Origin of the sequence: Gluconobacter sp. NFX36 (assembly GCF_049887835.1) — a bacterium.
GTDB lineage: Bacteria > Pseudomonadota > Alphaproteobacteria > Acetobacterales > Acetobacteraceae > Gluconobacter > Gluconobacter japonicus_A.
In genome coordinates this window covers 173015-219695 of sequence record NZ_JAGEKJ010000007.1, presented here as the reverse complement: position 1 = coordinate 219695, position 46681 = coordinate 173015, and the positions used below count along the sequence as shown (strand labels likewise).

The window sequence follows — 46681 nt, the reverse complement described above, 5'->3', positions numbered from 1 at the left end:
ATCCCTTCCAATTCCATATTCAATTTTCAAAGATCACAGTCTCTAACCGTCCCGGCCAGACCCTCGAAGAAGGCCCCGCCGCGTCGGTGAACGGGCTTATACGGGGACCAACCAACACTGTCAAACAATCATCATAAACGAGTTATCCACACCACAAAGCCACAGTTTCCCTACACATTCAAACCTTACACACACTTTCCATTCACAATCCAAAACTAAAAAAACTAAAAAAACGCCAGAAAAATCTGGCGTTTCTTCTGAAAGTCCCGGTTTTCCGCAGAATTCAGTCTTGCGAGACGGAATGACCGTTAATCGTCAGCCCCTTCTCACCGGCAGAGACGTGGATAGTGTCCCCGTCGCGGATGGTTCCATCCAGCAGCAGGCCTGCCAACGGGTTCTGAAGACTACGCTGGATTACGCGCTTCAAAGGCCGCGCACCGTAGACCGGATCGTATCCAGCTTCAGCAAGCCACTCCCGCCCCTTCTCATCCAGTTCCAGAGTGATCTTACGATCTTCCAGAAGCTGCCGCAGGCGGCTGAGCTGAATATCGACAATCCGTCCCATATCTGCACGCTGCAGACGGGAGAACAGGATGATCTCATCCAGACGGTTCAGGAATTCCGGCCGGAAGTGATTACGCACGACCTGCATGACCTGAGCCTGAACCAGATCCGGCGATTCACCATCTTCCTGATTGGCCAGAACATCCGAGCCGAGGTTACTGGTCAGCACAATGATCGTATTGCGGAAATCTACCACACGACCCTGGCCATCCGTCAGGCGACCATCGTCAAGAACCTGAAGCAGGATGTTGAAGATGTCCTCATGGGCCTTCTCCACCTCATCAAACAGGATGACCTGATACGGACGACGACGAACAGCTTCCGTTAGCACGCCACCTTCGTCGTAACCGACGTAACCCGGAGGCGCACCGATCAGACGGGACACCGCGTGCTTCTCCATGAATTCGCTCATGTCGATCCGCAGCAGGGCCTTTTCGTCATCAAACAGGAACTGGGCCAGCGCCTTCGTCAGCTCGGTCTTGCCAACACCCGTTGGGCCAAGGAACAGGAACGAACCAATCGGGCGGTTTGGGTCCTGAAGACCTGCACGGGCGCGACGAACCGCATTGGAGACCGCAACAAGCGCCTGCTCCTGCCCGACGACACGATCACGCAGGGTGTCTTCCATCCGCATAAGCTTGGCACGCTCACCTTCCAGCATGCGATCTACCGGAATACCCGTCCAGCGGGACACGACCGAAGCAATGCCCTGCTCCGTCACGCTGTCAGCGAACAGACCTGACTTGGACGCTGCGTCTTCCTCTTCCTGAGCCTTGGCAATCTGGGCTTCAAGGTTAGGGATCAGGCCGTACATCAGCTCGGATGCCTTGGCGAGATTGCCCTGACGCTGCGCCACATCGACATCGGAACGCGCTGTATCCAGTTGTTCCTTCAGCTTCTGGATGGCGTTGACGCGATCCTTCTCAGCGTGCCACTCGGCACCCATCGCATCGGACTGCTCTTCCAGATCAGCCAGTTCGGCTTCCAGAGCCTGTAGCCGATCCTTCGACGCCGTATCGTCTTCCTTGCGGATGGCCTCACGCTCGATCTTCAGCTGAATGATGCGCCGATCAAGCTCATCCAAAGCTTCCGGCTTGCTGTCGATCTGCATCCGCAGACGGCTGGCAGCCTCGTCGATCAGATCAATGGCTTTATCCGGCAGGAAGCGATCCGTGATGTAACGGTTGGAAAGCGTTGCGGCGGAAACGATGGCGTTATCCGTGATGCGAACACCATGGTGAAGCTCGTACTTTTCCTTGATGCCACGCAGGATCGAAATCGTATCTGCAACGGACGGTTCACCGACAAAAACCGGCTGGAAGCGGCGGGCAAGCGCTGCGTCTTTCTCGATATACTTCCGGTATTCGTCGAGTGTGGTTGCACCAATACAGTGAAGCGTACCGCGGGCCAGTTCCGGCTTGATGAGGTTGGACGCATCCATTGCACCATCGGAGCGGCCAGCGCCGACAAGCGTGTGCATCTCATCAATGAAGAGAATGATCTCGCCTTCTGCGGTCTCAACTTCCTTGAGAACAGCCTTCAGACGTTCCTCGAACTCACCACGGAATTTCGCACCAGCAATCAAAGCGCCCATGTCGAGCGACATCAGCTTCTTGTTGCGGAGAGCCTCAGGCACATCGCCGTTGACGATACGCAGAGCGAGACCTTCAACGATCGCAGTTTTACCCACACCCGGCTCACCGATCAGAACCGGATTGTTCTTGCTCCGGCGCGCCAGAACCTGAATGGCCCGGCGAATTTCTTCATCACGACCAATAACCGGATCAAGCTTGCCAGCCTGCGCCACCGCCGTCACATCGCGAGCATATTTTTTCAAGGCGTCAAACGTGTTTTCAGCAGAAGCGCTGGTCACAGTGCGACCTTTGCGGATCTGGGCAACAGCACGCTCCAGCGCACTAGCATCAGCCTTACCGTCAACGAGCGCCTTACCTGCCGGAGAATTGCTGGCGGCAATCGCCACTAGCAGTCGATCCTGCGCAACATGGCTGTCGCCTGCATTCTTTGCTGCGGCTTCGGCGGAGTCCAGCAGACGCACGAAATCAGGTGTGGCCTGTGGCTGGCCAGCGCCACCGCCCTGAACTTTCGGCAGTTTGGCAAGCGCCGCATCATTGGCGGCCTGAACAACTTTCGGATCGCCACCTGCTGCCCGGATCAGGCCAGAAGCGGCGCCCTGTTCGTCATCCAGCAGGGCCTTGAGCAAATGCTCCGGCGTCAACTGCTGGTGATAATCCCGAAGGGCAATGGTTTGTGCAGCCTGAAGGAAACCCTGGCTGCGTTCCGTAAACTTCTGAATGTCCATTCTGATATGTCCTCTCATGCCCCGTATCGGCGGCATATGATGTCTCGGCCGCCCCCGAAGGCGACGACCGGTGATGAATATTTAGGCACTCATTTTTTTGTTTCAAGAGCCTCCCGATGACGTTTCGCGGGCCCGTGCAGGACCATGTCAGCCTCAGAAAGCCGGTCAAAGGCATTCCGTTGCTGATGCCAGTAAGGGTAAACCAGATCCGGCGCACTGACTTCATCCAGACGCGCAACCTGCGCCTTGGTCAGACGGAGCGAAGCCGCTGCCAGATTATCCAGAAGCTGGCTTTCTTTGCGCGCGCCGATGACCAGAGACGTCACCCCCGGTTTATGCAGCAGCCAGGCCAGCGCCACCCGAGCCACTGAAACATCATGCTCCTCCGCAATCTCAACCAGAACCTCGACGGTATCGTAGAGCTTTTCGATATTCCGGACTTCCGGCTCCGGCCATCCCGAGATGCGGCGACTATCGGCTGGAGCGGTCTTTCCGCGACGATACTTGCCCGTTAGCAATCCACAGGCCAGCGGGCTCCAGATCTGAACACCCAAGCCCTGATCCACGGCTAACGGCAGCAGTTCATACTCGGCGTCTCGCGCTTCCAGAGAATAATAGATCTGCTCGGACACAGGTGTAATCAACCGATCCCGCTCTGCCGCAGACAGAAGCTTCATGGCCTGCCAGCCTGCAAAGTTGGAAATGCCCGCATAACGGATCTTGCCCTGATCCCGGAGGGTCTGAAGCGCTTCCAGCGTTTCCTCAACCGGCGTCAGGCCGTCCCACTCATGCAGATAATAGAGGTCAATATGATCGCGACCCAGCCGACGCAGGCTGTCTTCGCAGGCATTGAGAATGTGATGTCGGGATAACCCTTGTTCATTAGGCCCCTTCCCCGTTGGGAACCGAACCTTGCTGGTCACAAGCAGCTCCCTGCTGCGCCCTTTCAGAACACGCCCCAGAATTTCTTCAGCTTCACCGCCAGAATAAGCATCAGCGGTATCGAACATGTTCACCCCATGCTCGACGCAGAGATCCACCATGCGAGTGGCCTCCGAGACATCAATATTACCTGTCGCGGCGAAATCACCCTGCCCACCAAATGTGACAGAGCCAAAATTGAGGGCGGAAATCTTGAGGCCAGAACGGCCTAACTGACGATACTGCATATCCATCAGGTTCCTCTTCTGAGACACACCATGACAGACAACACCTTAACGGCGCATCGGTCCCGGTAAATTCCGTCCTGCTCCCGTAATCGTGAGCAACCCGGCATCTCGTTGGAAGACACTCTGTTCAGGATCGGCAGGCCGGTCCATGATTGATGTCAAAATCCTTCGATCCGGAGCCGCCATGCCGTCATTCCGTCTCCGCAGAGCCCTGCTGTCCTGCGTGTTTCTTCCGTCCCTGCTGGCTGCCCTGCCGGCCCAAGCCGCCGAACCGGCCGCCTGCATGGTCGATCTTGCCAAAACACGAAACGGCACGCTTGGACTGCCGAACCACGCCGAAGTCACCCCGGATGGACATTCCGTTCTGTTCCTGCGCTCCGGCCCGTTCGATACACGCCTGCACCTGTTCCGCTATGATCTCCCGGATCACACTCTCCACGAACTCGCCGCTCCCGAAGCCGGTCCGGAACACCTGTCCGTAGAAGAAAAAGCCCGACGGGAGCGTGCCCGACAGTCCATGTCCGGCATTACGGACTATCAGATGAGCGAAGACGGCGGTACAATCCTGGCGTCTCAGGGCGGTCGCCTCATCCGGATCGCCACCGATGACGGACGCGTCTCGTCCATTGATGGAAACTGGATCGCTCCGCGTCTGTCTCCGAATGGCCAGACCATCACTGTCGTTCGCGATAATGATCTCTACGCCGTCGACCTCGTCAGCGGTGCCCAGACGCGCCTGACCACAACAGGCACACCAACCCTGACAAATGGCCTTGCCGAATTTGCAGCGGCGGAAGAACTGGAACGACCGGACGGTGCCTGGTGGTCCCCGGACAGCCAGACGATCCTGTTCGAGGAAGCAGATTCCAGCACGGTTGAAAAGCACTACATCACCAATCCGGAAACGCCGCAGGCTGCTCCTGTCGAATTTCGCTATCCCCGTGCCGGGACGCCCAATGCCCGCACACGGTTCGGCCTCATCAGTGCCAAGGGCGGCAAGACACGCTGGATCAGTTGGGACCATGATGCATGGCCTTACATGGCCCGTACTGTCTGGCGGAAGAACGGTGGCCTGTTTCTTGTTGTCTTGAACCGACAGCAAACGCAGGAACAGGTTCTTTCCGTCGATCTTGCAACCGGAAAAACCTCAGTCCTGCTTGCAGAGGCAGACAAGACATGGCTGAACCTGAACCCACGGGAAGCAGCTGGTGCGCGGGCTCTCCCGGTTGTTCTGAATGGCGGACAGGGCTTCCTGTGGGCTTCCGAGCGCGGAAAAACCTGGCAGCTTGAACATCATGCTGCCGATGGCTCCCTGAAGCGGGTTCTTACTCCAGACACGACACCTTACGTCGCGTTCAATGATTATGACGCTGACAGCAACAGTATCGTCGTTACGGTACGACCGAACCGGATCGACACTCAGGTTGTCCGTATCTCGCTGACCGACGGCAAAACAACGCCCATTGCGACAGAACCAGGCACCCACACCATCCATTTCACGTCGGGCGCTCACCGCCTGATGATCGACAGCTTCGCGTCTGCTGATGGCACCCGCCGCACAATGCTCCGCGATGCAAAAGGCAAGATCCTCGCCACCCTGCCCGGCGTTGCACAGCCCCCTCACCTTCCCGTCCATGTTCAGTTCACAACGACAGGTGAACGTCAGCTTGACGCGGCCGTCATCCGGCCAGAGCATTTCCAGAAAGGACATCGCTATCCCGTCGTGCTGTCCGTCTATGGCGGCCCGGGCGTCAAACTTGTGCACGACACGCCATCAAGCTTCATGGAAGAGCAGTGCCTCGCCAATCAGGGCTACGTCGTCGTCACGCTGGACGGGCGTGGCACACCCGGACGGGACCATGATTTCGAGCGCGCCATCAAAGGCAACCTAATTGATGCGCCTCTTCAGGACCAGATCGACGGTCTTCAGGCGCTCGGTAAAACCTACCCCGAACTCGATCTGACACGCGTTGGTGTCTACGGATGGTCTTTCGGTGGCTATTTCACCGCCATGGCGACAATCCGCCGCCCGGATATCTTCAAAGTCGGCGTTGCCGGTGCTCCGCCGGTTGATTTCGCGGATTATGACACCGCTTATACCGAGCGCTACCTCGACACACCGCAGAACGACGCTGAAGGATATCGCAAAAGCAATGTCCTGACATATGCCGACAACCTGAAACGTCCGCTCCTGCTCATGCACGGCCTAACGGACGATAATGTCTATTTCGAAAACACGATGAAGCTGACGCAGGCCCTCCTGAAAGCGGGAAAGCCCTACAATCTTCTGCTTCTGCCCGGCACACATATGCTGCCAGACCCGATCCTCCGGGCTCGCGTCACGCAGAGGCGGGCAGAGTTTCTGGGTGACGTTCTGAAACCCTGAGCCTTCTGAAAAAACAGCGTCTTTGACATTTTCGAAGACGCTGTTCTCTTGTCAGTGAGACAGGTCCGGAATCAACACCAAAAGATCTTCCATCGCCGGAGCAATGGCCGATACAGGCGTACGTTCATTCAGGCCATGCATGAACGAGTCAGAGTTTTTGATGAAAATCGGGCTGATCCCGTAGCTCGGCACGCCATGAGAGCGGAACCACATACTGTCACTCGCCCCTGAAGACATGGCCGCAAAAACCGGAACCCCTGGATAAGCAACGTGCATGCCATGTTCAATGGCTTGCACGACATCCGGTCGCATCGGAGAGGCTGCGGTTTCCACAGACCCTTCCGTTGCATCTTCAATCGTCATACCCGGATCATGAGCGGCCTGACGTAGCTCCTCCATGATGGCTGCCCGAGGGTGACCGGGAAAAATACGGCAGTTGATATTCGCCGTGGCCCGCTGGGGAAGCGCATTCAAAGCGTGCCCGCCATCAATCATGGTCACGACGCAGGTCGTTCCAATCCGTCCGATAAAGGACGGGTCCGCAGAAAGCGTGCGGATGGCTTTTCCATCAGACGGATTGGCCGCAAACACTTTCATGGCCGATGCAATTTCCGGCTTCTGCCACCGGGCTGCATTCACGAAATAGCTCCGGCTCAGATCGTTCAGTTCCGGCTTGAAGCGGTGCTGCTGAATGTGAAGCAGATCAGCCGCAAGCTCATCAATCGCGTTAACAACACGCGGCTCCGAAGAATGGCCACCCGGATTGGTCACAGTCAGTCGGAAATCAGCGTAGGTCTTCTCCGCACCTTCCCATGTAAAGTAATCGGGCTTGCCGGTTTTTTCATCCAGCGTGCCATTCGCGCCATCCATATTCAGGACAAGTTCCGCATTGGCCAGCTTGCTCGCGATGATAGCGCCGGTCGCCATCGTCGTTTCCTCATCGCCCGAGAACTCGAGAATGATGTCACGACGCGGTTTGTAGCCTCCCTTTTTCAGCTCCAGAAGCGCGGCAATCGCCAGTGTATCATCGAGCTTCATGTCGGTTGAACCGCGCCCGAGCAGATATCCGTTTTCGATCTGAGGCTTGAACGGGTCATGCGTCCAGTCAGATGCCTTGGCTTCCACCACATCCATATGACCGGAAATGACCAGAGGCTTCAGAGCGGGATCACTGCCTGGCCAACGCGCAATGAGATACGCCGTGTCTTTATAAGGGGTGATAACGACATCTGCGGGAGCAAAACCTCCCTTGATCAGGGCGTCCCGGAAAAGAGCCGCAACCTGAGGCGTCTGGTTACCATCTCCCGCGACAGAACGAAGAGCGATGGACTTTTCCGCAAGATCAAGAGCCTGATGCGCTGCATCCTGATGGTCTGGTGTTGCCGCCATCGCACTCCCCGCCATCAGGGCCAGTGACAGCACCGCTCCGATATTTTTCCGCATCCGTCGTATCTCCTGAATCAGATACGGAAGCGTAACTGTGCTTGCCCTTCATGCCTAGTCAGGCCGCAGTTTCCACTCTTCACGGAGAACCGTTCAAGGCCCATGCGTCAAGCAGACTCGCACTTAACGAGCCTAAACAGAAAACAGATCCAGAAGATCAACACCCGACTTTTCAGACATGACCTGACGGTAGGCTTCCACTTCCAGCGGGTAACACAGCCCCTTGATCAAAGACATGCTGTGCAACTGGGCAAACAGATGAATATCATCTGTGGAAAGAGTGCCGTTCACGGCCTCCGGCGACTGGATCAACGATGCCAGTTTTTCTAGCAGGGCATTCAGTTCAGCAATTTCCTTGGACCCATCTGCAAGAATTTCCCAGAACGCCCCAGTTGACTCTTCTTTGCGTCGAATGAAACCGGCGCGGGCGGAGGTCGTCGCAAATTCAGGCAGCGGCGCGCAGACAGCACGCGGCAGGAAAAGACGATATGTCGCGCGGCTTCCCGCCTTCAGCCAGTCCGCGATCTCTGGTCGCACCGGGCCTGTCAGAAGCGGTGCGCCAATCCCGTCGATATGGGACACAATATCCATGCTCTCGGGCATATAACGCCCGTTTTCTTCCAGAATTGGTACGACTTTCCGGCCAACCATGCTGATCGGACCGGCTTCATCATCATTCAGGAAGACACGCCGCTCGAAAGGAATATTTTTCAGCCCGAAAATCATGAGAGCCTTCACGCAGAACGGGCAGTGCTCGTAGATATGCAGGATGCGTGCTGTCTGGTTCACGGCTTTCAGTGTCCTTCTCAAAAATCAGGCTTCCCCGACCGCTCCAGAGAGCAGCAGAGGGTCAATATCGATGGCGGCCAGAGCCTTGCGCCATTTCTTCGCATGATCCAGTCCGAAAACAATCTCGTCACTGGCAGGAGCGACAAACCAGGAACTGTCGCGCAGGATCTCTTCCTCCAACTGCCCCGGCCCCCAGGCGGCATGCCCCAAAGCCATGAGAGCCTGCTTCGGACCACGCCCTGCCGCCAGATCCCGCAACACATCCAGACTGGCTGTCAGCGTTGCACGATCATTGACGCCCAGACTGCCCTCCCCGGTCCAGTCCGTCGAGTGCAAAACGAAACCATGAGAGTGATCGACTGGCCCCCCCATACATACGGCAATACGACGTTCCGGCGGACTGGGTTCAATTCCCAACTGCGCGAAAAGATCATCAAGCCCCGGTTGAGCCAAACGACGGTTGATAATGAGGCCCATTGCCCCGTCTTCAGGGGAGTGTGCACACAGATAGATCACGCTCTGGGCAAAAACCGTTTCCGCCAGTTGCGGAGCAGCGACCAGAAGCATGCCTGTCAGGTTGTCATTCTGTCCGGCGAGTGTTTTCTTCATTTCTTAAAGATGGGTGCATCTCTTGTCTCTTTGCAAGCGTTCCCCTCTTGAGAGTTTTATGGAGGTCCCCATGTCCCTGACTGTTCTCGTCACCGGCGCCACCGCAGGCTTCGGACACGCCATCGCCACCCGTCTGGTACGGGACGGCCACCGTGTCATTGCCACAGGAAGACGCGCCGAGCGGCTTGAAACGCTTCACAAGGAACTGGGAGACGCTCTGCTGCCTGTTCCGCTCGACATGACTGACAAGGAAGCGCTGCGCGCATTACCAGAAAGCCTACCTGAAGGTTGGCAGATCGTAGATGTTCTCGTGAACAATGCTGGCCTCGCCCTCGGCATGGAGCCAGCTCAGGAAGCCAAGGTGGAAAACTGGGAAACCATGATCGCCACCAATATTTCCGGACTTATCGAAATTACCCACGCGCTTCTTCCCGGCATGGTGGAACGCAATTCAGGCTATGTCCTGACACTGGGCAGCACTGCGGGAACCTATCCTTACACGGGCGGTAACGTCTATGGCGCCACGAAAGCCTTCGTCCGCCAGTTCAGCCAGAATCTCCGCACGGATCTTCTCGGCAAGCGTATTCGTGTCACGGATATTGAACCCGGCCTGTGCGGTGGCAGCGAATTCAGTAATGTCCGCCTGAAGGACGACGGAAAAGCCGCAGACGTCTATAAAGACACGACCCCCCTGACGCCGGAAGATATAGCCGAAACCGTCTCTTGGCTCATCGGTCTGCCCTGGCATATGAACGTCAACACAATGGAAATTATGCCTGTCTGTCAGGCTTCGGGTGGACTGGCGGTGAACCGGCATGTCGGCTGAAACTGGTGTTCCATCCCGTCTGAAAGTCACGGACGGTAGCAAATTCCGCCTCTCCGACTTCAAAACCGATGACCGGGTCGGGCATGACAAGAAAAGCGCGCATACCCGCATCCGGGACTGTGTGGATCGGATGGCCATTCTGCAGGGGCGGCTTGCCGCCCATGGCTCTCACGGCATTCTGGTTGTGCTGCAGGGCATGGATACGGCTGGTAAGGACGGCGCAATTCGCCATGCCTTTTCGGGCCTGAACCCTCAGGGCTTTCATGTCACGTCCTTCAAGACGCCAGCCGGTCCTGCGGAAAAACGGGATGATCTGTGGCGGGTCCATCTGATGGCCCCCGCGCGCGGTGAAATTGCCGTCTTCAATCGCAGCCACTACGAAGACGTTCTGATTGCCCGCGTTCATCCCGATTTCGTCAGAGCCCGTGGGCTTGACCCGGATACTCCCGGCTTCTGGGATAAAAGGCTGTCCGATATCCGACATTTCGAGAGTTACCTGACGCACCAGAATATCGTTGTTCTGAAGCTGTTTCTCCACATCTCGGCAAACGAACAGAAGAAACGTATTCTCAAACGCCTGACACACCCCGAAAAGCGTTGGAAATTCTCGCCTTCCGATCTTGCTGAACGTGAGAAATGGCCGGACTACACACAAGCCTACGAAGCCGCCATTCAAGCCACGGCAACACCCGAAGCCCCATGGCATATCATTCCTGCAGATCATAAATGGGCTGCCAGACTCATGGTCGCGGAGGCTTTGCTAGAGGTCCTTGAAGGGCTGCATCTCAAAGTCCCGGAAGAAAAACTCTCCGATGCGTTACGAACTGCACGCGACACGCTCCTTGCAGAAGATTCCAAGAAGCCTTGAAAAGAAAAAGCCCCACCGAAATTATCCGGTGGGGCTTTTTCAGTTCAATCTGGTCGTCAGATCAGGAACGGCGCTTGCGGCTCGTTCCTTCACCGGTCGGACCACTGGACTTGGAACGGCTGAAACCAGAGCCGCCACGGCCCTTGTATCCACCACCGCCGCCGGAACGCGGACCACCCTTGAAACCGCCGCCGCCGCCGGGACGACCAAAGCGCTTGCCTTCACCCGGATTACGGCCACGGGCACCATAGCCGCCGCCAGCAGGCTCAGCAGATGGCTCGATCGTCACTTCATCAGGCTCGGCACCAGCAACACAGGACTTGAAGCGCTCGACGCTCTCATCCGTAATCTGGAAGTAGGTCTGATCCTGCTCGATGCGGATGCTGCCAATGTCGCGCTTCTGGACATTGCCAAGACGGCAGATCAGCGGAATCAGCCACTTCGGATCGGCACGCTCGGTACGGCCAACGCCCATCTTGAACCACTGACCGGACACAACGCGCTCTTCACGCGGAGCACGTTCCCCACGCTCGCCGCGTTCACCACGGCTGCTCGGAGCTTCAACAGACATCGGACGGATCTGCTCGACCTGCGGCAGGCGGGCACGATACATTTCCACCAGAGCTGCTGCGAGCTTCTTGGCGTCATAGGTTTCGGCCAGCTTCAGAACCAGTTCATCCGTCGTCTCTTCCGAGGCGTTGGCAAGAATCGGATCTTCGAGCAGACGCTGTGTATCTTGAGCAGCAATCGCCGCAGCCGTCGGAACGGCTTCCCACTCAGCATTCACACGCGCCATGGCCAGCAGACGCTCAGCGCGACGACGCTGATTCATCGGCACCATAAGAACGCTGGTGCCCTTACGGCCCGCACGCCCCGTACGGCCGGAACGGTGCAGCAGCGTTTCAGAAGCCGTCGGAATGCTGGCATGAATGACGAGGTTCAGCGCCGGAACGTCAATGCCACGGGCTGCAACGTCAGTCGCAACACAAACACGGGCCTGACCGGAACGCAGGCTTTCGATCGCGCGGCTACGCTCGTTCTGACCCATCTCACCGGAAATGGCGACAGAGGCGAACCCACGCTCGAGAAGAGCGGCCTGCACCTGACCGACCATCATACGGGTGTTGCAGAACACCATGGCCGTCGGGCTCTCATAGAAACGCAGAACGTTCACAAGGGAACGCTCGATTTCCTGCGGGGCCGTTACGACACAACGATAGGTGATATCAGAATGCTGCTTGGCGCCGGAAACCGTATCGATGCGCTTGGCATCTTTCTGGAAGCGCTTGGCCAGAGAAGCAATTTCGCGAGCAATCGTCGCAGAGAACAGCAGCGTGCGGCGCTCGGCCGGGGACGCATCCAGAAGCTGTTCCAGCTCGTCACGGAAGCCCATGTCCAGCATTTCGTCAGCTTCATCGAGCACGACGCAACGCAGACCGGACAGGTCAAGAGAACCACGGGACTGATGATCACACAGGCGGCCCGGCGTCCCAACGACGATATGGGCGCCACGGTTGAGATCGCGGGCTTCACGGCGGGCATCCGTGCCACCAATGCAACTCGCAATGCGGGCACCGGTCTCGGCATAGAGCCATTCAAGTTCGGACTGGACCTGAAGGGCCAGTTCACGCGTCGGGGCAATAACCAGAGCCATTGGCTGCGGCGACGGCGGGAGGCGATCGGCCTCACCCAGCAGCGTCGGCGCGATGGCCAGACCAAAGGCTACGGTCTTGCCTGAGCCCGTTTGGGCGGAAACCAGAAGATCACGATCCTCCAGCCCTGGCTGCAGAACGGCTTCCTGAACGGGAGTTGGCTGTTCGTAGCCGCGCGCCGCCAGGGCGCGCCCAAGGGCAGGATGAGTATCGGGGAAAGGCATATTTGATGAACACTCGGCAAACGTCACGCCGACGGCAAAAAGCGGCGGCTGGGATGCCGCTGCATAAAGACTTCTGTCCACAAATGCCAGAAGTAACGCATGTCAACCTGCGAATCAGTCAGATTCAGGCTCTTGGCTTGCGTCCAACAACGGCCCGGACCGTGTCCTGCCACGCAGTCAGATCCTCTGGCGGAACAACTTCTCCCGTATCCAGCTCGGCAAAACCGGCGCGGGAAAGCAGGATACTGACAAGCCGGGCACGGTCTTCCGGCTCCAGCGCCTGCCACATGGCCACAGCTTTCTGCTGATGGAACTGGTCCGAGAACGTGACGATCAGCGGAGCCCCCTCTTTCAGAACACGCAGCGCTTCCGTCAGAACAGTCAAAGGCCGGGTTAGGTAGGCGATACCATCACATAGGGTAATGACGTCCAGACTGTCATCCTCAAACGGCAAAATAGGATCTGCATTCAGATCCTGCACGATGCGTGTTTTCAGAGCAGGATTCGTATCCAGAGCCGCTTTTGAGGCGCCAAGCCCGATCACCTCCTGAAAATGGGCCTCCTCAGGGTAATGGCTGAGAGACCCCGCCATCAGATCCAGTACTGTGCCACCAACGGGAAGAGACGTCTGATAAAGGGCCGTCACGGCCGTACGTGCCCCCATATCCATGAGCGAATCCGGGAGACGCTGCGCATAGAAGATTGTATCGGGCTCATTATTGACGCGCGTGAACGCCGCTTCATGAAACCCATCAACTTTTTCTGTGCTGCTCATGATCCATCTCCTCCTGACTGGCCTGTGGAGATGAGGGTATGTTCCTCGTGCGTCAACCCGCAGGATGCTCTATGAGAGGCCCCACCATGACCCTTTCCTTCACCAAGATGCACGGCCTGGGCAATGATTTCATCATCATTGACGGCCGCGAAACTGCCCCGGCCCTCAATACTGAGACCATCCAGAAGCTCTGCGATCGGCGGTTCGGCGTTGGCTGCGACCAGCTTGTCGTCCTCTCCCCCCCGACGGCAGAGGGCGCAGACGTTCTGGTGCGCTTCTTCAACGCTGACGGCTCGGAATCTGGTGCGTGCGGCAATGCATCACGATGCGTGTCTGTCTTCGTAGGCGGAAATCCAACGCTTCAGACAAGTGCCGGTCTTCTGCCAACGTCCCAGAACGGCGATCTGATTACGGTGAACATGGGCCAGCCGCGCTTTAACTGGCAGGATATTCCTCTCGCCCGCGAGTGCGACACCCTGCATCTCCCGCTTCACGATGCCGCCGCCTGCTCCATGGGGAACCCGCATGCGACCGTCTTTGGAGACGTCTCCCGTGCGGAAGACCTCGGACCTTCGCTTGAAAACTCCCCCCTCTTCCCACAGCGCGCCAATATCGGCTTTGCAGACATCATCACACCAACCCATATGCGTCTGCGCGTCTGGGAGCGCGGCGCGGGCCTGACGCTGGCCTGCGGCTCGGGAGCCTGCGCGGCGGTCGTCAATGCCGTGCGTCGTGGTCTGGCGGAGCGCACCTGTGTCGTCACCATGGATGGCGGTGACCTGCGCATCACATGGCAGGACAACGGCGACGTTCTCATGACCGGCCCCGCCACAACAGTCTTTCACGGCGAACTGCCGTGAGCACGCCGTCTGTCCTGACGTTTGGCTGCCGTCTCAACGCGCATGAAAGCGACGGCATGGCCCACCATGCCCGTGGACAGGAAGACACGATCATCGTGAATACCTGCGCCGTGACGACGACTGCCGAGCGTCAGGCCAGACAGGCCATCCGCCGGGCACACCGCGAACGCCCCGAGGCAAAAATCGTGGTCACGGGGTGTGCCTCTGAAATTGATGCAAAACGATGGATGGACTTACCCGGCGTCATCCGCGTTGTGCCCAATGCCGACAAACTCAAACCCGCGACATGGGGGGATAAGCGGTCTGATCTACCGCCCTCCCGTCATGCCCGGGCACTTCTTCAGGTGCAGCAGGGCTGCGATCATCGGTGTACGTTCTGCATCATCCCCTATGGTCGCGGGGATTCCCGCTCCACGCCAACCGCGGAAGCCATCACCCGTGCCCGCGCCCTGACAGAGAATGGACACCGTGAAATTGTCCTGACAGGCGTGGACATCGCTTCATGGCAAGGCGATAGAGGCGAAGGTCTGGGGCAAATGTGCCAGACACTCCTGAAAGCCGTACCCGAAATCGAGCGCCTGCGCTTGTCCTCGATCGATCCGGTCATTCTTGACCCTGAGACGGGTGACCAAGATCTCTGGTGGCTGCTGGAAAACGAACCGCGTCTCATGCCACACCTGCATCTGTCCTTGCAGGCTGGTTCCGACCTGATCCTCAAGCGGATGAAGCGTCGCCATGATACGACGCGCGTCGCCGCCATGCTTCGCCATGCACGCGCCCTCCGTCCGGATATTGGCATCGGAGCAGATCTGATCGCCGGCTTCCCGACAGAGACAGATATTCTCTTTGAGGAAACGCTCTCTTTCATCGAAGAGCAGGCCATCCCTTTCCTGCATGTCTTCCCCTACAGCGAGCGCCCGGGCACACCTGCCGCACGCATGCCCGCCGTCCCAAATGGAGAACGCCAGGCCCGTGCGGCCCGTCTTCGGGAAGCAGGAGATACCAATCGGGATGCCTTCCTCGCCCGGTTTATCAGTCGGACCCTGAATGTTCTGATCGAAACCCCAAACCGTGGACATTCGGCTGAATTTGCGCCTGTCCGTTTGGCAGATGATCTCCCGACTTCCCTTCGTGGAAGCATCCTTCCAATCGAAATCCATACCCTGTCCGACGGGCAACTTCTTGGACATTGGAAGATTTCTGAAGATCGGTGATGAGCGACGGCCTTGCCGGGATAGGCAACACGCAAATCCTTCAGACACCCTTGGCAGCATATCGCTAAAAAGCCGAACACCCTTCAATAACCGCACGAAAACGCGGTTCAACACTTGACGTCCGGCCTGAGCTGTCCGAACTCCCGTTCATGGCTGGATTTTTCTCACGACTCAAACAGGGTCTTTCGCGCTCGAGCTCACGTCTCGGCGCCGTGTTCACGCATCGCAAGCTGGATGATGCTGCTCTTGAAGAACTCGAAGACGAACTGATCGCGGCGGATCTCGGCCCGGTTGTGGCAGAACGCGTCATCGAGAGCTTCCGAAGCTCACGCTTTGGCAAAGACGTCACGAGCGATGAAATCCGCGATGCGCTGGCGGAAGAGATCGCCCGCGTTCTGGAGCCTGTAGCTGTTCCGTTTGAGCCCGATCCGAAGAAAAAGCCACATGTCGTCCTCGTCGTTGGCGTCAACGGTGTGGGGAAAACCACAACCATCGGGAAAATGGCGCGCCATTACAGCGACGAAGGCAAATCCGTTATGCTGGTGGCGGGAGACACCTTCCGTGCGGCAGCCGTGGAGCAGCTTCAGGTCTGGGGGCAGCGTTCCAACGTGCCCGTCATCGCGGGCAAGCATGGCGCCGACGCCGCGGGGCTGGCCTATGACGGCATCAAACGTGCGACTGAAGAAGGCAAAGACCTTCTCCTGATCGACACGGCCGGGCGCCTCCATAACAAGGGTGCCCTGATGGAGGAACTGGCCAAGATTATCCGTGTCATGCGGAAGTTCGACGAAACGGCGCCACACTCCGTTTTGCTGGTTCTGGATGCCACGACAGGCCAGAATGCCATCGAACAGGTTCGCGTGTTCCGGGAGTTGGTGAATGTCACCGGACTGATCGTAACGAAGCTGGACGGGTCAGCGCGCGGCGGCATTGTCGTGGCTCTCGCAGAACAGTTCAAACTGCCCGTCCACATGGTCGGGGTCGGTGAGCAGGTTGAAGATCTACGCCCCTTCTCGGCTCAGGATTATGCCCGTGGCCTGGTTGGTGGGGCCGCAGGCGATCTGGCGTCGCGACTTGTCGAGAGTCAGCCAGAGAGTGGCGACCCCACCTGAGGCCCCGAAAGGCGTTTCAGGTTTTGTCCTGAACCCCTGTATCAAGCCATTCGTCACGCAGGGCGGCGATCCTTTTTTCGATCGCCCTGCGCTCCCTGCGTGCGAAATCAGCATACCACAGCCTTGCCCCGATCGCTGAAGCTTCAGCAACCAGCCATGCAACCCCGACGGCCATCCAGTCCAGAATCAAGGTGATCGGCTGGGTAATCTGCTGAACACAGGTTTGCCAGTCGCCATGGGCCAACCACGCCGTCCTTAGCGGATGAACCATTACAGCCCCCAGATAGAACAGAACGATCATCATGCGCTGACGGTCAGCGTCGGGATCAACGAAATGCAGCACCACCAGCGGAAGCAGCAAAACACCACCGACCAGAAGACTACCGGGCACATAGGCCAGCAACAGGCCAAGAATCAGACCGTGCCACCACTTGAAGGCCATCCTTCCTTCCCGGCCGCGCACTGCCGCCTCTTTCATTGACAGAACTCCAGCCAGATACTGACCATGGACACGACGATCCCGACCAGCAGAGAAAAGAATTCCCCTGCGTTTCTCGCCTGCTTTTCGTGAACGGCCTTACGGTTAGGCTCATCTTCAAGAATTTGCTCCAGATGAGCGATTTCGACCTCAGCCTGCCGTGCCAGCTTGCGATCTTTTTGCAGCCCGGCTGGATCGTTGACGTTATCAAGAAATCTCGTAAGGTTTCCCGCCTCAGCCAACTGGGACAGTTTGGCCCTTCGCTTTGCACGGGCCGTTCTACTCCGCCATTGTTTGAGCTCTGTTTCGAGCAGCGGAAGCGCCCGTTTGGCAATAAAGCTCAGCGCCTCCTTGTCAAAACGGCGCTGCGCTGCGGCCAGAAGTGTCAGATCTGCCAGCCATGATGGCAACCCAGCTTTCTGGGACTGAGCCAGAGGGACAATCCCCTGTCTGGCACAATGGCTCTCCAGAAAAGTCCGCATCTGATCGTCCATGAAACCGGAGCGGCCAATATCTTCGGCAGAAACTTCTTCTTCCGAGAGATGACCGTTAAGCCATTGGAGCAGACCCGCTGAAAGAGAAATACGTTCTTTCAGACACCGCGAAGAAAGACACGGCTGATAAACGTTCATATCGTAGGGCAGACGCCGGAGTTGCTCCATGCCTTTCGCACCTGTTCGGCGGGCGGCAACAGCAAGACCTCCAATCTGTGTAGCCTGTAATGCCGGAAGCGTCGGCGCGTCAAAAACCTCCGGACTGGTCATCAGAAAGCTGGCAATTCCACGGATATTCCGCTGCTCATCAGGCGGAAACACTCCGGCCTCCGCATGGGCCAGCATCTGGGGAATAGCTTCAGGCCAAAACCAGCGCCCCGCCCAGAACATCGGCGCAGCAGGATCCAGAATGGCGATAGCACGCGTGACGACCATCGTTGTCGGATCAACAGCCTTGTTTGCTCCTGACGGAAGAAAGGCCACCCCCGCCTGCTCAATCAGGCTGGACATGACAGAGAGCTCAAGCTCCCGGTGGAGCCACTGGCTGATGATTTTCCGCTGAAGCAGAGACAGAAACTCGTTTTGGTATTTGCCGGCATACCACGCCAGAGCACGTGGCGTTCTGACTTCCACCCCGCCAATCATCAAAGGCGTACGCGCAGGAATCTCGGCTCGGAGAGAGAAGAGTTTACTGGGCGCAATCGTGATCAGATCGCTGGGGCCAGGCCTGTTTTCCGGTGCGTCGGACAGCATTGCTTCCAGCAGAGACACCAGACCTGCAGGCACGTTATGACCCTGCATATAAGCCGTTGCAGACCCAAGCTCGAAGCGGCGCCTGAGGATTTCTACATCCGATAACCCTTTGAGCGGCAGTTCACCGATACAAAGCGACAGAACCAGAACACCCAGGGAAAACACATCACAGGCGATGGTTCCCACACCGCGCGCCGTCGGGTGGCAGGCCGCGGAGCATAAAGGCTCAAACAGGACAGGTTGAAGCGTGGCACCAGCCGCCACACCAAGAGGACCAAGAACAACCTTGTGCAGTCCCTGCCCGACAAACAGATTTTCCGGACGAATACCACGACAGGTTAATCCCGCCGTATCCAGCTTTTCGAGGGCATCCGCCATAGGGCGGATAACGCCGTCGATGATCTGACTTTCCGACCACAGACCTAATCCCTCGGCAAGAGAGGGCCCTGGCGGGTGAGCACACAGCACCCAAAGGGCCCCGTTATGATATTCATGAGCATGGAGGCCAATAACGCTCTCATGCCGGAAGAACATCAGCTCTGAAAATCTGGGGGATGGCATGGACGGTGCCAGCGCCAGCCAGGTTGAACCGGTGGCAGTAATGTCCTGTGCAACCCAGGTGAGACAGCCCCCAATCATTGATTGCTTCTGCGTCGTGTTGACCAGATAGCGATCTGCGATCAGCAGTTCCGGGCTGTCGTCTCCCTGAGTGTAATCCATGTCCGTTCCGTCAAAATCCTGTCTGACACTCTATGCCGGACAGGAATTGAGGCTTCGTTAACGGATTGGAGATTCTCGAAAGCGATCAGTCTTCGAAGGGATCGCGCATCAGGATCGTGTCGTCACGTTCCGGGCTCGTGGACAGCAGTGTCACCGGTGCTTCGATCAGTTCTTCAATCCGGCGCACATACTTGATGGCCTGCGCTGGCAGCTCGCCCCACGACCGGGCACCAGCCGTGGTTTCCTGCCAGCCCGGCATCGTCTCGTAGATCGGCTTCACGCGGGCCTGTGCACCTGGAGCGGATGGGAAGGTGTCGATCTTCTTCCCATCCAGCTCATAGCCAACGCAGATCGAAATTTCTTCCAGACCGTCGAGCACGTCCAGCTTCGTGAGCGCAATGCCAGTCACGCCGCCAACGCGTGCTGCACGACGCAGCATGACAGCATCGAACCAGCCACAACGACGGGGACGACCAGTGACCGTGCCGAACTCATGACCACGCTCACCGATTGTGCGACCAACATCATCGAACAGTTCGCTCGGGAACGGACCTTCGCCCACGCGGGTTGTGTACGCCTTGGCAATACCCAGAACGAACCCAATGGAAGACGGGCTGACACCACTGCCCGAGGCTGCAACAGCCGCAACCGTGTTGGAGCTGGTCACGAACGGATAGGTGCCATGATCGACGTCCAGCATGACGGCCTGCGCACCTTCAAACAGGATACGACGGCCAGAACGACGGGCTTCGTCCAGCCGATCCCAGACCGGGCAGGCAAAGGACATGAGACGCGGCGTGATTTCCGTCAGGAAGTCCTTGAGCTCTTCCTTCGTGAAGGTTTCAGCACCCAAACCCGCCAGCAGCGTGTTGTGGTGCAGCAGAACTTCGTCAAGCTTCCAGTCCAGCGTCTCCGGCTCGGCCAGATCGCAGACGCGAATGGCGCGACGGGCCACCTTGTCTTCATAAGCCGGGCCAATACCGCGACCCGTTGTACCGATCTTGCGATCACCACGCGCCGCTTCACGCGCACGATCCAGCGCACCATGGACTGGCAGGATCAGCGGAGCATTCTCGGCAATCCACAGCGTTTCCGGCGTGACCTTCAGGCCCTGCGCCGTCACGCGGTCGATCTCGGACATCAGGGCCTTCGGGTCGATGACGACGCCGTTGCCGATGACACCAATCTGACCACGCACGAGACCTGATGGCAGCAGCGACAGCTTGTAAACCTGATCGCCAACGACCAGCGTATGACCAGCGTTGTGACCACCCTGAAAACGGACAACGATATCAGCGCGACTGGCAAGCCAGTCTACAATCTTGCCTTTACCCTCATCCCCCCACTGGGTTCCGATCACGGTGACGTTGGACATGAGCTGGCTTCCTCGACTTGGGATACAGGAGTAAAAATTCAGGAGAACTGGAGGTCAGAGCGCGTGAGCCGCGCCATCCCGCCAGAAATGGGTGCAGCGCAGATGGCGCGCTTCGGCGGCAGGGTCTGCATCGGCCTCAAGAGCGGACACGGTCGCGAAACCCTGCGCATGCAAAGCCGCCATGTCTTCGCCGCCCAGACGAACGGGGACATAGCAGCGCGGGCGGGCCGGAGGCACCGGCGCTGCACGCAGAAGCGCCTGCGGACGGAGCGTCAGGCCACAGGCTGGTTCCTGACCGGCAACATAGCGGCCACCCCGGCCAAGCTCCTCACGAGACGTCGTGGAAAACACCGTGATGCAAAGGCCGGTATGATACTGCCAGCCCCGGAAATCAACAGGATCGACCGTCAGACGCAGAGACGGAGCCCGCTCACGGATGGCGGCCACGGACGCGACCAGACGTTCGAAATGCGGCCGCACGATCTCGGGAAAGTCCAATGACGCCAGCATATCCAGCGCACGATCAGCAGGACCAGCGGCCTGAAGCATCACGGCCAGCATCTCTGCAATCGGACCGCCCAGTTCAGCAACAGAAGCAGCGTCCTTGCGATTCAATGCCTGAATCAGCTCATCCTGATCGGTTGCTGGAATGGCACTCTCAATGAGGCCAAGAGCCAGAGCCGGCATGGACAGATCAAAGGACACACCTTTGATGCCAAGTTCTTCGAGAGCCGTCGCACCAAGCGCTACTACCTCGGCATCCGCCTGAGCGGAATCCGGGCCGATCAGTTCGATCCCGGCCTGAGACACCTGACGATCAGCCTCGCGACCCGGCGTCCCGATAACGATGCAGCTTCCGGAATAGGACAGACGCAGCGGGCGCGGCGCATCCTGAAGGCGCACACTGGCAATACGCGCAATCTGCGTCGTCATGTCCGGGCGCAGCGCCATCATGCGATGGGAACTCGGGTCCATCAGGCGGAAGGTCTGCGTGGAAAGTGCTGAGCCGGAACCGTTCAGAAGAGACGTTTCGAATTCCAGCATGGGCGGACGCACGCGCTCGTACCCATGGCGGGAGAACGCTTCCATGACGCAGGCAATGCCGCGGGCTTCCGCTTCGGCTTCACCCGGCAGAAGATCAGAAAAGCCGGACGGTAAAAGGGCAGCGCTCGGGGTCTCGGAATACAGACTCATGCAGAAAACTCCTCGCGCGTACACTCATAAGCCCAGTCCAGCCATGGCAGGAGAGCCTGAATGTCTTCCGCATTCACTGTCGCCCCTCCCCAGATCCGCAGCCCGGCCGGGGCATCTCGATAGGACGCGAGGTCATAGCCTGCCCCTTCCTGCGCGACCAGCCCGGTCAGGCGCTTCACGGCTTTGCCCTGTGCTTCTGGAGAAAGCACTTCGAACCATGGCGCAGAAATTTTCAGACAGATGGATGTGCAGGACCGTGTCTCAGGCAGTTCAGCAAGGAAGGATACCCAGTCGGTCTTTTCCACCCACTCGGCAACGACTGCCAGACTGGCCAGAGAACGAGCTTTCAGGGCTTTAAGACCCCCGACGCTTTCTGCCCAGCACAATCCGTCCAAAGCATCTTCGACGCAGAGCATGGATGGGGTGTTGATGGTATCGCCTTCAAAAACGGCTTCCATCAGCCCCTTCTTGTTCGCCAGCCGGAAAATTTTCGGCAGCGGACGCGGAGAGGGCTCAGCCAGACGGGCAGCAGCGCGCGGGCTGATGGCGAGCATACCATGAGCGGCCTCGCCTCCCAGCGCCTTCTGCCAGGACCACGTCACGACGTCGAGACGATCCCATGGCAGATCCATGGCGAAAGCCGCAGACGTGGCATCGCAGATCACAAGACCTTCATGCTCTGCCGGAATAGCGTCTGCATTCGGGATACGGACACCGGATGTCGTGCCATTCCATGTCAGAACGACATCGCGTGACCAATCTACGGCAGAAAGATCCGGAAGCTGCCCGTAAGGCGCTTCGTGAACACGAAGGTCTTCGATTTTCAGAACGTCCCGCAGATCCTGCGCCCATGTTCCGGAAAAACTCTCGAAAGACAGAACGTCCATGCCACGTTCGCCACCAGCCAGCGCCCACAGAACCATTTCCACAGCGCCGGTATCAGATGCCGGGACAACTGCGACTCGCCAGTCAGCCGGGATGCCGAGCACATTCTTGGAGCGTGTAATGACCTCTTTAAGACGGGCACGGCCTTCAGGAGCGCGATGCGAACGGCCTAGAAGCGCCTGATCGAGTGCTGAAAGGGACCATCCGGGGCGTTTTGCGCAGGGACCGGAGGAAAAGAACGGGCGGGAGGGTTTGACACTCGGCTTGGACATGCTCGTTCCGGGCTAAACGGTCCTCGGGTGCAGCCAGACTGGTGCGCCCGGTTTTGGTGCGAGAGGGGGGATTCGAACCCCCATGCCTTTCGGCGGTCGATTTTGAGCCGACTGCGTCTACCGTTCCGCCACTCTCGCGCGAACGATCCGGACCCTAGTGCATTCCTGACAAAAGGACCAGACCGTAAAGAAAAAATCAGAGACCCAGCATCAAAAGAAGGTTCTGGATGGCGGCACCTGAGGCGCCCTTGCCCAGATTATCAAGCCGCGCCGTCAACAAAACCTTCTCACCAGAGGGGCTGCTGTGGACCCGAAGCTCCATATTGTCCGTGTTTGCGAGCGTGTCGGCAAGCAGTTTGGGCTCGGATGGCAGGACACGCACATGCTCACAGCCGCGGTAAGCTTTTTCCAGCGTGGCTTCCAGATCACGCGGCGTCGGATGCCCCGGCAGATCGGCAAGATGCAGCGGGATGGACACGATCATGCCCTGTGGAAAATGCCCGACGGACGGGACAAAGACCGGCTGACGGGTCAGGCCTGAGTAATGCTGGATTTCCGGCAGATGCTTGTGTTCCAGCGTGAGGCCATACAGGAAAAACGCTGGGCCACCATCGCGCTCATGAGCTTCAATCGCAGAGCGCCCTGCCCCACTGTAACCCGAAACCGCGTTAATGGAGATGGAATGATCCGCCGGGATCAGCCCTGCCCGAACGAGTGGCCGCAGAAGCGCGATCGCCCCAGTTGGATAACATCCCGGATTCGCAACATGTGTCGCCCCACGGATGAGCGCGCCCTGCTCCTCATCCAGTTCTGGCAGCCCATAGACCCAGCCATCCGCAATCCGATGAGCCGTACTCGCATCCAGAATACGGACATTCAGCCCCTCTGCCAGCGCGACCGTTTCGCGCGCGGCATCATCGGGAAGGCAGAGAATGGCAACATCCGCCTGAGACAGCATCTCGCGGCGCGCATCCGCATCTTTTCGCAGGCCTGGCTCAATTGACAGCAATTCGATCCCATAAGTCTCGGGAAGCGCCTCAATGCGCTGACGAATTCCCAGCCCCGTGGTTCCAGCTTCGCCGTCAATAAAAATCCTGGCCATGTCCATCGTATCCGGTCTGCAAAAAATGTCCGGCACAGAGGAATTCCGCCAGCCGGGACGCCCTTCTTACTCTTTTATTCCATGGCATGTCATCCCGGCACTGGAGCAACAGACGCTCCATCCTTTCTGTGACCCCGCCACATAGGATATACTACTTGGCCGGATATTCCCCCGGATCAAGCGTCAGGAGCCGTTATGACCCAGCCCGTCCGTCAGATTGACCGCCTTCTGGACATTATGAAGCGCCTGCGGGATCCGGAAAACGGCTGCCCGTGGGATGTGGCACAGACGCCAGAGACGATCGCGCCTTTCGCTATCGAAGAGGCCTATGAGGTGATGGACGCCATCGCACGCGATGACAGTGACTCCCTGCCGGATGAACTGGGAGATCTGCTGCTTCAGGTCGTGTTTCAGGCGCAGATGGCGCAGGAAAAAGGACTGTTCGACTTTGACGCCGTAGCCGGGAAAATCGCAGACAAGATGGTGCGTCGTCATCCCAACATTTTCAGCGATGTCGAGCATGACGAAGACCTCTGGGAGCGGACCAAGGAAACCGAGCGGCATGGCAAAGCCGAATATGGCGCTTTGGCGGGGATTGCCCCGAATCTTCCTGCACTGGTCCGGGCTGCAAAGCTCTGTCGTCGTGCAGCACGAGTGGGGTTTGACTGGGATGACCCGTCAGGTGTGCTGGAGAAAGTGCAGGAAGAGATCGGTGAGTTGAAAGCCGAACTGGACGGAGACCGGGACCGGATCGAGGATGAACTTGGGGATGTCCTGTTCACGATGGCCAGTCTTGCCCGTAAGCTCGGGATAGACCCGGAAGCCGCTTTACGTCGCAGTAACCGGAAGTTCACGCGTCGCTTCGAAGCCATGGAAGCCAGCCTTGCGACAGAAGGCAAGACGATGGGTGAGCAGGATCTGGAAACGCTGGAAGCACTCTGGCAGACCGTCAAGAAACAGCCGGGCATGCGCTGAAAAATATCTTCCGCCACAGATTTGACGCCAAAAAAACAGACGTTTTGACCAAAAAGATACGCCGGACCGACTGGTCCGGCGTTTTCATGTGGGCTGAACCTGCTACAGAGCATCCCATGACGGATGAACTCGCCCCGTTCGATTTCGAACTCCCCCGCGACCATATTGCGACCGAACCCGCCAGACCGCGTGACAGCGCAACGCTGCTGCATGTCCGCCCCGGCCATGCCCCCGACCAGCGGATCATTCGCGATCTTCCCAGCCTGCTGCGGGAAGGCGATCTGCTGATTGCCAACAATACGGCCGTCATCCGCGCCCAGCTTTCCGCCACACGCGGCGAAGCAAAAATCGGTATCACGCTGGACCGGATTCTGGCGGATGGAAGCTGGCATGCGCTCGCCCGCAACTCCCGCAAGCTGAAACCGAACGATACGCTGAACTTTGGCGATGATCCGGTCACAGCCTCCGTTGTGGAAAATGAAGGCGATGGCGCCGTCAGCATCCGCTTTTCCGTCGAAGGGGAGGCGTTCGATGCCTTCCTCGAACGCGTGGGGGCGTTGGCCCTTCCGCCCTATATCGACCGTCCTTTCGGGCCGACCGTGCAGGATGACAGCGATTATCGGACAATCTTTTCCGAACATCGCGGGGCTGTGGCGGCTCCCACTGCGGGCCTGCATTTCACGCCAGACCTTCTGGCAGCCCTCGACGCAAAAGGCATCCAGCGCCGGACACTGACGTTGCATGTCGGTGCTGGCACGTTCCTGCCCGTCCGATCCTCCATTGCCGAGCATCGTATGCATGCGGAATGGGGCGAGATCGACGCAGAGACGGCACAGGCCATCAATGAAACACGCGCCCGGGGTGGCCGTGTTGTTGCTGTCGGAACCACGTCTCTCCGCCTGCTGGAAAGTGCGGCGCAGGAAGACGGTACGGTTCTGCCCTGGCGAGGCGAGACGTCCATTTTCATCAAGCCGGGCTATCGCTTCAAGGCGGTGGACCTGCTCATGACCAATTTTCATCTGCCGCGCTCGACGCTCTTCATGCTGGTCTGCGCGTTCAGCGGCACCGACACCATGCGAGAGGCCTATGCCTACGCCATCGCCAACGGGCTGAGGTTCTATTCCTACGGCGATGCCTGCCTTCTGGAGCGAGCACCATGACCGAACAGGCCACAAAAATGACGTGGGTTCCGGAAGCAACCTGCGGACAGGCCCGTGCCGGCCATCTACACACCCGTCACGGCACCGTCCCGACCCCGACCTTCATGCCGGTTGGTACGGTTGGTACCGTGAAGGGTATGACCATGGATGCCGTTCGCTCCACGGGCGCAGGCATTGTTCTGGGCAACACCTATCATCTGATGTTGCGCCCGACGGCGGACCGCGTGCAGAAACTGGGCGGCCTGCACAAAATGATGGACTGGTCCGGCCCGATCCTGACGGATTCCGGCGGGTTTCAGGTCATGTCCCTCGGTGCGCTCCGCAAGCTCGATCAGGATGGTGTGACGTTCCAGTCCCATATTGATGGCAGCAAGCATCGCCTGTCGCCGGAGATCTCGACGGACATCCAGTACAAGCTGGACGCCACGATCACCATGGCGTTCGATGAGTGCCCGGCCCTCCCCGCTACGCCGGAAACCCTTCGCAAGTCCATGGAACTCTCCATGCGCTGGGCGGCCCGCTCCCGTGAGGCTTTCACCGCGCGTGAAGGCTACGGGCAGTTCGGTATCGTACAGGGCGGCACGGAGCGCGACCTGCGCGAATATTCGGTCAAGGCGCTGACGGAGATCGGCTTCGAAGGCTATGCGATCGGCGGTCTGGCTGTGGGGGAAGGCCAGGAACTCATGTTCTCGACCCTTGATTTCACAACACCGCTGCTTCCGCAGGACAAGGCTCGCTACCTCATGGGCGTCGGCACACCGGACGATCTTCTGGGGTCAGTCATGCGTGGTGTGGACATGTTCGACTGCGTGATGCCCTCGCGTGCCGGTCGCACGGCGCGCGCCTATACGGAGCGCGGCTACATCAACCTGCGCAACGCCCGCTTTGCCGAAGACACGCGCCCGATTACGCCACATGACGACAGCCCAATGGCTGGCCGTTACACCCGCGCCTATCTGCATCACCTGTTCCGGGCTGGAGAGATGCTCGGCCCAATGCTGCTGACATGGCACAATCTGGCGTATTACCAACGCCTGATGCGACAGATCCGGGCCGCTATCGTGGATGGCACGCTGAACGAACTGGCGATCAAACTGCGTGAGGACTGGTCCAAGGGAGACTGGACCGAAGATGAATGGCCCATGCCCTCTCTCGCTTTGTAAGTTTTCATTCTGATCCTGTTCCAATAATGTGTTTCCCCAACGACGTTCAGTTTTGGGGAATACGGATTTGAAACGCTTCAATGCAGGCCTAGCTCTTGCCGGGCTTCTCTGTGCGGGCAGCGCCCTGGCTGCACCACACAAGGAAGAAATCAAGGTTCTTGTTGTTGCCAACTGGGAAGTCGGCGCGGACAAGGGCGATGAGCCTGGCGAATATCAGGACTGGGTGGAGCGTCTCCATCTTGATGAAGAACGCCCCATTCGCGGCGTGCAGGAAAAGCTCCGCCGCAATGCGGATGGCGTGTACGGCATCGCCCTGAAAAGCGGCAGCATTGACCTGCACGCGCTTGCGCTCGATCCGCATTACGATCTGACGCACACTTACTGGATTTTCACCGGCATTTCTGGCGTGAACCCGAATGTTGCGTCCGTGGGTAGTGTGGCCTGGGCGCGCTGGGTTGTGGACGGCGATGCGTTGCGTGAAATCGACGATCGCACGGTTCCGAAAGGGTGGCCGTATGGTCTGTACGCCATCGGGGCGGACAAGCCGAACACGCTGCCAGCCAACCCGAACCATTATGGTTCTGTCACGGATGTAGCAGAACTCAGCAAGGCCTATCCGCTCAATCAGGGTCTGGCGAACTGGGCCTTCAACCTGAGCAAGAACACTCCGATGGCAGACGATCCCGCCATTGCCGAGCGCCGGAAGGCCTGGAAAGGTTTCGCCAATGCCCAGAAGCCGCCCATGCTCATCATGGGCGAGACCCTTGGGGCGCTTCGTTACTGGCATGGCCCTTCCCGCAACGAGTGGGCGGAAAAATGGGTCAAGCTCTGGACGAAAGATCAGGGCCAATTCGTCATGACCAATGAGGAAAGCCAGACCTATCAGCTTGATATGCGGACACTGGCCCGTCTGGGGTATGTCGATCTGAACCGCGTCATGGTTCTGCGCTCAGGGAGCAATTTTGACATGCCGCCCCCGGGCGTACCGATCACCGAGAGCATCGGGGACGAAGCGCCCGGCCAGAAGCTCGCGTTCGACAATAACGAGCGCGCAGGTGAGCCGGTTGTCCGTGAACTTATCGCGCATTGGACAACGTACCGGACGCATATTCCCGGCCAGAACTAAGACCGTCTGGCTCTGGACGGTGCGAAAGCAGCCTCCAGAGCCAGTTTATCAGAACCGGTTTTCGATCATGATTTCGGAAACCGGCAGCGCACCGCCCGATGGCTTCGGAGCGGAGGCCGCCTTTCCGATCGCTACGAACATGACGATCTCATGGTCTTCCGGCAGGTTGATAAGCTTGCTAACGGCGTCGAAGTCAAAGCCATCCATCGGGCAGGTGCCGTAACCCAGACTCTCGGCCACCAGCATGATGGCAGCAGCAGCCATGCCACAGGACCGCATCCCCTCATCCCGCTGCACCTGCTCGCGACCCCGGTAATACTGGTCGATGGCACCAACCATATACTCCCGCACTGCAGCCGGGGCATTTTCCCAGTACCGCTCGGGCGACTTTTCCCATGCCTTGATGTCCGCACACAGAACGATCAGCGCAGACGCATCCGTCACCTGAGCCTGATCCCATGAAACGGCACGCACCTGCTTGCGCAGTTCCGGGTCTTTGAGAGCCACGAAGCGCCAGTTCTGGATATTGAACGCCGTTGGCATCCGGCGCGCCAGACCGAGAATGGTTTCGAGATCCTTCTCTGGCATGACGTGCGCAGCATCGAACTGTTTGGTCGCACGGCGCTGAAGAATAGCGGAGGAAACATCGAGTGTCATGGCAATCCAATCAAACGGGGCAAAAGCGTTCTGTTCAAGACGCACTATGTCTTGTGACAATACACGCAAAAAATGCCCGCCAGTTCAATCTGGCGAGCATTTTCAGAACACAGTCACAGGAGTGACATTACTCTGCGCCAGGAATGCTTTTTTCGTACTTATCCCAATGCGTGGCGAGTTCCCGAACAACGACACTGCCAACTGTATAAGCCGCTTCAACGGACGGAATGAACGCAGAATAACTCCCCTCATGCGCCTCTTCCGCCAGCAACTCAGCCGCTGTCTGGCCAGGATACTGCATGTCAAAATTACTGGTCGTCCGCAGAATCAGAGCACGCTGCGGATCAACACGTCCTGCCTTCGCCTGAGCCGCCAACGCCTGACAGAACGCAACGTCCTCTTCCGCTGTCGTAGCCAGCGTGCCCTGATTATCCGTCCAGTAGCGCACCCACCGCTCGGCCCAGGCATTCATCTTCTCGCCAACCCAGAAGGTCTCACCGGAAATGGTGTCACCGACCATGACAGATGGAGCCTTCAGGGCTTCAGGATATCCCTTGTAACGGGCGCGGGACGCCTGAAGACCGGGCGTGTCTGGCAGGGTCATGTTTTTCGTCAGGCCATAGGCCCACTGCACAAGTTGCGGATTGAAGGTGTAGACCATATCCCCACTGACAGAGTGCAAAGGAGGACGGGGTTTTTCGTCCGGCACACTGCCCTGAACCGGCGTAAATCCATCAGGCCAGGATTTCGGAATTTCACGCGGATCAATCAGATGCGACAGGCCGCCATTGATCACACGCGGCGCCCAGATGGCAGACCCAACCGTGCCGAACTTCGGATCAACGCCACCAATTCCGGCCAGCACGAAATAGGCGTGCTTCAGATCAAAGCGCGGATCAAGAACAAGTGCCGTGATGGCCGATGCCATATGCTCCGGCCCTTCCCCGGACGCGATACCCAGAACATGCAGTTCCGGGTTGTAATGCATGACGTCATGGTCTGTACCCGGAGCCGGAATTTCCTGTGCGAGAGGGAGCTTCTCAACCCAGTTCTGATACTCGCCCGGCGTGTCGCCCGTATCCTTGCCAAGCTCAAATGTCGTGACCACCACCACACGAACCGGAATGGGATGGGTCTTGGCAGAAGCGTTGGAGACGCTGCCTGAAATAGCGAGGACGGACAGGGCAGTTGCCCCAAGAAGGGTTTTCAGGCGGGTCATTGATAAAGGCTTTCGTGAGGAGCGGAATTTTCAAAAGCAGCAAACCGCGTTTCAAGCTGCCACTGGAGGCGGGCTTTTTCGCTGGCTTTCAGCAGATCGGCACACGGGCCGCTTTCAGGCTGTGCGGAGGAAATGATCTGACAGGCTGCGACAGGTTTACCCACCTGATGCGCGTCCCAAAGGCTCTCCCCCGGAATAAACGCATATTCCAGACCGGTCCGGGACATCTGTTTCAGGTCAGCATAGCTCAGGTTGTAAGTTTGAGCAGCGCGAAGATATTCCTGCGTCAGATCACCCCGGGAAACGCCTTCGTCATCCGTGGAGAGCGCAACGGGAACCCCGGCCCGGCGATAGAGCGGTAGCGGATGCTCAGCGCCCTTCACGTTCAGGATCTCGTCATTGCTCGTCAGATTGATTTCCACCATGACGTGCTTTCTGGCCATCTCGGCCAGCAGCCCGGCGACATCGTCTTCCGAAGCAATATCAACACCATGGCCAATGCGCTTGGCGCCAGCGATTTCGATGGCTTCCCGAATGTGATGCTTCAAACCTTCGGGCGGAACAAGCTTGCCCGTCAGTTCCCCAGCATGAAGGCTGAGATTCACACCCGGATAGACCTGCGAGAGGAACTGAAACATCCGCATATGCAGGCTGTAATCCCGCATCGCGACCGTATCATCCTCAGGCGCGACAATATTGACGCCAACGAAGCGCGGATCGGCCTTCACAACGGCGTACCCGGCATCAAGCTGCGCATAAACGGCCTGAGGCGGCAGGATACGAAGCGTCTGGAACAGATAATGGACGCTGACGCCACAGCCAGGATGCGCCTTGGCCGTCCCGCACTGAAGAATAGCCTGCGTCTTATGCTCCATCGCGTCGGTTTCGCGACGGGCCTGCGCAACAAGCACTGGAATTTCTGCCTTTAGAGCCTGATGGGCAGCCGCGAAATCCTCGTCCTTGAGAGGATGACGGAAGCCAGCACCGATCATGCTGCCAAGGGCGGGCGAAACCATGGGCTCGATATAAGTGATGTGATCGGCAGCCGCACGGTCCATCGCTTCAGCAAGCATGTCGCCCTGATGGTCTTTTTCAATCGCATCGAAATGGCGGAAGGACGTAAAGAAGTGGTCATGCCCTGAACGATCGGAGGCTACTGGAACGAAATCCCGCATCGACATCGCATCGATCATCTGGTTAGTGGCTTTTTCATTTCCCACCAGCGCCGAAGCGGGCATTTCATCGCCCTTCCCGTGCGGGCAGGCGTGATCCAGAATATCGAGCGTCTTCAAAGAAACGCACAGACCATCCTTCGCCGCCCAGTCCAGCATATTTTCCGCATAGATCGCACCCGAGAGGTGGATATGCAGATCCGCTCCTTTCGGAAAAGCCCGCAAGAACAAGCCAAGCCGCACCGGATCAGTCCGGACGGCGTTATAAGTCTGCTCAACTGGGGAGGGCGTTGCGGCTCTTGCCAAGGGAGATAGAGCCGTCAGGGACAGGGCAGCCGCTACAAGAACGGACGGAAGGGTGCATCGCATAACTACACGATGCCGCCTGCCCACGCCTCTGACAAGACATTTTCAGAGCGTTATAAACTCTGCAACAACCTGTTCTTAAACTGCGCTTTCCAAAGCGAAAGTCCCTTCCATAACTGGGACGCAGGACCCGGCCACATAAGCCCGACCCGCCTCTGTTCTGGCTTCCAGAAGGCTCGGCCGCCCCATATCCACCCCCTGCGTGAAGGTCAGGGACAGATCGGCGCCATTATCCAGTGCAGACAGGAACGCGACAGCCGCGACTGTGGCACTTCCCGTCGCGGGATCTTCGGCAATCCCATCCAGCGGTGAGAACATGCGCCCCTGAATGTCGCTGCCTTTTTCAAACGCGCTCTCCCCCGCATTGCGCGTATAGGCATAGACAGAACTGATCCCGTTGGAGGCGAGGAACCTCCGATGCGCAGCAAGCTCTCCATGAGCGCGCCGCAACGCATCACGGGACGCAAGCTCGACAATCAGGAACGGCAGCCCGACCGACACAACCTGGGGCGCATGGTGTTCTGTGCGAATATCTTCCGGTTCAAGTCCCAGGCACGCCGCCGCATTTTCAGGGATCATCCGGCTCCGGCGTGTCATGGCTTCCGGCGCCATGAGCTCCGCCCGAACGACACGTCCGTTCTCACGCTCCAGCCGCACAGGAACAAGACCGGCTTTTTCTTCAAACAAAAGCGTTTCCGGCAGATCGCGCCCCTGCGCTTCGGCCTGTCGAGCCAAGGCGAAAGCGGTGCCGATATTCGGATGACCGGCGAAGGGCAGCTCTCCACCCGGCGTGAAAATACGGACATGCGCCGTATGATCCGCCTCTACAGCAGGGAGCACGAAAGTTGTTTCGGAATAACCAAACTCAATGGCAAGTTTCTGCATCTGTTCGGTGGACAGCCCCGCCGCATCCAGCACGACAGCCAGAGGATTACCCCCGAAAAGCTGGTCCGTGAAAACATCCAGAGTGACATAGGAACGACGCATAACCGGTTCTCTCATCGGAGAATGAAGACATCCCATCATGTCTGATTGGCCCGTTGGGGGAAAGATAGCGTAAACTGCTGATTCTGCTTTTCCTCCATCTGCTGAGCGCATGACATCACGCCCGTCCCCTTCCCGCCCCGGCCGTTCCCTTGAGGAACGGATCGAGGATCATGCCCGGCATCTGGGATTCGATGCCGTGGGCTTCTGCGCGGCGGAGCTTGGCCCGGATGTGGAAGCCGGCCTGCGCGCTTTTGTTGCACAGGGCCATCACGGAACGATGGAATGGATGGAGACGCGCATCGAGCAACGGAGCCACCCGCAGGCCCTCTGGCCCGAAACCCGCAGCGTCATTTCCCTTGCTGTCTGTTACGCCCCCGCCGAAGACCCGGATGCAACGCTGCGCCAGCCGGATCGAGGCAATATCTCCGTCTATGCCCGCAATCGCGACTATCATGACGTCATCAAGGGGATGCTGAAACATCTGGCGCAGTTCGTCGTCAAACTGGGCGATGAGACGACACAGGTGAAGGTTTTCGTCGATACAGCCCCCGTTTCAGAACGCGCTCTGGCTGAAAAGGCGCATTTGGGCTGGCAGGGCAAACATACCTGTCTGGTGTCCCGCACCCATGGTTCATGGCTTCTTCTAGGGGAAATCTACACGACGCTGGATTTGCGCCCGTCCGAGCCCAAGGGCGGAAGCTGCGGCACCTGCACGAGTTGCCTGACAGCCTGCCCGACAGATGCGTTCCTTGGCCCCTATCGCATGGATGCGCGGCGGTGCATCTCCTATCTGACCATCGAGCACAAGGGACCAATCCCGCATGACCTGCGGGAGAAGATGGGCAACCACATCTATGGCTGCGACGACTGCATTGCCGCCTGTCCCTGGAACCGCTTTGCCGAAGCTTCCCGCCACATCAAGCTTCAGGCCCGACCTGAACTGATCGAGCCGAAACTGGCAGAGTTGGCAGCGCTGGATGATGCCGCTTTCCGCACGTTTTTTTCTGGCTCTCCCGTCAAGCGCATCGGCCGCAATCGCTTTGTCCGCAATGTTCTGATCGCGATCGGCAATTCAAACGACCCGGAACTCGTACCTTCCGCCCAAGCCCTGCAATCCGACCCTGACCCCGACATTGCCGAAACGGCCCGCTGGGCTCTGGAGCGTCTGACATGAGCGACCTCGTCAAACGCAGCCTGTCACTTTCCGGACACCGGACATCCGTGGCCCTTGAACCGGAGTTCTGGGCCGTACTGGATCAGATGGCTGACCAGCGGTCTCTCAGTTTCGCTGCCCTTGTGGCGTCCATCGATGCAAAACGAACGCCAGAACGCCCATTAGCGTCTGCATTGCGTGTTGCCGCCCTGATGGAAAGCAGACGCCCGGACACGCCTTGAGGAACTATTTTGCGTCGGAAGACGCCTCCATCCATTCAGGATGCTTGCGTTGAATCCAGTTCAGCGCCTTTTCCATAAGCCGCCGGAAGAACGGGATGTCCTCAGACAGCAACAGAATACCGACCGGAATCATCCAGACACCCAGAACCGGCAAAAACGCCATGCATCCCCCCAGCATGAACAGAATACCCGCCGGGATACGCACCCATTTCCGCTCTGGCTTTCGAAGCCATGTCAGAGTCTTCTGCATCCATTCCGGCAGTTTTCTGATCAGCGCCTGCATCTGCGCCTCATAGGAGTTGCTAGTTTGTGACTGACTCACAGGTAAATTCTGGGTCTGGTCGGGCATGATGGAATCGGCTTCTTTTGTCATGCCCCTACAACACCCGGCAGGCAGCGGAGATCCAGTTTTTTCTCTGATCCATATCTGTCCGATCTGTCATTTGCCGGTTTCCGGGACCATGCTAGATTATGGATATGGCTATCTGGGGCAAAATGTTCGGTGGTGTTGCTGGCTTCGCGGTCGGCGGCCCGTTTGGGGCACTGATGGGGGCAGCTCTCGGGCACGCCGCTGACAGTGGCTCCCTGCTCAACCCGTCCACCGGCGGCTGGAGCGAACGCTTTCCAGCGCGGGGACGACCTGATCCCAATAATGCGGCCTTCTTTGGAGCCGCGAAAGTTGCAGCCGCTCTCGGCAAGAAAGACCAGCTTTACGCGATTGGCCTTGTGGCGCTCTGTGCGAAGCTCGCCAAGATCGACGGGCCGGTCAATCGCGCCGAGATCAACGCTTTCAAGACCTGCTTTCAGTTTCCGCCGGATAACGTCAAGGAAGTCGGGATGCTGTTCGATCGCGCCCGCGAACGGACGGACGATTTCGAGATGTATGCCCGCGAAATGGGCAACGCCTACGGAGACGACAAGGCGCCGCTCGAAAACCTGATGACGGCCCTGTTCCGCATTGCTCGTGCCGATGCTGGCGTCTCACGCGAGTTGCACCCGAAGGAAGTGGATTTTCTTCAACGGGTTCATCGCGCGTTCGGTCTCCCTCCCGGTGCGTGGGACCGTGCAGAAAGTGGCGGCTCACGTGCAGCAAGCACCGGCGAGCCGGATGCCTATCGCGTTCTCGGCATCGCCCGCACAGCATCGGACAAGGAAGTCCGTGTCCGTTGGCGCATGCTGATCCGTGAATATCATCCAGATGTCATCGCTCAGAAGCCCATGACGGATTTGGAACGCAAACGCGCTCAGGAACGCATGGCCCGGATTAATGCAGCCTGGGACCGGATCAAGCGCGACAGGCAGCTCTGATCCGGTTCATCAACCAAAACTTAGAAATACCAGTAAACCATAGCTCGCACTTCCCAGCATCAGCAGGGAAAGCACCACCGTACACGTTACGCGCGGACCAGCGTTGACCACACTCCGCATATCTACTCCCAGCCCCAATGCGCCCATCGAAACCACTGTCAGAAATGTCGCGACCTGACTGGCTGGGACAATAAGGCTAGCCGGAAACACGCCGATAGAGCGGCAACAGACCATCCCCAGAAACCCAACAATAAACCACGGCACGAACCGGAAAACACCTGAGGGTCCATTTCCAGTTTCTGGAACAGTCGTCTCCTGCTGAGGAAGTAGAGGCGCAAGCAGAGACAATCCGAAACAGACGGGTCCCAACATCAGAACGCGCACCAGCTTCACAACAGTTCCAGTCTGCACAGCCAGCAAGCCCAGAGGGGCCGTTGCCGCCACGACCTGAGGCACGGCATAGACCGTAAGCCCTGCAAAAGCACCGAACGTGCCGCCACTCATGCCTGTGGCGACACCAAAGAATGGTAACCCCAGCACAACGAACACGCCGAGAACAGCGGTAAAGGCAATGGAAGACGCCACCTCTTCCCCATCCGCCCGTATAATGGGCGCGACAGCCGCGATAGCGGAGTTGCCACAGATTGAGTTTCCGCAAGCCACCAGAAGCGCCATGCGACAGGGAAGCCCAAGCAACCGCCCGATCCCGAAACTTGAGATGAGGCTCACCCCAACCAGAAGCAGAATTCCCGCCACCAGAGCTGGCCCAACCGACAGCAGACTTGCAGCACTCACCGTAGCGCCTAGCAAAACAACAGACATTTCCAGAAGATATCGGGCGCTAAAAACAATGCCGGGTTGAAACGCGTTGCTCGGAACACGAAAAGTCCGGATCACCATCCCGCTGAGGATAGCGAGCACGAGCGCTTCAAGCCAAATTTTCCCGAAAATCAACCATTCCGCGGCTTCCAGAAAGTAAGCCAGCGTCGTGACGAACAGACACAGCGACAGACCTTTCCAGATGCGTCGTGCACGCACAATGAGGATGTGACCGGCACCCCGGGGCATATTCGAATGTCTCATGCCCTTTGAAATACCCGCTCAAAAATAATCAATAAAACAAATTGATTATGTTATTCCGTTCGTAAATTTCGATTGATTGAAACTGGAAGACGTTGTGACCCTCGAACAACTGCGGATCTTCATCGAAGTAGCGATGCGGGAGCATGTCACCGCTGCTGCCAAAGCCCTGAACATCACACAATCCACAGCCTCCGCCGCCATTGCAGCTCTCGAAGACCGTCACGGCATCAAGCTGTTCCATCGTGTCGGACGTGGGATTTCTCTAACCGAAGCAGGGAGAGTTTTTCTCGTTGAGGCTCGTAATGTTTTAGCTAGCGCAGCCGTGGCAGAAGCCACGCTGGATGATCTGAGCGGGCTCAGCCGCGGCAGTCTGCGCGTTGTTGCGAGCCAGACGATTGCGGCTTACTGGTTGCCGTCCGCACTTGTCGCTTTTCGGCAGACTTTTCCCGATATCAGTATTGTTCTGGAAGTCGGGAACACCCGGCAGGCAGCAGAGCACGTCCGGGAAGGGCGTTCAGATCTGGGCATCGTCGAGGGTATCGTGGATGATCCCGCGCTTGCTCACTGGCCAGTCGGGGAAGACCGCCTGCAAATTGTGCGCTCCACGCCCTTCCAGAACACGACGGTCGATGCTGTATGGCTTCAGAATGCACCGTGGATCATGCGCGAAAAAGGGTCAGGCACGCGATCTTCACTGAATCAGGCTCTCCAGGCGCGAAGCATTAACCCGGACACGCTGAAAGAGGTTCTTGCGCTTCCATCGAATGAAAGCGTCCGAACGGCAGTGGAAGCTGGTGCCGGCGTGGCAGCCCTGTCTTCCCTGGTGGTCGCACCTTCTCTGGCCTCTCAAACACTATATGCAGCACCAGTCGATTTAGGTCCGCGCATATTCTTCGGATTACGGCATAAGGAACGATACCGCAGCAAGGCCGCAGACGCCTTCCTGCACATCCTTGAGACGCACAAGAAAAACCCAGCCCCGAAGACGTAACTGCGCATCATCGCCGACAAAAAAAGCCGCCTCTCTGATGAGACGGCGGCCTTTTCCATGACAGAGCAGATTTATTCAGGCTGGAAGAGCAGCCTTGACGCCCTTCTCACGAATAATTTTCCGCAGCGCCACGACCTTGCTATTCAGTTCGGACGTGTCCAGATCGCTCCAGGCATCGAAAGCGGGGAGTTTAAGCGCGCTCTCAAAATCGTCGGCCTTGGCCAGAATCTTCTGGCTCTCATCAAAAGTCGGCTCGAACGGCTCGTAAGTGTCACCCTTTTCGTCCTTGCCGCGCAGCATTTCCAGATAGGACGCCATGCCAAAAGCAATTCGGGACAGATCCCGCTTGCCTTCCAGCGCCTGACGCACCGTTTCCGTCCAGAAAACCTGAATCTTCGAGCTACCATCTCCGGAAATACGCAACGTCTGGTCTGCCATGGCCGGGTTGGAGAAACGGCTGATGACACTGTCACGGTAGCCTTCCAGTGTCATGCCCGGCGGAGCCTCTAGGGTCGGGATGACGTCCTTGTTCAGGAAGTTCTCAAGGTTACGGCGCAGATCCGTATCTGCCAAAGCCTGATCGACATTCTCGTAGCCTGCCAGAACGCCCGGGAAGCAGAGCATGATATGTCCGGCGTTGAGCATCCGGATTTTTACATGCTCATAATCCGTCACATCCTCAACGAACTGCACACCAGCCTTTTCCAGCGCAGGGCGGCCATCAGCGAAGTTGTCTTCCAGCACCCACTGATGAAAGTCTTCCGCCACGAGCGGTAGATCATCGTTCAGACCACTGGCGTCATTCAGCTTCTTTGCAATAGCAGCCGAGACGGTCGGCGTGATGCGATCAACCATGCCATTCGGGAATGTCGCGTTCTCTTCAATCCACTTGACCAGTTCCGGATCACGAGCCTTCGCATATCCCAGGAATGCCTTGCGAGCGACATTGCCGTTATGGCGCAGGTTATCGCAGGACATGATCGTGAAGGCTTTGCCCCCTGCATCACGACGGCGACGCAGCCCCTCCACAACATATCCGAAAATCGTAGAAGGCGTTTCCGGCGTCTTCAGATCCTGCTGAACGGCTTTGTTCTGAAGATCGAACTCACCAGTCGTCTCATTGATATTGTAGCCGCCTTCCGTGATGGTCATGGACACAATGCGGATCGCCGGGTCAGCAAGATGCTTCAGAACAGCTTCCGGGTCTGCTGGTGCCAGAAGATAGTCCCGCAATGCCCCCATGACGCGGACCGTACTTTTGCCAGATGGAGCGGTCTCGGTCAGAGAAAAGAGGCAATCCTGCTTCTTGAATTCCTCAGCCTTTTTCTTGGAGCGATCGCTACCGGTCAGACCAACACCGATGATACCCCAGTTCGGATCATCCTTGAGGATCTGCTCAACATAAAACGCTTCATGGGCTCGAAAAAAGTTCCCAACGCCAAAATGCACGATCCCCGGTTTGATCCCGTTGATGTCATAGGGCGGAGCCTGCACACCGACGGGAAGAGACTTGAGGATTTCGTGCGTAATCATGGATTTCTCCGTTCCTGATGGCCGACCACTGACGGGGATCGGCTTTCCGGGCATAGTGCCACGAGCCCCACGAAAAACGCGGGTAATCGTGCCAGGGTTTCGTCACAATACGGACAGGAGCCGCTTAGAGACCTTTGGCAGCACCAGCATCATCACGCATGATGACACCAACGGCGCGTTGCAGATCTTCCTTGAACAGGGACATGACAAAACGCATCTCGGGGCGCGTCTGCTCTTCCAGACGGGGAAGAAGATCAAGGATGTCTTTGTCTTCCGGCTGATGCGGATGACGGTTCTGCTGCCGAACGAGACGTTGTTCACAGCTGTGAGCCAGCGCACGAAGTGCATGGCTGAGACTTTTATAGAGCGGAACAAGACCCGTATTGCCTGCTGCGCGGCCCGTTGCGATTGCACGAGCCACCAGCATTGTATCGTTCAGGAGCCTTCGCATCAACCTTGGGAGGGCAGCCAGTACCGGGTCACGCTTTTCCAGATCGCTGAAACGCTCGCGCCGCGCCTCTTCAACCGCGCCTTCCAGTTCAATCAGCAGGGTCACGCAGGCTTCATTGCGCTTCTCAATTTCCCGCCAGCTTGTTTCCTGATCCAGCGCGCCATCCAGCAATCCATCAAGCCGCCTCAGCAGGCGACCCGACGTGTGGAAAGCCTGCTTTCTGGCGCTGCTGTGCAGGATGACAAAAGACACCACCAGCGACACCATGACACCAATCAGAATGGCCGTCAGACGCGTCACCATAGGCAGGAACGGGCTGCCCTGACTGGGAAACAGGTACACGATCATGAGCGTGATGCAGGCAAACCGAAGATTCGTCTGCACCGCAGCCAGAAAAGCGAGAGGCGTCAGTACAATCCAGAAGGACAGCCATTGCTGACCCGTCCAGAGTTCCAGCAGAACAGCGATCGTTCCTGCCACAGCGCCCAGCAACGTCCCGGTAATCTGGTCACGCGCGGTGGCCATCGTCTGGGTAATGCTCGACTGAGTGACGATCAGCGCCGTCACCAAAGCCCAGATTGTTTCCTGCAAATGCAGAACAAACCCGACCAGCCATGCCGAAGCGATGGAGACCAGAACCCGGATCGTCTGCCGTGTCGCAGGCCGCATGACTTCGCGCCAGCTTGTTCCCCGCGGCGGAACAAGAAGCCACTTCCGCATCAGGCCATTCAAAATTGTCATGGGACGTTCCAGCGCCCGTTCCCGCGATCAGTTCCCGAGAAAAGGCACAGGCACCCAGCGCAGACCATCATCATCCTGAACCAGAAGCAGCACTTCTGTTTTCTTCTGTTCCTGCGCCTGATGAATGGCTTTTGCGAAGGCATCGGGCGTGTCGATCTGATCCTGACCAACCTGCGTAATCACATTCCCAACCGCAATGCCGCGCGAAGTTGCCGGGCTGGAGGGTTCGACCCGATCCACCAGAACACCACGCTGATCGTCGGTCAGGGCGTATTGCGTGCGCATTTCGGCATCAATGGACCGGACCGTCAGGCCCAGTTCGCCGAAGGCTGCCTTGGTGTGCGTTGGCTGATGCGTATCAGACGGTGGCATATCCGGCGCATTGGGAGACTGAGCCAGCGTGATCGGCAGCGTCTTGGTGCTGCCCTTGTGCCAAACCGTCAGTTCCGTCTTCGTGCCCGGCAGAATGGACGCAATAATGCGGGGCATGGTCTGACCCGTCACGTCCTGATCTCCTACGCGGGTGATGATGTCACCAACCTGAAGTCCTGCCTGCGCCGCCGGGCTTTTCGGCCCCACTTCAGAAACCAGCGCTCCCTTGCCCACAGTCCCGTCCGGCTTATGAAAATCCAGATCCTCGGCAATCTCGTAGGATACGTTCTGGAACTTCAGCCCCATCCAGCCGCGAGAGACATGTCCGGTCTTCCGCAACTGGTCGATGATGCCGCGTGCATCGTCAGCAGGAATGGCGAAACCAATGCCGATAGAATCGCCACCAGCGCCACCATAAATCAGCGTATTGATGCCAATGACTTCGCCGGAAAGGTTAAAGAGCGGGCCACCTGAGTTCCCGCGATTAATGGCGGCATCAGTCTGGATGTAGTCATCATACAGACCGTGTTCGACATTCCGCCCACGGGAGGAAATGATACCGGCCGTCACGGTACCGTTCAGGCCAAACGGATTGCCGATGGCCACCACCCAGTCACCAATCCGTGCCGCATCGCTATGCCCGAGCGGAACCGCAGGCAACGGGTGTTTTGGCTTCACTTCCAACACAGCCAGATCGACCTGACTGTCACGCCCGACAATCCGCGCCGGAAGCTCCGTCCCATCCTGAAGCGTCACGGACACCTGATCCGCGCCTTCAATGACGTGATTGTTCGTCACGATGATACCAGCCGGGTCGAGAATGAAGCCCGATCCCAGCGCCTGCATCCGGCGCGGAGGACGGTTCGGGGCCGGCTTGTGCGTCATGTAGTCGTGGAAGAACTTTTCCAGCGGGGAACCCGGCGGAAACTGTGGCACCTGCGGCCCTGCCGGACTGCTGGAGTCTGGCCCCTTGTCCTCGTCCTTCCCCGGCTTGAGCACGGCGGACGTGGAAACATTCACAACCGACGGAAGGAGCCGGTTAGCCAGATCCGCAAAGCTCGATGGAACCGAGCGTGGTGCCGGAACGGGGGCCGGAGACGGCTGTGATGTCGTCTGCGCCTGCGCTAACGGGGCGGACAGCACCAGAGAAACGGCGCAGGAAAGGGCAAGGCGGGCGGTCAATCTGCTCATGGTGACAGGCTAACGCAGAAGACCATCCTTCGTCACCATCCCTCAGTTCAGGATGCGGTCAGGAGATGCGTGTGCTAGGCTCGTCTGCTTTCCCAGACAGGCCGTTTTCCAGAAAAGAGTCTTGGCATGACCGATCATACCCCCCCGACTGCCCCTTCCGACACGCCGTCTGTCAGTGCTGAGAAACGCATCTCCGAAATTCTTGGAAGCGAACAGGCCGGACCGGGATCGAATGTTCTGGCCTTTGCCTCTCTAGAAGGAGTTTCAGTGCGGGACGGGCACGCGCATGTGTCTCTTGCCACGTCGCGTGACAATGTCTCCCGCATGGAACCAATCCGCCATCATGTAGAAGCGGAAATCGCACGCATTCCCGGACTGACAGGAGCGACCATCTCCCTGACGGCCCATCGCGCCACGACGCCACCGCCAGCCAATGCTCCGGCAGGTGGTGGGCACCGTCCTTTCAATCTGGGCGGACAGAGCCGCAACGCATCAAGCCGTCATGCCCCGGAGACGCTTCTGCCCGGTGTAAAAGCCGTTGTTGCCGTGGCCTCCGGCAAGGGTGGGGTCGGAAAATCCACTACAGCCGTCAATCTCGCAGCCGGTCTGGCAAAGCAGGGCATCCGCACTGGCCTTCTGGATGCCGACATTTATGGCCCTTCCCTTCCCCGGATGCTGGGCAAGAATGCACGTCCGGAAGTTGTGGACGGGCGTATCCTCCCTATCGAGGCCTGGGGCCTGAAAAGCATGTCCATCGGGTATCTGGTGGATGAGCATCAGGCCATGATCTGGCGTGGGCCAATGGTCATGGGGGCCCTGACACAGTTTCTGGGAGAAGTGGACTGGGGCGAACTGGATGTCCTCGTGATCGATATGCCGCCGGGAACCGGAGACGCTCAACTGACGCTGGCCCAGAAGCTCGGAGCCAAGATGGCCAAGGGTGGAGCCGTTATTGTCTCCACACCGCAGGATATCGCTCTGCTGGATGCCCGACGCGGCGTCTCCATGTTCGAACGGATGGAAACACCCATTCTCGGTGTCGTTGAGAACATGTCCTATTTCTGCTGCCCGAACTGCAATCATCGGACTGAATTGTTCGGTCACGGTGGCGCGCAGGAAGAAGCAAAACGCCTTGGTGTTCCTTTCCTTGGGGAAATTCCCCTTCTGGCCGATATCCGGGCCAGCGGAGACGATGGCACCCCGATTATCCTCTCCGCCCCTGCCAGCGAAGCGGCACGCGCCTATACGGCTCTAGCCTCCACCATTGCCGCCGCACTTGCCGCATCCGAAGAAAAGGCTTCCTCATGACCCGCATTCTGCTTCTGGGAACAGCGCTGCTCCTCTCAGCCTGCGCCCGCCCCCCTGTAGTCCATCACGGGCTCTCATCTGACGGCTATGGATTCACGAACAACTCGTCCCATCTCCCCCCTCCACCAAGCCTCATGGCACCATCAAAGTGAGAAAATTATAGAAATCGTCTCTCTGACGCTTGACCAAAGGGGCCTCGGCATGGAAAAAGCCGGGCTGTGGATGCCGGGTTAGCACAGTGGTAGTGCAGCGGTTTTGTAAACCGAAGGCCGGGGGTTCAAATCCCTCACCCGGCACCACGATTTTTCCCAGAAAATCAAGACTTTGACGCGATTCTCTTCAGAGAACTACGCGCAATTTATTATCCACTTTTCCAGGGCAGAACCCTGTGGATAAGTTTGTTGATTAAGAGTCCTGGAATGTGAGTCCGGCAGGTTTCTACATTCGTTCTCAGGGGAATCCGTTCAGAAACAGCGATTCTGGAAAAGCAGATCGTCCACCGGCTGCAAGACTTACAAAAACCGGCCCTTCAATCTTCCGCTGTCGGGTCTACTTTATAGCAGTGTTCCGTCAGACCATGTTTGCACAGAGCCATGTGCTTATGTGGCGGAACAGGCCAGAAAACATGAATAAAAACCGAAGCGAGCATGAGCAATCCTGCCAGAATCGCCCATGGCCACATCCGCGGTGGCCGGGGGTCGAATCCGGGAACAGGGTCTTCCTGCACAGGGGCAGGATCATTTAGAATTTTATCAAGATCGCTCATGCAGGACGCAACCGTCCTTATGCTTCAGAATCGATGATGGCGTTCATCTCGATCCATTCGCGTTTCGTCAGGCCAGACGTTTCCTGCGTGACAGCCTCGCCAGCCAGACGACGACGCAACACCTTCAGCATCCCTGCCGAGAACGTGAATGCGCCACGACGGTATTCTTCAAAGGCAGCAGCCGTGGCTGGAACCCAGGCATGCAGCAGTTCGATCATTTTTTCCGCATAAACACGGATTTCATACTGCGCATGCGGATCGGCGCGCAGGGCCAGGAAGTGCATCAGGTTGTGCAGATCAATCTTCCAGTACCACTGCGTATAAGTGTTGAGCGTCAGGTTCATCCGCGCCAACTCGCGGGCCAGACCGGCCTCATCCGGATTCAGCAGGCTCTCGTAATCATCGTAGCACTGACTCGCATCGCGACGCAGAATCTCCAGAACGCGCTCTGCCGTCTCCGGATCAAGAGCCTCGCTCCGTCCCTGCCGGTTGGAGGCGCTCTGGGAAGCAACCTGGTCCAGCGCGGGCAGGTAGAACTCACGATCCAGAATGGAATAGCGCGCAGAATACTCGTTCACGCTCGCCATGCGATGGCGAATCCACTGCCGCGCCACAAACACCGGCAGCTTCACATGAAACTTGATCTCGCACATTTCAAACGGCGTGGAATGACGATGCCTCATCAGATAACGGATCAGGCCCGCATCCTCGGAAACCTTCTTCGTTCCGCGACCATAGGACACGCGGGCAGCCTGAACGACGGCCCCATCATCGCCCATGTAATCGACAACGCGCAGGAACCCATGGTCCAGCACTTCGATAGGCGCGAAAAGGAGTTTCTCCATCGCCGGAACGGTCGGGCGGGAGGTCAGCTGGGGCTCGTTGCGCTGAGCTTCGATCTCAGCGCGCTGTTCGGATGTCAGTGCCATAGGGCGCGGCTCTAGCATGACGAAACATCTCCCGCCACCGTTCGAGACGAGTCCGGCCACTGTCATCACACGCTTCGTCTTTTCCCCTTGCAGGACGGCAACAGCACTCCTATGTTCAGCGGTGCAAGGGGTTCGTCCCCGGCTATGGCGATAAACGGTAAGTGAAATAAGTGTTGTGGACCCGGGGGCAGTGCCCGGCGTCTCCACCAGAAAAAATCCCTCGCAAAAGGGATCTGTGGGGACGAAACAGGCTCGACGCGCATGGTAAAGACTTATCTTTTGCCCGGCATTGTACCACCGTCATCGGGCTAAACTTACAAGTGCCAACGATAACTCTGAGGTGCTCGCTGTCGCTGCATAAGCGATAAGCGCGGTTCGGGAGGGCACCGGGCAACAGAAGCCCTCCCACCTCAAATTTCCTTTTCTGCAAAACGTCTTGCCATTCAGGCCTGTCTGTCGCATCCCTGAGAGGATTGACTGAAACATCAGGCTTACGACCATGAGCGACGACGATCACAACGGCCAGGACGGCTTCGAACACGAACTGCCGGAAAGCCTTCTCCCCTATGACGACTGGGTGGAAGACGCCTACCGTGAAGTCATGCTGCGTGCCATTGAGCACGTCGCCGCAGAAGGACTGCCCGGTGCCCACCATTTCTATCTCACATTCCGCACCAACCGCCCGGACGTTATCATTCCGTCCCGCCTGCGTGCGCAATATCCGGAAGAAATGACCATCGTTCTCCAGCACCAGTTCTGGGATCTGGCGCTGGATCGCGACAAGAACATCATTTCCGTTGGCCTGTCCTTCGGAGGCGTTGGAAGCATTCTGGTCATTCCCGTCTCTGCCATCACGGCCTTTGCCGATCCTCATATCCGGATGGCTCTGCGCTTTGTCAGTTCCATGCAGGATGATGAGGACATCGAGATCCCGGAAGACGCCGTCGAGCCTGACGACATTGATCCGGCCCATCATCCGGAAGTCCGGATCGAAGAGCCTCCTGCCGATGAGGAAAAGAAAGAGGCTGAAGTCGTCAGTCTGGCAGCCTTCCGCAAGCGCCCGCCGACCTGAAAACCTTCCGCCCCGGAAGGTTTGCTCCGGGGCCTCTGACGCCGTTCTCGTAAGGGATCATCATGCGCTTTACCGTCGATCGCCTCGATCACATCGTTCTGACCGTCCGTGACAGAACCATCTCGGCGTCCTGGTATCAGCGGGTTCTCGGTATGGATATCGAGGAGTACGGGCGGAACAACCGTGTTGCCCTGTGCTTCGGGGGGCAGAAGATTAATCTTCGTCCGGAAAATTCCGAGGGCTGGGAAACGGCAGAAGGCGCGCAGCCCGGCACGTCCGATCTGTGCTTCACCTCGGCCATCGCCAGCGAAGACGTCATCCGACACCTGGAAAAATGTGGGGTTGTGGTAACGGAAGGTCCTGTGGCGCGTCTGGGAGCCCTTGGCCCCATTACGTCCGTTTATTGCCGGGACCCTGATGGCAATCTGGTGGAAATCGCATCCTACCAGCGATAACAGGCAGGGTTTCCCCCTGCCTGAATGGCTTTTACCAGTTCTTGGAAATCAGCCAGAATTCTTCAGATGTCAGCGTGATCTGATTACAGTCCTTCGTCTCGGCAGCGGCCGTAGCAAGGGCTTCAATACGCTCGATCATGATCGTCTTGCGCTGGTGTGCTTCGGACTGCTCCTTGA

General features: G+C 58.1%; 43 protein-coding genes, 2 tRNA genes and 1 other RNA gene (1 of these 46 only partly in view). 20 read left to right on the top strand and 26 right to left on the bottom strand.

Going from position 1 to position 46681, the window contains the following annotated elements; all coding sequences use genetic code 11:
- Positions 1–283 precede the first annotated feature (283 nt).
- Together clpB and J4P41_RS09645 are read right to left on the bottom strand one after the other, a co-directional pair.
- Positions 284–2884: an ATP-dependent chaperone ClpB gene (clpB, locus tag J4P41_RS09650; protein ID WP_023943489.1), complete on the bottom strand. Its 2601-nt coding sequence runs from the start codon at positions 2882–2884 to the stop codon at positions 284–286.
- A gap of 89 nt (positions 2885–2973) precedes the next feature.
- Positions 2974–4053, bottom strand: a complete 1080-nt coding sequence (locus tag J4P41_RS09645) for an aldo/keto reductase (RefSeq protein WP_426066933.1) — start codon at positions 4051–4053, stop codon at positions 2974–2976.
- Between the two features lie 148 nt (positions 4054–4201).
- Here J4P41_RS09645 and J4P41_RS09640 point away from each other — a divergent pair, with 148 nt between their 5' ends.
- A complete protein-coding gene (locus J4P41_RS09640; RefSeq protein WP_426066925.1) occupies positions 4202–6439 on the top strand; it encodes a DPP IV N-terminal domain-containing protein in 2238 nt (745 codons plus the stop codon).
- Positions 6440–6490: 51 nt separating this feature from the next.
- Here the strand turns inward: J4P41_RS09640 and J4P41_RS09635 are convergent, their stop codons facing one another.
- The 3 genes from J4P41_RS09635 to J4P41_RS09625 all read right to left on the bottom strand — a co-directional run bounded on the left by J4P41_RS09635 (position 6491) and on the right by J4P41_RS09625 (position 9280).
- Complete coding sequence (locus J4P41_RS09635) at positions 6491–7882, bottom strand: M20/M25/M40 family metallo-hydrolase (protein ID WP_426066924.1); 1392 nt, start codon at positions 7880–7882, stop codon at positions 6491–6493.
- A gap of 132 nt (positions 7883–8014) precedes the next feature.
- Positions 8015–8671 carry a glutaredoxin 2 gene (gene grxB, locus J4P41_RS09630; RefSeq protein ID WP_426066923.1) on the bottom strand — a complete coding sequence of 219 codons (657 nt, stop codon included), beginning with the start codon at positions 8669–8671 and terminating at the stop codon, positions 8015–8017.
- Positions 8672–8695: 24 nt separating this feature from the next.
- Complete coding sequence (locus J4P41_RS09625) at positions 8696–9280, bottom strand: YqgE/AlgH family protein (protein ID WP_062015986.1); 585 nt, start codon at positions 9278–9280, stop codon at positions 8696–8698.
- 70 nt (positions 9281–9350) lie between these two features.
- Between J4P41_RS09625 and J4P41_RS09620 the strand changes: the two genes are divergently transcribed.
- Positions 9351–10106 (top strand): SDR family NAD(P)-dependent oxidoreductase, encoded by a 756-nt coding sequence (locus J4P41_RS09620; protein WP_426066922.1) that lies wholly within the window; start codon positions 9351–9353, stop codon positions 10104–10106.
- Entirely contained in the window at positions 10096–10974 is an 879-nt protein-coding gene (locus J4P41_RS09615; protein WP_426066921.1) for a PPK2 family polyphosphate kinase, read from the top strand. Before J4P41_RS09620 ends, J4P41_RS09615 begins: the two co-directional genes overlap by 11 nt.
- Before the next feature lie 61 nt (positions 10975–11035).
- Here the strand turns inward: J4P41_RS09615 and J4P41_RS09610 are convergent, their stop codons facing one another.
- Positions 11036–12850 (bottom strand): DEAD/DEAH box helicase, encoded by a 1815-nt coding sequence (locus J4P41_RS09610; RefSeq protein ID WP_062021913.1) that lies wholly within the window; start codon positions 12848–12850, stop codon positions 11036–11038.
- Between the two features lie 124 nt (positions 12851–12974).
- Positions 12975–13625, bottom strand: a complete 651-nt coding sequence (locus J4P41_RS09605) for a class I SAM-dependent methyltransferase (RefSeq protein WP_426066920.1) — start codon at positions 13623–13625, stop codon at positions 12975–12977.
- An 86-nt stretch (positions 13626–13711) separates the two neighbouring features.
- Here J4P41_RS09605 and dapF point away from each other — a divergent pair, with 86 nt between their 5' ends.
- The 3 genes from dapF (at position 13712) to ftsY (ending at position 16811) form a co-directional block, all read left to right on the top strand.
- Positions 13712–14485 carry a diaminopimelate epimerase gene (gene dapF / locus J4P41_RS09600; RefSeq protein ID WP_426066919.1) on the top strand — a complete coding sequence of 258 codons (774 nt, stop codon included), beginning with the start codon at positions 13712–13714 and terminating at the stop codon, positions 14483–14485.
- A complete protein-coding gene (locus tag J4P41_RS09595) occupies positions 14482–15699 on the top strand; it encodes a MiaB/RimO family radical SAM methylthiotransferase (protein ID WP_426066918.1) in 1218 nt (405 codons plus the stop codon). The genes dapF and J4P41_RS09595 overlap by 4 nt, the downstream gene beginning before the upstream one ends.
- A 149-nt stretch (positions 15700–15848) precedes the next feature.
- Positions 15849–16811, top strand: a complete 963-nt coding sequence (gene ftsY / locus J4P41_RS09590; protein WP_426066917.1) for a signal recognition particle-docking protein FtsY — start codon at positions 15849–15851, stop codon at positions 16809–16811.
- A 16-nt stretch (positions 16812–16827) separates the two neighbouring features.
- On the opposite strand, the gene J4P41_RS09585 is transcribed toward ftsY, so the two are convergent.
- From J4P41_RS09585 to argC, 7 genes are all read right to left on the bottom strand, one after another.
- Entirely contained in the window at positions 16828–17289 is a 462-nt protein-coding gene (locus J4P41_RS09585; RefSeq protein WP_426066916.1) for a hypothetical protein, read from the bottom strand.
- Positions 17286–19256: a hypothetical protein gene (locus J4P41_RS09580; protein WP_426066915.1), complete on the bottom strand. Its 1971-nt coding sequence runs from the start codon at positions 19254–19256 to the stop codon at positions 17286–17288. Before J4P41_RS09580 ends, J4P41_RS09585 begins: the two co-directional genes overlap by 4 nt.
- Positions 19257–19341: 85 nt before the next feature.
- On the bottom strand, positions 19342–20631 hold the full coding sequence (locus J4P41_RS09575; protein WP_023943515.1) for an adenylosuccinate synthase: 1290 nt from the start codon (positions 20629–20631) through the stop codon (positions 19342–19344).
- Between the two features lie 54 nt (positions 20632–20685).
- The gene (locus tag J4P41_RS09570; RefSeq protein WP_211568262.1) at positions 20686–21825 is read right to left on the bottom strand and encodes an ATP phosphoribosyltransferase regulatory subunit; all 1140 of its coding nucleotides are present in this window, start codon (positions 21823–21825) and stop codon (positions 20686–20688) included.
- A complete protein-coding gene (locus J4P41_RS09565) occupies positions 21822–22982 on the bottom strand; it encodes a phosphoserine transaminase (protein ID WP_426066914.1) in 1161 nt (386 codons plus the stop codon). Before J4P41_RS09565 ends, J4P41_RS09570 begins: the two co-directional genes overlap by 4 nt.
- 54 nt (positions 22983–23036) lie before the next feature.
- Positions 23037–23120, bottom strand: a tRNA-Leu gene (locus J4P41_RS09560).
- 58 nt (positions 23121–23178) lie between these two features.
- Complete coding sequence (argC, locus tag J4P41_RS09555; RefSeq protein ID WP_061929592.1) at positions 23179–24084, bottom strand: N-acetyl-gamma-glutamyl-phosphate reductase; 906 nt, start codon at positions 24082–24084, stop codon at positions 23179–23181.
- A 195-nt stretch (positions 24085–24279) separates the two neighbouring features.
- Between argC and mazG the strand changes: the two genes are divergently transcribed.
- The 4 genes from mazG (at position 24280) to J4P41_RS09535 (ending at position 28508) form a co-directional block, all read left to right on the top strand.
- The gene (gene mazG / locus J4P41_RS09550; RefSeq protein ID WP_062015961.1) at positions 24280–25059 is read left to right on the top strand and encodes a nucleoside triphosphate pyrophosphohydrolase; all 780 of its coding nucleotides are present in this window, start codon (positions 24280–24282) and stop codon (positions 25057–25059) included.
- Between the two features lie 116 nt (positions 25060–25175).
- Entirely contained in the window at positions 25176–26219 is a 1044-nt protein-coding gene (queA, locus tag J4P41_RS09545; RefSeq protein WP_426066913.1) for a tRNA preQ1(34) S-adenosylmethionine ribosyltransferase-isomerase QueA, read from the top strand.
- On the top strand, positions 26216–27382 hold the full coding sequence (gene tgt, locus J4P41_RS09540) for a tRNA guanosine(34) transglycosylase Tgt (protein WP_010504643.1): 1167 nt from the start codon (positions 26216–26218) through the stop codon (positions 27380–27382). The genes queA and tgt overlap by 4 nt, the downstream gene beginning before the upstream one ends.
- A gap of 67 nt (positions 27383–27449) precedes the next feature.
- Positions 27450–28508, top strand: a complete 1059-nt coding sequence (locus J4P41_RS09535; protein ID WP_426066912.1) for a purine nucleoside permease — start codon at positions 27450–27452, stop codon at positions 28506–28508.
- A 48-nt stretch (positions 28509–28556) separates the two neighbouring features.
- Here the strand turns inward: J4P41_RS09535 and J4P41_RS09530 are convergent, their stop codons facing one another.
- The 4 genes from J4P41_RS09530 to J4P41_RS09515 form a co-directional block, all read right to left on the bottom strand.
- On the bottom strand, positions 28557–29165 hold the full coding sequence (locus J4P41_RS09530; RefSeq protein ID WP_426066932.1) for a nitroreductase family protein: 609 nt from the start codon (positions 29163–29165) through the stop codon (positions 28557–28559).
- A gap of 127 nt (positions 29166–29292) precedes the next feature.
- The gene (locus J4P41_RS09525) at positions 29293–30384 is read right to left on the bottom strand and encodes a purine nucleoside permease (protein WP_426066911.1); all 1092 of its coding nucleotides are present in this window, start codon (positions 30382–30384) and stop codon (positions 29293–29295) included.
- Entirely contained in the window at positions 30381–31925 is a 1545-nt protein-coding gene (locus J4P41_RS09520) for an adenosine deaminase family protein (RefSeq protein ID WP_426066910.1), read from the bottom strand. Before J4P41_RS09520 ends, J4P41_RS09525 begins: the two co-directional genes overlap by 4 nt.
- 75 nt (positions 31926–32000) lie before the next feature.
- The gene (locus J4P41_RS09515; protein ID WP_426066909.1) at positions 32001–32909 is read right to left on the bottom strand and encodes a PhzF family phenazine biosynthesis protein; all 909 of its coding nucleotides are present in this window, start codon (positions 32907–32909) and stop codon (positions 32001–32003) included.
- 109 nt (positions 32910–33018) lie between these two features.
- On the opposite strand from J4P41_RS09515, the gene queG reads away from it, so the two are divergent.
- Positions 33019–34083, top strand: a complete 1065-nt coding sequence (gene queG / locus J4P41_RS09510; RefSeq protein WP_426066908.1) for a tRNA epoxyqueuosine(34) reductase QueG — start codon at positions 33019–33021, stop codon at positions 34081–34083.
- Complete coding sequence (locus J4P41_RS09505) at positions 34080–34304, top strand: ribbon-helix-helix domain-containing protein (RefSeq protein ID WP_426066907.1); 225 nt, start codon at positions 34080–34082, stop codon at positions 34302–34304. Before queG ends, J4P41_RS09505 begins: the two co-directional genes overlap by 4 nt.
- A 4-nt stretch (positions 34305–34308) precedes the next feature.
- Here the strand turns inward: J4P41_RS09505 and J4P41_RS09500 are convergent, their stop codons facing one another.
- Positions 34309–34677: a hypothetical protein gene (locus J4P41_RS09500; protein ID WP_426066906.1), complete on the bottom strand. Its 369-nt coding sequence runs from the start codon at positions 34675–34677 to the stop codon at positions 34309–34311.
- A 104-nt stretch (positions 34678–34781) separates the two neighbouring features.
- On the opposite strand from J4P41_RS09500, the gene J4P41_RS09495 reads away from it, so the two are divergent.
- Complete coding sequence (locus tag J4P41_RS09495) at positions 34782–35612, top strand: TerB family tellurite resistance protein (protein WP_426066931.1); 831 nt, start codon at positions 34782–34784, stop codon at positions 35610–35612.
- A gap of 9 nt (positions 35613–35621) precedes the next feature.
- On the opposite strand, the gene J4P41_RS09490 is transcribed toward J4P41_RS09495, so the two are convergent.
- On the bottom strand, positions 35622–36680 hold the full coding sequence (locus J4P41_RS09490) for a YeiH family protein (RefSeq protein WP_426066905.1): 1059 nt from the start codon (positions 36678–36680) through the stop codon (positions 35622–35624).
- 109 nt (positions 36681–36789) lie between these two features.
- On the opposite strand from J4P41_RS09490, the gene J4P41_RS09485 reads away from it, so the two are divergent.
- Entirely contained in the window at positions 36790–37686 is an 897-nt protein-coding gene (locus tag J4P41_RS09485) for a LysR family transcriptional regulator (protein ID WP_426066904.1), read from the top strand.
- Positions 37687–37761: 75 nt separating this feature from the next.
- On the opposite strand, the gene J4P41_RS09480 is transcribed toward J4P41_RS09485, so the two are convergent.
- The 3 genes from J4P41_RS09480 to J4P41_RS09470 form a co-directional block, all read right to left on the bottom strand.
- Complete coding sequence (locus J4P41_RS09480) at positions 37762–39219, bottom strand: mannitol dehydrogenase family protein (RefSeq protein ID WP_426066903.1); 1458 nt, start codon at positions 39217–39219, stop codon at positions 37762–37764.
- Positions 39220–39343: 124 nt separating this feature from the next.
- On the bottom strand, positions 39344–40411 hold the full coding sequence (locus tag J4P41_RS09475; protein WP_426066902.1) for an FUSC family protein: 1068 nt from the start codon (positions 40409–40411) through the stop codon (positions 39344–39346).
- A gap of 27 nt (positions 40412–40438) precedes the next feature.
- Positions 40439–41974, bottom strand: coding sequence for a Do family serine endopeptidase (locus J4P41_RS09470; protein ID WP_426066901.1), 1536 nt, complete (start codon positions 41972–41974; stop codon positions 40439–40441).
- Positions 41975–42100: 126 nt separating this feature from the next.
- Between J4P41_RS09470 and J4P41_RS09465 the strand changes: the two genes are divergently transcribed.
- From J4P41_RS09465 to J4P41_RS09455, 3 genes are all read left to right on the top strand, one after another.
- Positions 42101–43282, top strand: coding sequence for a P-loop NTPase (locus J4P41_RS09465; protein ID WP_426066900.1), 1182 nt, complete (start codon positions 42101–42103; stop codon positions 43280–43282).
- On the top strand, positions 43279–43434 hold the full coding sequence (locus tag J4P41_RS09460; protein WP_164473957.1) for a hypothetical protein: 156 nt from the start codon (positions 43279–43281) through the stop codon (positions 43432–43434). Before J4P41_RS09465 ends, J4P41_RS09460 begins: the two co-directional genes overlap by 4 nt.
- Before the next feature lie 72 nt (positions 43435–43506).
- Positions 43507–43581, top strand: a tRNA-Thr gene (locus J4P41_RS09455).
- A 230-nt stretch (positions 43582–43811) separates the two neighbouring features.
- On the opposite strand, the gene J4P41_RS09450 is transcribed toward J4P41_RS09455, so the two are convergent.
- Positions 43812–44048, bottom strand: a complete 237-nt coding sequence (locus J4P41_RS09450) for a hypothetical protein (RefSeq protein ID WP_061929559.1) — start codon at positions 44046–44048, stop codon at positions 43812–43814.
- Between the two features lie 17 nt (positions 44049–44065).
- Complete coding sequence (thyX, locus tag J4P41_RS09445; protein WP_426066930.1) at positions 44066–44977, bottom strand: FAD-dependent thymidylate synthase; 912 nt, start codon at positions 44975–44977, stop codon at positions 44066–44068.
- A gap of 83 nt (positions 44978–45060) precedes the next feature.
- Here thyX and ssrA point away from each other — a divergent pair.
- The 3 genes from ssrA to J4P41_RS09430 all read left to right on the top strand — a co-directional run bounded on the left by ssrA (position 45061) and on the right by J4P41_RS09430 (position 46504).
- Positions 45061–45385: a transfer-messenger RNA gene (gene ssrA / locus J4P41_RS09440) on the top strand.
- 91 nt (positions 45386–45476) lie between these two features.
- Entirely contained in the window at positions 45477–46049 is a 573-nt protein-coding gene (locus J4P41_RS09435; RefSeq protein ID WP_415516017.1) for an SspB family protein, read from the top strand.
- Between the two features lie 62 nt (positions 46050–46111).
- Positions 46112–46504, top strand: a complete 393-nt coding sequence (locus J4P41_RS09430) for a VOC family protein (protein ID WP_010504611.1) — start codon at positions 46112–46114, stop codon at positions 46502–46504.
- A 31-nt stretch (positions 46505–46535) separates the two neighbouring features.
- Here the strand turns inward: J4P41_RS09430 and J4P41_RS09425 are convergent, their stop codons facing one another.
- Positions 46536–46681: the 3' portion of a hypothetical protein gene (locus tag J4P41_RS09425; RefSeq protein WP_007283870.1), read on the bottom strand. Its footprint extends 73 nt past the window's final position; 146 of the gene's 219 nt are visible here — the last part of the coding sequence; its start codon lies beyond the right edge, outside the window; it ends in the stop codon at positions 46536–46538.

Excerpts from the sequence above, each read along its gene's own strand:
- clpB (WP_023943489.1), bottom strand. The coding sequence starts at position 2,884 with ATGGACATTCAGAAGTTTACGGAACGCAGCCAGGGTTTCCTTCAGGCT.
- J4P41_RS09645 (WP_426066933.1), bottom strand. The coding sequence starts at position 4,053 with ATGCAGTATCGTCAGTTAGGCCGTTCTGGCCTCAAGATTTCCGCCCTC.
- J4P41_RS09640 (WP_426066925.1), top strand. The coding sequence starts at position 4,202 with ATGATTGATGTCAAAATCCTTCGATCCGGAGCCGCCATGCCGTCATTC.
- J4P41_RS09635 (WP_426066924.1), bottom strand. The coding sequence starts at position 7,882 with ATGCGGAAAAATATCGGAGCGGTGCTGTCACTGGCCCTGATGGCGGGG.
- J4P41_RS09625 (WP_062015986.1), bottom strand. The coding sequence starts at position 9,280 with ATGAAGAAAACACTCGCCGGACAGAATGACAACCTGACAGGCATGCTT.
- J4P41_RS09620 (WP_426066922.1), top strand. The coding sequence starts at position 9,351 with ATGTCCCTGACTGTTCTCGTCACCGGCGCCACCGCAGGCTTCGGACAC.
- J4P41_RS09615 (WP_426066921.1), top strand. The coding sequence starts at position 10,096 with ATGTCGGCTGAAACTGGTGTTCCATCCCGTCTGAAAGTCACGGACGGT.
- J4P41_RS09610 (WP_062021913.1), bottom strand. The coding sequence starts at position 12,850 with ATGCCTTTCCCCGATACTCATCCTGCCCTTGGGCGCGCCCTGGCGGCG.
- J4P41_RS09605 (WP_426066920.1), bottom strand. The coding sequence starts at position 13,625 with ATGAGCAGCACAGAAAAAGTTGATGGGTTTCATGAAGCGGCGTTCACG.
- dapF (WP_426066919.1), top strand. The coding sequence starts at position 13,712 with ATGACCCTTTCCTTCACCAAGATGCACGGCCTGGGCAATGATTTCATC.
- ftsY (WP_426066917.1), top strand. The coding sequence starts at position 15,849 with ATGGCTGGATTTTTCTCACGACTCAAACAGGGTCTTTCGCGCTCGAGC.
- J4P41_RS09585 (WP_426066916.1), bottom strand. The coding sequence starts at position 17,289 with ATGAAAGAGGCGGCAGTGCGCGGCCGGGAAGGAAGGATGGCCTTCAAG.
- J4P41_RS09580 (WP_426066915.1), bottom strand. The coding sequence starts at position 19,256 with ATGGATTACACTCAGGGAGACGACAGCCCGGAACTGCTGATCGCAGAT.
- J4P41_RS09575 (WP_023943515.1), bottom strand. The coding sequence starts at position 20,631 with ATGTCCAACGTCACCGTGATCGGAACCCAGTGGGGGGATGAGGGTAAA.
- J4P41_RS09570 (WP_211568262.1), bottom strand. The coding sequence starts at position 21,825 with ATGAGTCTGTATTCCGAGACCCCGAGCGCTGCCCTTTTACCGTCCGGC.
- J4P41_RS09565 (WP_426066914.1), bottom strand. The coding sequence starts at position 22,982 with ATGTCCAAGCCGAGTGTCAAACCCTCCCGCCCGTTCTTTTCCTCCGGT.
- argC (WP_061929592.1), bottom strand. The coding sequence starts at position 24,084 with ATGGCCAGGATTTTTATTGACGGCGAAGCTGGAACCACGGGGCTGGGA.
- mazG (WP_062015961.1), top strand. The coding sequence starts at position 24,280 with ATGACCCAGCCCGTCCGTCAGATTGACCGCCTTCTGGACATTATGAAG.
- queA (WP_426066913.1), top strand. The coding sequence starts at position 25,176 with ATGACGGATGAACTCGCCCCGTTCGATTTCGAACTCCCCCGCGACCAT.
- tgt (WP_010504643.1), top strand. The coding sequence starts at position 26,216 with ATGACCGAACAGGCCACAAAAATGACGTGGGTTCCGGAAGCAACCTGC.
- J4P41_RS09530 (WP_426066932.1), bottom strand. The coding sequence starts at position 29,165 with ATGACACTCGATGTTTCCTCCGCTATTCTTCAGCGCCGTGCGACCAAA.
- J4P41_RS09525 (WP_426066911.1), bottom strand. The coding sequence starts at position 30,384 with ATGACCCGCCTGAAAACCCTTCTTGGGGCAACTGCCCTGTCCGTCCTC.
- J4P41_RS09520 (WP_426066910.1), bottom strand. The coding sequence starts at position 31,925 with ATGCGATGCACCCTTCCGTCCGTTCTTGTAGCGGCTGCCCTGTCCCTG.
- J4P41_RS09515 (WP_426066909.1), bottom strand. The coding sequence starts at position 32,909 with ATGCGTCGTTCCTATGTCACTCTGGATGTTTTCACGGACCAGCTTTTC.
- queG (WP_426066908.1), top strand. The coding sequence starts at position 33,019 with ATGACATCACGCCCGTCCCCTTCCCGCCCCGGCCGTTCCCTTGAGGAA.
- J4P41_RS09505 (WP_426066907.1), top strand. The coding sequence starts at position 34,080 with ATGAGCGACCTCGTCAAACGCAGCCTGTCACTTTCCGGACACCGGACA.
- J4P41_RS09500 (WP_426066906.1), bottom strand. The coding sequence starts at position 34,677 with ATGACAAAAGAAGCCGATTCCATCATGCCCGACCAGACCCAGAATTTA.
- J4P41_RS09495 (WP_426066931.1), top strand. The coding sequence starts at position 34,782 with ATGGCTATCTGGGGCAAAATGTTCGGTGGTGTTGCTGGCTTCGCGGTC.
- J4P41_RS09490 (WP_426066905.1), bottom strand. The coding sequence starts at position 36,680 with ATGCCCCGGGGTGCCGGTCACATCCTCATTGTGCGTGCACGACGCATC.
- J4P41_RS09480 (WP_426066903.1), bottom strand. The coding sequence starts at position 39,219 with ATGATTACGCACGAAATCCTCAAGTCTCTTCCCGTCGGTGTGCAGGCT.
- J4P41_RS09475 (WP_426066902.1), bottom strand. The coding sequence starts at position 40,411 with ATGACAATTTTGAATGGCCTGATGCGGAAGTGGCTTCTTGTTCCGCCG.
- J4P41_RS09470 (WP_426066901.1), bottom strand. The coding sequence starts at position 41,974 with ATGAGCAGATTGACCGCCCGCCTTGCCCTTTCCTGCGCCGTTTCTCTG.
- J4P41_RS09465 (WP_426066900.1), top strand. The coding sequence starts at position 42,101 with ATGACCGATCATACCCCCCCGACTGCCCCTTCCGACACGCCGTCTGTC.
- J4P41_RS09460 (WP_164473957.1), top strand. The coding sequence starts at position 43,279 with ATGACCCGCATTCTGCTTCTGGGAACAGCGCTGCTCCTCTCAGCCTGC.
- J4P41_RS09450 (WP_061929559.1), bottom strand. The coding sequence starts at position 44,048 with ATGAGCGATCTTGATAAAATTCTAAATGATCCTGCCCCTGTGCAGGAA.
- thyX (WP_426066930.1), bottom strand. The coding sequence starts at position 44,977 with ATGGCACTGACATCCGAACAGCGCGCTGAGATCGAAGCTCAGCGCAAC.
- J4P41_RS09435 (WP_415516017.1), top strand. The coding sequence starts at position 45,477 with ATGAGCGACGACGATCACAACGGCCAGGACGGCTTCGAACACGAACTG.
- J4P41_RS09430 (WP_010504611.1), top strand. The coding sequence starts at position 46,112 with ATGCGCTTTACCGTCGATCGCCTCGATCACATCGTTCTGACCGTCCGT.